The organism is Alteromonas sp. MTD1, assembly GCF_042848195.1.
Taxonomy (GTDB): Bacteria; Pseudomonadota; Gammaproteobacteria; order Enterobacterales; family Alteromonadaceae; genus Alteromonas.
Genome location: NZ_BTGG01000002.1, coordinates 230686 through 288356, shown reverse-complemented (window position 1 = coordinate 288356; position 57671 = coordinate 230686). Strand labels below are relative to the sequence as shown.

Genomic DNA, 57671 nt, shown 5'->3' with positions numbered 1-57671 from the left:
ACTCGCAGTGCATCGCACTACAGACGTTCACAATGGCCAAGTCGTGGTAGCTCGTGTTGATGAAGACGTAACGGTTAAACGCCTTGAAAAGCGTGGTAGAGAAGTACTGCTGCATGCCGAAAACGAAGAGTTTTCTCCAATTAAAGTGGACTTAGCCTCACAGCCTTTTGCTATCGAAGGTATTGCTGTAGGTGTAATTAGAAATGCAGACTGGATGTAGAGTTTTATCCAACTAAACCCAAAGCGGCCTATTAGCCGCTTTTTTTATACCTAAACTTTTGTTAATGATTGCACTATGGTGAAGCAAGGTTGTTTTTTGACCAAACGGATCAACTGAGTGAAAAAATTTAATACGCCCTCTTTTCTACCGCGACATTGAAAAAAAAATTTCACTTTTTAGCGTTATTATAATAAGTCTCGCCGTTTTAATTTCCTATCCGTAACGTTTTAAATCATTGTATTTGATTACTTTTCTTTAGAATTGAAAATTATCTTATGTTCAAAATGGTTGTTTGAATCAAGGTTCTTTATTTTCAGCATTTGTGTTTCTTTCTGCTATTAGACGGTATAGCTAATTGAAACCAATGTTTAAATTTTAAACACTTCATTAAAAATTTAATAGAAAAGACTAGACGGCGGTGAATAATCGCGCAATTATTAGTCAGGGATTAACAAAATAATAACAATGACTCTAAATTTGTTTTACAAGTTGCAGTTGTGGGTCAACCGTTCGCAAACCATCTGGTAGGGACAGCGCGCAAGAACATTTGGCGTTAATGGTTCTACCATTACGGAGGTGCTGAGTGAAACAACTAACGAACGTCATCGCAAAAGGGGTTGCGGCATTACCCTTTTTGTTATTTTCTCATTTTCTTTCTGCGCAACAGGCTGCTGAAGAAGTCTCTTCATTGAACCTACGGCGCGGAGCAACTGACATTAGCGGGCAAGTGTACGATTTGCATATGCTGATGTTCTTCATTTGCGTTGGTATAGCTGTGGTGGTATTTGGCGTGATGTTCGCGTCTATGTATCTTCATAGAAAATCCCGCGGCGCTAAGCCAGCTAATTTCCATGAAAACGTAAAAGTGGAAATTGCATGGACGGTTGTGCCTTTCCTTATCCTTATTTTTATGGCTGTGCCAGCGGCAAACACACTGATTGCCATGGAAGACGTGTCTGAAGCTGACATGACGGTTTTGGTAACTGGTTCGCAATGGAAATGGCATTACAAGTACATGGACAGTGACGTTGAATACTATTCTTTACTGGCCACCCAGCGCGAGCAGATAGAAAACAAGTTTGAAAAGACAGATAACTACTTGCTTGAAGTCGACCGCCCCTTAGTTATTCCTACCGGTAAAAAAGTACGGTTTCTTATCACGTCTGACGACGTTATCCATTCGTGGTGGGTACCAGATTTCGCAGTGAAAAAAGACGCTAACCCAGGTTTTATTAACGAGGCATGGGCCAAGGTGAATGAGCCAGGTATTTACCGAGGTCAGTGCGCTGAACTTTGCGGTAAAGATCACGGCTATATGCCCGTTGTTGTTATCGCCAAAGAGCCCGCCGCTTTCGAAGCTTGGATGGGGGAACAAGAAGACATTGTTCGCCAAGCAAAAGAGGAAGAGCAGCGCCTACTGTCGATGAACATGTCGATGGATGAGTTAATGAAGGAAGGCGAACGCGTGTACAACACAACATGTGCAGCGTGCCATATGCCAAACGGCGAAGGGCTACCAGGTGTATTTCCAGCGCTTAAAGGCAGCAAAATGGCCCTTGAAGATCAAAAAGGTCATATTGAAATTGTGCTTCATGGAAAGTCAGGCACCGCAATGCAGGCCTTTAACAAAATGCTAAGCCTTAAAGAGATTGCAGCGGTTGTGACTTATGAGCGCAATGCGTGGGGTAACAACACGGGTGACATGGTGCAGGCGAAAGATGTCAACGACGTGGCAATGGGTAACTAGGAGCGAGTTATGAGTAAAGCAACTGACGTTATTTCGCCAGATTCATCTGTGCATCACGACGAACATGATCATCATGATCATATTCCAAAAGGTATTACCCGATGGTTATTTACCACAAACCATAAAGACATAGGCACGCTGTACTTATGGTTCGCCTTTATTATGTTCTTAGTGGGCGGTGCCATGGCCATGGTTATTCGCGCCGAGTTATTCCAGCCTGGCCTACAAATTGTCGAGCCTAACTTCTTTAACCAAATGACTACGGTACACGGTTTAATCATGGTGTTTGGTGCGGTTATGCCAGCGTTTACTGGCTTAGCAAACTGGTTAGTGCCTATGATGATTGGTGCGCCAGATATGGCCTTGCCGCGCATGAACAACTGGAGCTTTTGGATATTACCTGGGGCATTTTTAATATTACTTAGTTCACTGTTTATGGAAGGTGGTGGTCCTGCGTTTGGCTGGACATTCTATGCGCCGCTTTCAACAACCTACAGTGGCGATTCAACCGCACTGTTTGTGTTCTCGGTGCACATCATGGGTATCTCATCCATCATGGGTGCGATAAACGTTATTGTTACCATCTTCAACATGCGCGCGCCGGGCATGACATGGATGAAAATGCCGCTGTTTGTATGGACATGGTTAATCACTGCCTTCCTACTTATCGCGGTAATGCCGGTATTAGCAGGCGCTGTTACCATGGTACTTACCGATAAGTTCTTTGGAACAAGTTTCTTTGATGCTGCGGGCGGCGGTGACCCCGTTATGTTCCAGCACATTTTCTGGTTCTTCGGGCACCCTGAAGTATACATAATGATTTTGCCGGCTTTTGGCATCATTTCACAAATTGTCCCTACATTCTCGCGTAAAAAGTTGTTTGGATATGCCTCAATGGTTTACGCAACGGCATCTATTGCATTGCTGTCGTTTGTTGTTTGGGCACACCACATGTTTACCACGGGTATGCCGGTATACATGGAAATGTTCTTTATGTTTGCCACCATGCTGATATCTGTACCAACCGGTGTAAAAGTATTTAACTGGGTGGCAACGATGTGGCGTGGCTCGCTTACATTCGAAATGCCTATGATGTTTGCTATTGCCTTTATCGTGCTGTTTACCATTGGCGGTTTATCGGGTCTTATGCTGGCCATTACACCGGTAGATTTTCAATATCACGACACATACTTTGTAGTAGCGCATTTCCACTACGTACTGGTGACAGGCGCCGTATTCTCCATTATGGCTGCCGTGTATTACTGGTTGCCTAAATGGACGGGCAAAATGTACGACACTACATTAGCTAAATGGCACTTCTGGTGTTCGCTCGTGTCAGTGAACGTGTTGTTCTTCCCTATGCACTTTGTAGGTTTAGCAGGCATGCCTCGTCGTATTCCCGACTATGCCCTTCAGTTCGCCGACTTTAACAAGTGGATAAGCTTGGGTGGTTTTGCGTTTGGTTTGTCGCAGCTGATTTTCTTGGCGCTTCTTATTAAAGCGTGCCGAAAACAGGGCGAACCAGTATCGGCACAAGTATGGGATGGTGCAGAAGGTCTAGAGTGGGAGATCCCCTCTCCTGCTCCTTATCACACCTTCGATACGCCACCTGTTGTGAAGTAACTCATGCCAGCTCAAGCGCGAATTTAATCGCGCTTGAGCAAGGCTTAGTTTGGAGACTGTGTTATGTCGCAAGCAAATGCAAACAACAAAATGGTACTAAAGCTTGTTGCCATTGTTATTGGCATGTTTGGTTTTGGGTTCGCCCTTGTGCCGCTTTATGACGTGTTTTGTGATGTAACAGGAATTAATGGAAAAACAGAAAACAGTGCAGCAGTTTATCAATCTGTAGAGATTGATGAGACTCGTGAAATAACAGTGGAATTTATCACGCGCACCAACACGGGCATGCCGTGGGAGTTTCGCGCTGAAACACAGCGAGTAAAAGTACATCCAGGCGAACTGAACACGGTATCGTTTTATGTTCGAAACCCTGCCTCAAGCAATATTGTAGCGCAGGCTATTCCTTCTGTTTCTCCAGGTACAGCCGCGTTGTACCTCAATAAAACTGAATGCTTTTGTTTTAACCAGCAGCCCCTAGACGCTGGAAGTGAGGCCTACATGCCTATGCAGTTCTATGTTGACCCCCAGCTTCCTAAAGAAATTACGTATTTTACATTGCAGTACACACTATATGACGTCACCGCGAGAGCAAGTGACCTAACGACAAAACCGAATCCCTTTATGGTTAGTGGCGCTGAAAGCGGCAAATAATCAACGTAGGGGTAAGGAGATAATAATGCAGCAAGAATACCAAAAATATTATGTACCCGCGCAAAGCCCATGGCCAATTGTAGGAGCGGTAGCGCTCTTTCTTATTGCCGTAGGTGCTGGAAATTTTGTAGTAGAAGCCACTAAAGGTGAGTCTGGCTACGGAGGCCATATCTTAACCGCCGGAATCATTGTGCTACTAGTGATGTTAGTGGGCTGGTTTAAAAATCAAATCGATGAGTCGATGTCAGGGCTTTATAGCGACCAGCTAGGCCGCTCTTACCGTCAAGGTATGAGCTGGTTTATCTTTTCTGAAGTGATGTTTTTCGCGGCGTTTTTTGGCGCGCTTTATTATGCGCGCTTTATCGCCGTGCCATGGCTTGGCGGCGCATCAAATAATGCCATGACCAATGAAGTGCTGTGGCCAAGCTTTGAAGCAATGTGGCCTTTAGTGTCTACACCTGGCGGAATTCAAACTAAAGAAATGAGTGCGGCAGGGCTACCCACTATCAACACGGTTATTCTGCTCGTATCTTCAGTAACGCTGCACTTTGCGCATTCGGGTTTGGAAGAAAATAAACGCAAGCAGCTTACTTGGATGCTTGGGCTTACTATCTTGCTTGGCTGTGGCTTCTTATTTTTGCAAGTAGAAGAGTACATTCATGCGTACCGTGAACTTGGTTTAACGCTTCAGTCGGGTATATACGGCAACACGTTCTTTATGCTTACTGGGTTCCATGGCATGCACGTAACGTTAGGAACCATCATACTCATTGTGTTGTTTTTCCGCGTGTTAAAAGGGCACTTTACGCCAGATAACCATTTTGCATTTCAAGCGGGTAGTTGGTACTGGCACTTTGTAGATGTGGTTTGGGTAATGCTCTACATCTTCGTTTACGTGCTTTAAGCCCTGTTCGCGTCGAACCTCAGTAAGGTCTGGGGTTCGGCGTTATTAACCCTGTACCTATTGCAACAAGAATAATTATAACAATCACGGCAGATGTGAGAACGCGACGACCAATGTATTTGCTCATTGGGCCATTTTTAGGGTCGTTTTTCATCATTACTCGCATAGCCAAAAACAAGTTAACGATCATGTATATCACTAAGGCAACTAGGATTATTTTTATCATTATAAAGACCTCTGTTTTTCTTATTGGTTTTTGTAGGGTGCGTTAACTATGGCACAACGCACTCGCAAGCTGCTTCCTTGGGTACTCACTGCAATTAGTGTGGCAGCAATGTGCGGGCTTGGCTTTTGGCAGCTAGAACGCATGATTCAAAAGCAGCATCGTTTAGCTAGCATAGCGCAAAAGCAAAGCAATGGAAGTGTGAGTTTATTAACCGCGTTAACGAACGATGACCCACGTGATATTGCTGTTACCTTCGACGGCGAGCCTGATACTACACATCTGGTTTTTTTAGATAATCAAATTCAAGATAAACGTGTTGGCTACGATGTAATCGTGCCGGTAAAAACGAATGCTGGCTGGGTATTAGTGAATTACGGTTGGGTATCTGCACCTGATATGCAGCGCACGCTGCCGACAATAAAAATCGATAAAGGTCTTCTTTCTTTCAGAGGCATTGTGTCGGTGCCGGGTATTAACCCCTTGATAACAGAAACCAATACACAGTCATTGGTTTTCCCCGCGCTGGTTCAGCAAATTGACTTTGCAGATCTCAGTCAGCGCCTGAATCGCGACTTATTACCTTATGTTATTCAACTCACAACAGACGATGTTGAGTTTGTGCGCGACTTTCGCCCTGTAGTGATGTCTCCAGAAAAGCACCTTGGCTACGCCGTGCAATGGTTTGGATTAGCCATTGCCGCTGCAGCTATAGGCGGCTTTGCCATTAGTAAAAAAGGACGTAGTTATGAGTGATACTGCATCAACTAAAAACGCGGCTTCAAAACGCACTTTGCTACTTATGATAGCGGTGTTTGTTATTCCTGTTGTGTTAGCAAAGTTAGCATTAGAGAACGACTGGTTTACTAAAGCTGCCACTAACAAAGGGCAATTACTATCACCTACCATTGATATGACTTCAGTGTTGCAAGATGCAGCACCGAAATGGCGAATGCTTTACGTTATGCCTGAAAACTGCGATGCAGTGTGTGAAAACGCGTTGTTTAGCATAAACCAAGTATGGCTTGCGCTAGGAAAAGAGTCTGACAGAGCAGAAGCTATGGTACTTGCTACCGACAACAGCGACCCTGAAGCGCTTGCTGCGTTAACTCAGTACCCCAACGTCGCTACAATGGAAATTTCCGCGCCTAACCAATTAGCGACTAATAGCGTGTATATCGTGGATACCCAGAATAATGCCATGTTGTTTTATCAAATAAAGCTAGAGCGACAAGATGCAGTAATGGAAAGCCGCAATATGTTGGCCGACATGAGAAAGCTATTAAAGCTATCGCGCATAGGATGATTAGTATGAAGAAATTAACGCTTTTTAGCTTATTTTTGGCTGCCGTTGTCATTATTTTAGGTGCGTATACACGTTTAACTGACGCAGGTCTGGGCTGCCCCGACTGGCCAGGTTGCTACGGCAACTTAACCGTCCCGCTAAGTGAAGAGAAAGTAGCACAGGCCAATGCTGCTTACCCTGAAAGACCTGTTGAAGCGTTTAAAGCATGGAATGAAATGGTACACCGCTATTTCGCTGGCACGCTAGGGCTTTGCGTACTAGCGATTGCTGTTATTGCAGTGCGAAATCGAAGTAAAGGTACGCCGGTTAAACTACCGCTATTTTTGCTAGGGCTTATTACTTTTCAGGCCGCTCTAGGCATGTGGACGGTAACGCTCAACCTGTTGCCCGTTGTGGTGATGGGACATTTGTTAGGCGGTTTCACGGTACTGTCTTGTTTGTTTATGTTGTACTTGCGGCTAAAGCAGCACGATGTGCAATTACAGCAAAATGTTGAAGTTAGTAGTGAATCATTGGCTCAGAAGCAAAATGGACAAAGCAGGCTTAAGGGTTTTGCGCTAGTTGGTGTTGGCGTGCTGGTTGTGCAAATAGCGTTAGGCGGTTGGACTTCTGCTAATTACGCTGCCCTTGCTTGTACCAAGATGCCAATATGTGAAGCGGGATGGCAGTCGCGATTAGACTTTGCCGGCGCGTTTAGTGTGCCCGATGCAGAAAACTACGAGTTTGGCGCCCATGATTATAGTGAGCGCGTAACTATGCATATTGTCCACCGTGCGGGCGCGTTGGTTACTTTTGCATACTTGCTTGCCCTAGGTTTGAGTGTGCTGCGCGCCAGTAGCACTACAAATCTGCAGAAGCGTATAGCCACGTTTATGTTGTGTGCTTTATCTGTGCAGGTGGCATTAGGTGTTAGCAATATTGTATTTATGCTGCCACTTGGTGTTGCTGTTATGCATAACGCGGTGGCCGCTGTACTGCTGCTATCGCTGCTTTATCTTGTTTTCACACTGGTAGTTCCGCTAAGCAAACACAGTAACCAGTTTACGTTTGCATCAACACAAAACGACGTGTCATCACACCAAGGCGCACCATTGTCTGCTGCGCATTCTTCTTTTTCTACTCATGCCCTTACAAAGGCGCCAGGAGGTTTCCATGGCTAAATCAGTGTCTATCACCGCTAGAACGGCTCGTCATCATCAAAGTGTTTCGTGGCGCGACTATTATGAAATGACAAAGCCCAATGTGGTTATGTTGTTATTGCTTACCGCACTTGTGGGAATGTGTTTGGCTACGCCCACATGGGTAAGTGCTGTAACACTTATATGCGGCCTCGCAGGCATTGGGATGCTCTCGGCATCAGCAGCGGTAATTAATCATGTAGTAGATCATCGAATAGATAGCATGATGGCACGTACGTTTAATCGCCCGGTTGCTAAAGGAAAAGTAAGTGTTACGAGTGCGCTGTGGTTTGCAGCTGCTCTTGGCGTGATTGGTTTTGTAGTATTAGCCGCGTTCGTAAATATGCTAACCGCGTGGCTAACGCTTGCAAGCCTAGTGGGCTATGCGTTTATTTATACTATGTACCTAAAACGAGCAACGCCGCAGAACATCGTTATCGGCGGGATTGCGGGCGCCGCGCCGCCGCTGCTTGGTTGGACTGCGGTAACCGGTGAAATACATGCCCATGCATTACTTCTTGTATTGATTATTTTTACCTGGACCCCACCTCACTTTTGGGCGTTAGCCATTCATCGTGAAAAAGACTACGCAAAAGCAAAAGTGCCCATGCTTCCCGTTACGCACGGCGTAAGTTTCACCAAAACGTCGGTATTGCTATATACGGTGTTGCTAGGAATAGTATGTTTTATGCCTTACCTGACAGGAATGAGTGATCTTATCTACCTAATTGGTTCAAGTGTATTGAACGCAGGCTTCCTTTATTACGCAGTTAAGCTGAAGTATGCCGCCGACGAACAAACGGCAATGAAAACTTTTAGGTTTTCAATTATTCATCTCATGGTATTGTTTGTAGTATTGTTATTGGATCATTACATACCCATAAGTTTATGAATCAACGCACATTTGTTGGCATTGTTGCTGCGCTAGCCCTTGTGGCTGGTGTGGTTGGGGCGTTATATATAGCGCCTCCTAATTCTTCTTCGAACGCTCAGCCTGAGTATTTCCAAGCATACCCAGAACCGCGCGCAATCTCCGAGTTTTCCCTTACCGATCACAAGGGCAACCCATTCAATTTAACATCGCTCGAAGGGCAATGGAGCTTAGTGTTTGTTGGCTATACCTTTTGTCCAGATATATGTCCAACCACCATGGCAGAGCTGAACACAATTTATCCTGAACTTCAGGCTTTAGAGAGTGTCTATCCTATACGCGTTGTTTTTGTATCAGTTGATCCTAAACGAGACTCAATAAATAGACTTTCTGAGTATGTCAGCTATTTTAATAAAGAGTTTGTGGCGGTTACTGGAGAGCATAAATCTCTTTTTCCATTCGTTCGTAACCTTGGCATGATGTACGCCATTGCTGAAAGTACCGATAACCCAAACTACCTAGTTGACCATAGTGCGTCAGTGGTACTTATCGACCCACGGGCAAGGGTATTAGGCCGATTTAAACCTACAAGACAGCCAGGAAGGTTATCGATAAGTGATTCTCAGCAAATACTGGCAGATATGCCGGTGGTAATCTCAAAGTAGTAAGATGGATATCAAAATTAGACAAGGCGAGGCATCTGATGCCGCGCAAACTGCGCCGCTAATTTTAAGTGCCGCAGAATCATTATTAACATCAGTATTTGGACACAATAAAGACAAAACGGCACTAGGGTACTTAACTCACGCATGGGAACATGGCGGGGGGCAATACGGTTTTAAAAACCACTGGGTAGCAGAAGCCGACGGCACTATTTTAGGTGTTGTCACAGCGTGGCACAGTAAGTTAGGTGCTGCATTCGACCGCGCCACCCTTGATAGCATTACGTCGTACTTTACGCTTGATGAAGCGATGAACGTGCTGATGCGCAATCAAACTGTAGCGGTGAACCTTACACCTCCAACCACAAGCGAGCTTATGATTGGGCATCTATCTGTCGCTGAAGCAGGAAAGAGAAGAGGTATTGGCTCTGCCTTGGTTGACCTTATGAAAATGCGCGCAGAGCAACTTAAGAAGCGTAAGCTGGTGTTAGATGTAGAAGTCACTAACATTCAAGGCATTCGCTTCTATCAAAGCCAAAACTTTACTGAGGCATCAATCAACAAGGGCTTTATTCGCTTTGAGCGCGATGTATAGGTAAACGTTTCCTTATATACGTCGCTATCAGTGTTAACAATGGCGTTATTGGCTAGTCGGGATAGTTTCCATTATCGTCAGCAACGAAAAATGGCACAGAATACCAGTAGTACCTGCCCGACTTACTGATGGATGGTGCAGTGCAATTCACGCGTGAGCGACCTACAGGCAGCGCGCCTTCAATCGTAAACGCTACCGTACTCTTGGTGGTTTGAGTTTCAATAACATCGCTACCAAAGAAACAAGATACTTGCGACGTTCGCATATCATTACTGTTAATGGTAAGCGTTATTGGTTTATCAATATTTCTACCTTTAATGCGTGGCTCATTGAGAGATAAGTCAGCGACTGGCATTGCCAAACTGTTAAGCTTGGTTTTAAGTGTTTTCAGGTTTGCATAGGGCCCTGCCGCGGGAAAACGAGGTAATGCCTGCAAGTTGCTGTTAGGCCCAACAGCGCCTGAGTGCTGTCCAAATGCTGTATAACCTTCTTGCTCTAGTTTGCTGGCAAGTGCAACGTTAAACTCGCCAAATGGGTAGGCAAACAGTTTAGGGCTACTGCCTAGCTTCTCTTCAATTTTCTGCTGCGCTTGCGCTACGTTTTGCCAAACCGAAGAAAGCCATTTTGACTCTCCCATTTCAAACTCACCGTTAAGCATGTGAAGATGATCAAGTGTGTGATTAGCAAAAGTAACACCGTCGTTATGCATAGCGTCTACTTGTTCCCACGTAAGCTGAGATGGGCCAACGCTTATTTCATCTGGATTGATAAAAACAGTATAGGGAAAGCCTTTATCTACCAGCACTTTATGGGCATTGTGCAGAATGTTCGCGTAGCCATCGTCAAAGGTAATGGCTACTGCATTACTGGGTAACGAGGTGTTTTCTTTTAATGCGGTAACGACTTGCTCTAGCGATACTACCGTATGATGTGCCGCTAGATATTCCATATGCTCAGAAAATTCATCAGGCGAAATGCTGGTGCTACGCGGGGTTTTGTCTGATACGTGATGATAAAGCAATATAGCAGCATTAGGCGCGGGAGATGCCTCTTCTGCAATGGCAACGCTGTTGTAAGTAGCAAAAAAGCTCAGCGCGAAAAATATCTGTACAGAGGTTTTAAGCCCTCCCATAGACGCCATTCCTTTTCTATCGAATAAATATAATAACCATTGCATGATACACTCCTTTTTTTACGCCCAATTTATAATTGCAAACACTCAACTGAGATCAGCTTATGTCGCGTGATTTAGCACCAACTCATGCATTCTTTCGTGATCATACACGTCTATTGGCGCTAGCGCTGCCTATGATTTTGGCAAATATTACTACACCGCTTTTAGGTTTAGTCGATACTGCCGTGCTGGGTCATATGGCGTTGCCTGCCATGTTAGCGGGCGCGTCTGTTGGAGCATTAATTCTCACGCAAATTTATTGGGTGTGTGGTTTTCTGCGCATGTCGTCCACAGGGTTAAGCGCACAGGCAAAAGGCAGCGATAATGCGCAGTACAAATCGGCGAAAGTATTGTGGCAAACCGTTGCTATAGCGTTACTGTTAGGTGCCGCTATTGTTGCGCTGCAAGCACCCATTCTCAAAGTTGGGCTCTCCCTTACAAGCCCTAACGCGGAAGTGGCTACTTACTTACAACAATATTTTACAACCAGAGTGTGGGGTGCACCTGCTGCAATGCTGAATTTAGCGCTGGTGGGGTGGTTGGTAGGTCAGCAGAAAACGCGCACCGTTATGACTATTCAAATTATAGGAAACTTACTGAATGCACTGCTAGATGTGATATTTGTTTTCTATCTGGGCTACTCGGTGGCTGGCGTGGCACTCGCGAGCGTGATAGCAGAATATACCATGGCGATATGTTCATTACTGGCCGCGTTGAAGATTGCGGGTGGTGTGGGCATAAGTGGCGCCTGGTTTAATCGCGCGGCACGAAAAGTGTTAATGAAGTTAAATGGCGATATGCTTATTCGCAACCTTGCCCTTCAAGCATGCTTGGCCTTTCTTACTATTCAAGGCGCGCGATACGGAGAGACATCTGCGGCCGTAAACGCTATTTTAATGCAATTTTTTGTTTTAATAGCGCTGGGGTTAGACGGCATTGCCTATGGTGTAGAAGCGCTAGTTGGAGAGGCGCAAGGTGCTAAGGATGTAAAAGAAATAAAGCGCAGAACGTATCAAGGCCTACTATGGTCTTCGCTGTTTGCGGTTGCCTATAGTCTGGTGTTCTATGCTTTTGGCGCCGACATCATTACCTTACTAACCGATCATCAAGTCATTAAAGACAGCGCACTACCTTATTTGCCGTTAATGATTCTATTGCCGCTTGTGGGGCACTGGTGCTTTTTGTATGACGGCGTTTTTGTTGGTCTTACTCGTGCAAGTGCAATGAGAAATACCATGTTGTTCAGTGCAATAGGCGTGTTTTTCCCAGTGTGGTATTTAACACAAAGTAATGGCAATCCAAGTTTATGGTATGCGTTACTGGCATTCCTTTTGGCGCGTGGAATAAGCTTGGGGTTTTCATTCAATACCCTAGATAAAAAAGGTGAGCTGGGAAAATTGAACGGATAGCCTCTCGGTAAAAAGCTACGCTTTATTTTTCTTAAGTGTTTGGCTTTCGCACGTTTGTTATGGCGAACTCAAGCTTGTAATCAACTAACAACACGCCTGCGTTTCTACACTGACCTTTTATGTACTGGTTTTCTGTGCAATCACTACAGTGTGTTGTTCGGGGTGCTGATCGAATTCAACATGACGAATAATACAGCCGGCATCTATTAGTATGCTTAAGTAGGCATTTAAACCTAATGACGCATAGTACACCTCTGGCCCCATTGTGGTGTTGGTGTGCGAACCCGCCTTTTCAACGCCGCCACAAGAAAAAAGCAGCACGCCATTTTCCGCTAAGTTGCCGCAGAATTTTTCTAACAAAGGCTGTTGTTGCTCAAGTGGAATGTGCCAAAAGCTATCCCAAGCGCTAATAAAGGTATAATTTTGGGGAAGCTCAAAAGCGCATACGTCTTCATGGTAAAACGTGCCAGACGGCTGGTTTTCTTTCGCAATAGACAGCATGGTTGCCGATATGTCTATACCCTCATATTGCAGGTTTGCTTTTTCTATATGAGGAATAAATCGATTAGTACACCCACAGCCCACATCAAGTGCAAAAGCAGAGCCTTGATGTGGGACAAGAAACGACAGTGCCTTTTCGTATGCAGCAATGCCATTTTGGCTATTGAACTGCTCTCTAGTCCACAAATGCGTTATGGTATCGTAAGCTTTGCCGGTATCTTCTGGTGACATCAACAGTCCTTTATCGTTACTTAAACGCGCTTCTTGCTAAATATGTGGTTACTTGCGAACGATATGAGTTGCACACAGCTTATTGCCAGAAGGGTCGCGCAAATACGCTAAGTACAGCTGCCTTTGGTCGTTTCCACGAATACCCGGTGGGTCTTCGCACGGTACACCGCCATTCTCACTACCTACCTTATGCCATTCATCGACAATTTCTGGAGTACGTGCAGCAAGCCCAAGTGTTGTACCGTTTCCGTGCGTAGCAGCTTCACCATTTATTGGCTTGGTGAGTGCAAGAATGCCTTTGGGTGTGTAATAAAATACGCGACCATACTCGTCATACACACCGGCGTCGTAACCCAGTACGCCTAATATGGCATCGTAAAACGCTTTTGAAGCTTCAATATCGTTTGCACCAATCATTACATGGCTAAACATGGTTAATCCCTTTTTGTTTTTTTGATTTAATTTCGCTACGCCGTATCACACACTGCGCCTAGTCACGTGCTGCGCCTTTCACACTGCGCCGAACCTTGTTAAGCACCATGCAATATAAATTCTACTGCACGCTTGGCATGAATGGCCGTGGTGTCGTATAAACGCACTGTGGTATGCGGCTGTTGTACAAGCAGTGCAATCTCAGTACAGCCCAAAATAACGCCTTCTGCGCCTTGTGCTGCCAAGTCGTTTATAACGTTAATATACGCCTCACGTGACTTAGCACAAATCACGCCCTTGCATAATTGTTCATAAATAATGTTATGAACAATGGTCTGTTGCTCTGCACTCGGTACAACCACCTCAATGTTGAATTTGTCTTTTAGCCTGTCTTTGTAAAATGGCTGTGCCATGGTGAATTGCGTGCCTAACAAGCCGACAGTGTCTACTTTGTCTTTATTGAGTGCTTCACCGGTGGCGTCAGCAATATGCAATAAGGGTAGTGACGTTGCACTAATAACTGCATTGGCAACGTTATGCATGGTATTTGTGCAAATAAGTACAGCATCAGCATCCGCGCGCTCTAGAGCCATGGCTTCTTCAGCTAGCATATTGCCAAGTGTATCCCAGTTGTTTTCATGCTGTAGTTGCGCAATCGGGGCGAAATCTACGCTGCTTAACAGTAGTGGCGCACTGTGGAGCCCACCTAAAGCATCGTTAACACCGCGGTTAAGTGCCTGATAATAGCTAACCGTCGACTCCCAACTCATTCCGCCAATAAGGCCCAGTTTTTTCATCGCATCACGTCCATTTAGGTTTTCGCCATAAGGGCCTTCAATAGTTACGCGGTGTGTTAAACAACGCGTGGCTATTACAAGCCGCATTACTTTTGTGCCGGGAGTGGTTATGAACTAGCGATGTTTACTCGCTGTTTGCTTTTTTGAACTTACATATTGTTCTTATCCCACGCGTTGCAATTGTCAATGTGCAACGAGAATGACGGGTTTTCAAGCGAAAAGCTTAAAACTTAGGAGGAGGTTTTTTGTTTTTCAGGAAGGTGAAGCGGTTTATGAATATACCCGCATAGCCAAACATAGCGTAGGCAAAACCGCCGAACAGGACAGAAAGTGACAGGTAGTGAACGGCAATGTGCCAATGACTTATTGATAAAAGCATTACAGCGCCAGCAACGAAAATAGACAAACCTATTTTGAATCGTTGCCAGCTTTTATGCACATCTTGGGTGATAAGTGCCACTGTATTTTTTTGCTTAGTACTAACTTAGTAGTACGAGTGCTCACCAGCTTGGTGTTCAGTCGCATCGCGCACGCCATTTAGCTCGCCTGCAAACTGTTCTAGCATCTGCTTTTCAATGCCGTCTTTAAGCGTAACATCAACCATTGAGCAGCCGTTACAACCACCGCCGAATTGAAGTATAGCGAAGCCGTCGTCGGTTAACTCGGTAAGTACAACGTTACCGCCGTGACTTGCAAGCTGAGGGTTAATCTCAGACTCAATCATGTAATTAATACGGTCGACAAGCGGTGCATCGTCAGACACTTTGCGCGCCTTAGCATTTGGCGCTTTAAGCGTTAGCTGTGAGCCCATTTGGTCAGTAACGTAATCAATTTCAGCTTCGTCTAGGTACGGCGCACTCTCTTCATCTACCACGGCATCAAACCCATTGAACGGTAGACGCGTATCAGTAGATTCAACGGCATCTGGCGGGCAATAGGACACGCCACACTCTGCCGACGAAGTGCCTGGGTTTACGACGAATACACGAATATTCGTGCCAGACTCTTGTTTACTCAGCAGTTTTACGAAGTGAGCCTGGGCTTCTTCTGATATAGTAATCATCAGCAAGTCCTACATATTTTAAAATTTGGATTATTGTATCAAATTTACCTGAGTAAAACAGTCAGGTATTAATTAAAAAAATTATTTCAGTAAATCGAATTTGTTGAGGGCATTGTTTGTCGCAACGTCAGCTCAACCATAACAACAAGACGGGAAACGCCATGCTAGCGAACATTTACAACGCAGCGAAAAAAAGTCACCTTGCTCTGGTTACCGCTTTGGCGCTGGGAGCAGCGTCATTTGGTGCCGCCACAGTTAATGAAGCGCATGCAGCTCCAGTTACTATTGCACCTGATCACGGCGGCAAACCAGTTCACGCCTACTTACCTGACACGGTAACGTACAACACAAGTATTCCCACACCTGAATCGGTACTAGGTGCACAAATTGGAGAATGGCACGTTCGCCATGATCAACTGGTGCAGTACATGAAAGTGCTTGCTGAAACGTCAGACCGTGTCACTATCGAAGAGACTGGACGCACTCATGAAAACCGCCCTCTTTTGCTGCTTACCATTACATCGCCAGATAACCGCGACAACCTGGAAACTATGCGAAAGCAGCATATCGATGCCATGTTGGGCGGCAAAAAAGTAAGTAAAGACGCACCACTTGTTTTCTACATGGGTTACAGCATTCACGGCAATGAACCGTCTGGATCAAATGCAGCGCTTGCGCTAGCTTATTACCTTGCTGCCGGCCAAGGCGAAGAGGTTGATGCCCTTCTCAAACATAATATTGTGTTGTTTGACCCTTCTTTCAACCCCGATGGCTTATCTCGGTTTGCACAGTGGGCGAACATGCACAAGGGTAAGCAGCTAGTATCTGACTCTCGTCATAGAGAGCATGACGAAGGATGGCCTTCAGGTAGAACTAATCACTATTGGTTCGATTTAAATAGAGACTGGCTGTTATTGGCTCATCCTGAGTCTCAAGCGCGTATTAAGCAGTTTCATAAATGGCGCCCGCATGTGTTGACGGATTTTCATGAAATGGGCACAGACAGCACCTATTTCTTCCAGCCGGGTGTACGCTCTAGAAAGAACCCACTAACACCAGACGAGAATGTGACCCTTACAGAGGCGCTGGCACAGTATCATGCCGCGGCTTTTGATAAAGAAGGCACGTTGTATTTTACTGAGCAAGCCTTTGACGACTTTTACGCAGGTAAGGGGTCTACCTATCCTGATCTGCATGGCAGTATTGGTATCCTGTTCGAGCAGGCAAGTTCTCGCGGTCATTTGCAGTCGTCAATAAATGGCGAACTTGCATTTAAGGACACTATTCAAAACCAAGTCACAACGTCATTGAGCACGTTCAGAGGTGCTTTAGCAAATAAAGCGGCGCTTTTAGATTATCAGTCTAACTTTGTGAGCGGTACGCAAGAACAAGCTAAGAACGATAAAACCGTTGGTTTCGTTGTAGGTACAGAAACCGATTTAAGTCGTTTTAACGCCTTTTTGTCGTTGCTAGAGCAGCACAATATTCGCTACGAAGTGGTGAATAAAGACAGCAAAGTTAACGGAATAACATACAAAAAGGGGCAGGCTGTCTATGTACCGACCAAGCAGCCGCAGTACCGTTTAGTAAAATCCATTTTTTCTACACAAACATCGTTTGAAAACAATACCTTTTACGATGTGTCTACGTGGAATTTAGCACTTGCTTTCAATCTTCAATATTCGCCATTAGATAAAGGTGATGCCCGTGACGTGAAACGAGGCGACAAAGAAACCGTTGCAACGCTTGCCCTAAATACTATTCAAAATGATGCTTATGCCTATGGCTTTTCGTGGCAGCACTACTATGCTCCAGCAATGCTACAAACGCTTTTAGAGCAAGGTGTTCAGGTTCGTAGTAGCGAAGAAGCGTTTGCGGCCTTGTCGTATAATGGTGGCGTAGTTTCTCTACCGCCTGGTAGCATTATTGTTCCTAAAGGGCTGGCACAGCCAGCGAACATTGAAGACATTATTACGCAAGCACAAGCCAAGCTTCAGGTTCCTGTATTTAGCTTTAAGTCGGGACTGACGCCGGTAGGAAACGACTTAGGTAGCAGAAGCATGGCGCCAGTTTACGCCCCTCAAGTTATGATTGTGGGTGGTGAGGGGACCAGTGAATACGAAGTGGGCGAAATCTGGCACTACTTCGATACTAAGGTAGGTATTGCAGCAAGCATTGTTGAGCAGCAGCACGTTGGACGTGCGCTTTCAGACCCTTCAATTCAATACACCCATATTATTTTCCCAAGCGGCCGTTACGGGTTTTCTGAGAGCCAGAAAGCGCAGCTAGAGAGCTGGATTAAAGCCGGTGGCGTAATGATAGGTCAGAAATCGGCACTGCGTTACTTCGCTGATAACAAGTGGCTTGATGCAGAAGTAGTAAGCCGTGAAACCATTGATAACGCGTATGACGAGAGCAAGCTGTCTTATGCAGATGGCGGAGCGTTGTACGCGAAGAAACTAGTAGCCGGCGCGGTATTTGAGACGAAGATCGACACTTCACACCCGTTATTCTATGGCTTTGAAAGCGATACGCTTCCTATGTTCAAAACCAGTAATATGATTGTGCAAGGCGATAGTTCGCCGTTTGTTACGCCGGCAACCTATACCGAAGAGCCGTTAATGGCAGGCTTTAGTGATAACGCTATGGTTGAGCTTATGGCTGAGTCTACAGCGGTTACCACCAACAAAATGGGGCGCGGCGTGGTTATTGGTTTCACTGACAACATGCAGTTTAGAGGGTACTGGTATGGCACAAATAAAGTGCTTGCCAATGCAATCTATCAATCTCATTTCGTGCGTTAATTTACGCGTTTACTACTGATTAGTAAGTAACGTACTTTTGGGCGGTGGCGTAAATGTCATCGCCCATACCTGTACATCTATATCGGGGTAACGTGCCCGTAGCATTTTACTAAGCACGTTCACCGTGCCTCCTGTTGTAATAACGTCATCAACAATTGCTACTCGCAGCTGTTCCTGCCTTTTTTGTGCTTGACTGTAGTCATGGTCGATACTTGTCTTGGTTAACCGAAATGCTTGCTTTGCGTTTGCCTGTCTCGCCGCTTTTGAGAGCATGTGTTGCGCCTGCCACCCTCTGCGCCGAGCCCAATTTGGTGCAACGGGTATATGCAGTGCACTACTCAACACATGTGCAATGACTTGGGCTTGGTTATAGTGGCGTTTAGCAAGCCGCCATACGCTTATCGGCACAGGAAGCAAAATATGTGGTAGCGGTAAGCTACAGTGTCGCTTTTTATGGACAAACCAGTTACTAAGCGCTTTGCCTGCGGCGACAGTATGGGTAAACTTAAACTGGTGAACCAGTGAGGACATTGGCCATGTATGCAGCCCTAACACTGACAGACTACTGTAGTGGCTGTGCTTTACGTGGCCGCCTACTGGGCCATAGCGAAGCAAATTATCGCCATGCAGTGTTGAGTTGAAAAAAAACAAATCTTCTTCACACCACTGACATACTGGCGTAGGACTTGCCTGATAACATAATAGGCATGAAAGGTTCATTATGTTGATTCCATCAACTTCCTTGAATGGTCGACTGTTGACTTATTTTCATTATTTCGTGTTACGAACACGGCAAAGCCAAAGGAGGTGTATATGGAAAGTTTGCATACTAAAAGTGCACTTGTCACCCGTACACAGGGCGCAGGTTTAGAGATTGTTTTCTTGCACGGCTGGGGCATGAATAGCGGGGCATTTACTTCGTTTATTCCTTATTTAAGTGACAATTTCACCATTACGACCATCGATCTTCCTGGTTTTGGCGAAAATGCTGATCACCTGCCGTCACCTTATACGGTTGAAACGCTGGCGAATGCACTTGTAGACGTATTGCCTGAACGCTGTGTGTTGGTTGGCTGGTCGCTTGGTGGTTTAGTGGCGCAGAAACTCGCGTTGATGGCGCCAGAAAAATTAGCAGGTTTAATTACCATTGCATCAACGCCTCGATTTATTGCCGGGCCCGGTTGGCCTGGTATTGCGGCAGACTTATTGAAAATGTTTGAGGCGCAGCTAGAGAAAAACTACCAAAAAACCCTTGAGCGCTTTTTGGCTATTCAGGCGATGGGAAGCGAAACGGCAAAGCAAGATATTAAAGCTATTCGCGAACATGTTACCCAATTCCCAGACCCCGCAGAAGAAGCTTTGAAAAAGGGTTTACGTATACTGTCTACTGAAGATATTCGACAAGAAGTAGGGCGAATTGCGGTGCCAACACTTAGGATTTACGGCCGATTGGACTCACTGGTGCCGACCAGTGGCATTGATAATATTTGTGAACTGCAACCGCAAGCAGACACGGTAGTTTTGCCGCATGCCTCTCACGCACCGTTTATTTCTCACCCTCAGCAAACTGCCGATATCATTTTTAGTTTTGTGGCGAATGTTCAGCGACAAAAAGCGTCTTAAGTCGCTATTTTAAAAGCCTTACACGACAAAAGTTTAATGCTTAAACACCGTGAAAGGCTTTCTATTTTCTCGATATTGGTTAATAATTGCACATGAGAGAGTAGAGGTAGTGTATGAATAGTATTAGTAGTTCAAACGTAGGTGCTGCGTTTGCGTCGGGTCAACTGGGCCTGCAAAATGCCAGTAACGGTATTACGCAAGCAGCGTCGAATATTGCAGCAAGAACAGTAGAGAGCTCGCAAAATGTGCCAAGCGAAGCGACGGCGGCTGCATCTTCCTCAGCTCAAAACGCTACATCAGGTTCTACACCAGGCGCTCTGCCCGGGAACATAACCGATGATTTAATTTCGCTTAACGTGAACAGTATTAACGCACAGGCGTCAGCTAAAGTGCTTGATACTGCTAACGACATGTTAGGCACAATTATCGATACTATTGCGTAAATAGAGAGTTCACATTGAACATCGTCACCCCAATTCTTAACGCTATCGCCTACCCAACGGCGAATATAAACACGGAGTCGGCTCGTCGCGACAACGTGCAGCGTGAGACTATTCCGCAAACGGGTGACGCAGAGCAAGGTGCTTCGCAAAAAGGGCTTGGTTCTGAAGCTGATAAAGCGAAAAGTCCTGGACTTCCGCCAGCGCCGGTTACGTACGAGCGCCCACAAATTCAAACCGACCTGCAAAATGCTTTTCAGAATGTGTTTGGTGGTGAGCGCGACAATGCGCAAGATGAAAGCGCTGGAAAGGAAAATGCGCAAAGCGAGCAGCAAGCTCAGCAGCGTGAGCAACAACAAGCTCAACAAGATGCGCAAGAAATTGAACAATTAAAGGCCCGCGATCAAGAAGTGCGCGCGCACGAACAGGCTCACGCCGCCACTGGCGGTCAGTATGCAGGTTCGCCACAATATGAATATACAACAGGGCCAGATAACAAGCGTTACGCCACAGGTGGCGAAGTCTCTATTGATATTTCAGAAGAGCAAAGCCCTGAGCAAACGTTAAGAAAAATGCAGCAAGTACGCGCTGCAGCACTTGCTCCCGCCCAACCTTCATCACAAGATTTGAAAGTAGCCGCAGAGGCTGCACAAAAAGCCTTTGAAGCGCGAAACGACATTGCTGAGGATAACCGCGAAGAGCTAGCCTCAGTATCACAAGCTTCAACATCCAGTTCTTCAAGCGAAACTGGCTCGCCAAATATCCCCAATGCTTCAACGCAAGTCACGGGTGAAAACGCGGAAAATGACCTAGAAGGCTTCATTCCTAACGTAGCGCCGTCACAGCCACCGTCGCTTGATGACATTACAGGTAACACCGTTGCACCGCCAACGCGCAGTCTGGACGATGCTATTTTATCGGCGCAACAGTCGGTGCAAGAAGGTCAGGCTCCAGCTAGTGATGCTATTGGTACGCGTTCGCTAAACTTTGAAGTACCTGCAAGCGACCCGCTTATGCAAGCGCGCATTGGGCGTATACAAAATGCATACACGCAAGCATATACTCCTGTTAGGGAAGGCCTAGCTCTGCAAGCATAGGCAGCCGTCAGTTTTTAGTATTCATCGAGCGTCTGCTCACATTTATGCACATAGCTACATCACGCGAATGCTGCCTTATCTAAATGCCTAGCACATAACCTTTGCTGCAACACATACTGTCAGGGTCAACACACTTTAATCATCTAGAATGGCTTTGGTGAATTCAAAGCTAGCAGGTTTGTCTAAAATGGTGTGAAGTACACTATTCATTGTGTCTACATCACCGTCAAAGCCACCATGTGTACGGGCGGCACTAGCGGTACCTTCAACACCGTCGCTGTATATAAAACTTATTCCCTTCTCAGAGGCGTTAAATACCTGCATACCAAGCAATGGCATATTAGCTTTTGATTCGAAGGCGTTAGAGACAAGATAGAGTAACGATTTTTGATATACACGCCCCACGTGATCGTCTAACTCTAAGGTTTCAGACAAGTTATAAATACGTGTTTGCTTTATAAACTGCTTATCGATTAGCGGCGCGAGTGTTTCTTTAAATAAAGGGTAGCTAATGGCAGGCGCCAACAGCTGCAAACTCTTCACCGACAACTCCGGCGTTAACTTAGCTAGCCTCGCAAGGCTATGAGCATGAAAAATTGACCCTGCTGAATGCCCTACAACATGTAGCTCTACCTGTTTATTGTCACGTAAATAGCGGGCAAGCTGGGAAAGAAAGTAACTGCCATCTGACGTAGCACGGGTAAACGGCGTGCATGCGTCTGACTTCATTTCTCGCCATAGCGCTCCACCTACTTTTCGCGTAGCCCACTCTAAAATGCGATCGGTATAGTCTGTGAAAGCGCCAACTTTGTTGCTGACTTCTTTGTTTTTAAAACCAAGAATGTCTTTAAGCTCTTCTAGTAAGCCGGTGTCGTACATGAAATGTATTGGGTAAATGCCGTTTTTCAAGAACGTATCTTTCATTGCGGCAATGCGCTGTGCAGACGCTTTTACCGTGTTTAAGCCACCGTGTGCGTACAGCATAACTTTGTTATGCTTCGATGCTGCAAGCTGCGCAATAACATTGTCGACGTGTGCTTTATTGCTCCAATACTTGCTTGTTGTATCGAAGTGACCATCGTCAAAATGTACAAAGTGATTTTGAATACTGACACGGGGTGTAGCGCGTTTAAATAGCCCTTTGGCAACAAGCCCTGTCGCATGATGGAATGTGCCGGTTGTGTTTATGGGTAACGCAAGCTGCACTACCCATGCATCCATTACATTTAAGGCCCAATCTTCATAACGCCACAACGCCAGCCCCGACTTTTTCCAGTTTGTACCCCACGAGTTTTGAATCCAAAACCCCATGTCGTTATAACCCACAATAACGAAAGCATGGCCGCCCATTGGTTCGGGCGTCAGAGTTATTTCGTCGCCATCGCAGTCTTTCCATCCTTCATGAATTCTGGCTGAAACAAAAATAACGCCTACCTCGTTTATGGCCGCATGAAAGTCGCTTATCTCTCGTTCAAGCCGATAATACGCGCCCAAGCGATGGTTGGCGGCGTCTTGTGCAATAGGCAGAGTCATTGCAAACCCATCGCTATCTTCAATGTCTTTCGTTAATGTGTGGCTGCACACACCGCTGTTGTACCAGCCCTTTATAGCACCGCGACAGCTTGAGCCTTCGTAACCATCTCCTAGCCACTCGTCGTGACGTTTAGCCATTGCATACAACATCCAGGGGCTTACGCTACAGTTTTTACCTTGCTGTCGGTAAATGAAGTTTATTGTTGCGGCCAGTGCGAAACCTGTGCAGGCACCGTCTTCGCCTTGATTAAGAATATTGAGGTTACCTGGCGGGTCGACAAAAGGCTTAAGTGGCGCAAGATGTGGTTGATAAACACGGTCGCGAAGATCGGGCGTATCTTCGTTAACAATGAGCATACTTGAAGACAATGAGGGTACGTTCATGGGTCGTCCTATGACAGTTGAGCGCAATGGTATTGTCTAAGTATCATTCAATTGCTGGCTATATTTCAAGCCAGCAATGAATGTGAATTGGCAGGTTATTTTTTCGCTTTGGCAAACGCATCGGCAAAGGCATTGCCCATAGCGCTGTTTTGACTCTGATTGCGGCTTTGATTGTGGTTATTGCGGTTCTGACCGCCCCGCTGCTGATTGCGCGCAGGCTTGTTACCGCCATTGTTCTGGCGAGACGCTTTGTCTCTGCCACCGTTATTGTTACTTGATGACTGCGTTGGTGTGTCGTCAAGGCGCATGGTGAATGAAATACGCTTTCGCTGTACATCTACTTCAAGCACCTTCACTTTTACTATATCTCCGGCTTTTACCACTTCACGAGGGTCTGAGATAAACTTGTTAGTTAATGCTGAAATGTGCACAAGACCGTCTTGGTGAACACCAACATCTACGAATGCGCCGAAGTTAGCAACGTTGCTAACTACCCCTTCCAACACCATTCCTACTTTTAGGTCGTTAATGGTTTCTACGCCGTCTTTAAATGCCGCGGTCTTAAATTCAGGTCGCGGATCTCGGCCGGGTTTATCCAACTCTTTCAAGATGTCTTTTACCGTTGGTAAACCAAAGTCATCGTTAGTAAAGTTTTCTGGTGACAAGCGCTTAAGTAGCTCGGTATTACCAATTATATCGTTTACAGCGACTTCGGTAGTATCAACAATTTTATCTACTACTGGGTACGCCTCAGGATGCACAGCAGACGCATCAAGCGGGTTAGTGCCGTTTACGATGCGAAGGAACCCAGCGGCTTGCTCAAAAGCTTTTGGCCCTAAACGTTCTACTTTAAGCAGGGCTTTTCTATCAGGGAATGCGCCGTTGGTATCGCGGAAGTGAACAATGTTATGCGCCAGTGTTTTGTTTAAGCCAGAAACATAGCTAAGCAGTGCAGGTGACGCCGTATTTAAGTCTACGCCAACTGCGTTAACGCAGTCTTCTATAACGCGGTCTAGCGATTTGCCCAACTGACTTTGGCTTACATCGTGCTGATATTGGCCCACGCCAATGGCTTTGGGTTCAATTTTTACCAGTTCGGCTAGCGGATCTTGTAAACGGCGTGCAATAGATACAGCACCGCGTAAAGACACATCAAGTTCAGGCAGTTCTTTTGACGCAAGCTCAGACGCTGAATACACAGATGCGCCTGCTTCGCTTACCATGATTTTCTGTGCTTGTAGGTCGCTGTTATTTTTCAGCATTTCACCCACTAGCTTATCGGTTTCGCGCGAGCCTGTGCCGTTACCAATGCTAATTAGGTCTACCTTGTACTGTTTACACAGCGTGGTAAGCGTTCGAATAGACTTGTCCCATTGGTTTTGTGGAGCATGCGGGAAAATAGTATTAGTGGCGAGCACTTTACCTGTACGGTCTACTACCGCTACTTTCACACCCGTACGCAAACCTGGGTCTAACCCCATTGTTGTTTTGGCACCTGCAGGTGCAGCCATTAGCAAATCGTTCAGGTTCTTGGCGAATACTTCTATGGCTTCTTCTTCAGCACGCTCACGCAGCGCACTAAAAAGCTCAGTTTCCATGTGAAGACCAATTTTTATCTTCCATGTCCATTGCACAACTTGTGCTAAGAAGTCGTCTGCGGCGCGGCCTCGATGCATAATGTCGTAATGGCTCGCAATAATATGCTCACAGTGCGACGGGCCGTTTTCTTCCGTCTGAGGATCGGCATCTAGCTGAATATGCAGCATGCCTTCGTTACGCCCTCTAAACATCGCCAGTGCGCGATGAGAGGGTACGGTTTTATACTTTTCGTTGTGCTCGAAGTAGTCTTTATACTTCGCTGCTTCTTTTTCTTTACCCGGCGCTACCGTGCTTTTTACATGTGCGTTTTCGGTTAAATAATGGCGTACTTTACCTAGCAGAGCCGCATCTTCAGCAAAGCGCTCCATTAAAATATAGCGAGCACCTTCTAGTGCTGCTTTCGTGTCAGCAATGCCTGCATCACTATTAATATACTGCTGCGCTTCACTTTCAGGCGCCACATTCGCATCGTTAAACAATGCATCAGCCAAAGGTTCTAAACCCGCTTCAATGGCAATTTGCCCTTTTGTTCTGCGACGGGGCTTGTAGGGTAAATAAAGATCTTCAAGGGTAGTTTTGCTATCAGCTGAAACAATGCTGCTCTTCAACTCGCTGGTAAGTTTTCCCTGCTCATCGATAGACTTTAAAATAACCTCGCGACGCTCTTCTAGCTCGCGAAGATAAGTAAGACGCTGCTCTAAATTACGCAGTTGGGTGTCGTCTAACCCTTGGGTAACTTCTTTTCGGTAACGAGCAATAAACGGAACCGTTGCGCCCTCGTCTAACAGTTTGACGGCTGCAGTCACTTGCGACGCTTGTACGGCAAGTTCTTCGGCAATTTTATTTATAATCATAAGTCGCTCTAAGGTGCTTAAAAATATGCATTAGGCAAATGCAAAACGTTGTACCGATAATATAAGGCGCACAACATTGGTAATGAAACAAGATGCGGCAATTGTATCACCGCGATAAAAAGGAAGTCGTCTGATCATCACACCAAACGCTTTGTTGAAAGCTGTAATGCAATGCCTTTCACTTCCATGGTATTAACATTTTCTACAGTTTATCTGTGGTGTCGTACCAAATACGGTTAATCCACCATTCTTTAGTGCCGGCTTCGGTTTTAACAATAAACTCATCATCCTCTTCTTTTCCCACCAATGCTCTTGCCATGGGGGAATCTATAGAAATGTAGTCTTTGCGGCCGAAAATTTCATCATAACCCACTAATCGCAGCTGCATCACAGTGCCAGACTCATTCTCAATTTCTACCCAAGCGCCAAAAAATACCTTTCCTTCTTGCTGTGGGTCGTAATCAACAACTTTTAAATTCTCTAAACACTTGCGCAGGTAACGCACCCGTCGGTCTATTTCACGTAGCTTCTTTTTGTTGTACTGATAGTCAGCGTTTTCGCTTCTATCACCCAGGCTGGCTGCCCATGTTACCTTACGGGTAGTCTCTGGGCGCTCTACTCGCCACAGCGTGTCTAGTTCCTGCTTTAGTTGCAAATAACCTTTTCGAGTGATCAGTGGTGTTTTCACAATGGCCTACAAAAAGATGAATTAAATACCCTTACTCTATGAGGGTGAATGAGTGAAACGCAATCTTTACGTTTGTTAATTGATGAGAAATAAGGCATGTTGAATAATTATTGAACATAAACCATTTTTAAAGAGTCATAGTATAAAATATATACAATTCTCTAAGGGAAGCAGATGCGTAATAAAATTCCGATGTTGAACCGCCGGCGTTCCAATGCCGACACCCTCCAAATTAGCGGTACGATAATTGGATTTATGCTTTTTTTAAGTGGTGCGCTGTTATTGCTTTACGCCATGCTTGATATTGTTGTTCATTTGAAAAGCCTAAAAACCGTTGTTTATCTTATTTTGGGTTGTGCCATGTATAAAGTTGGACAGTCACTGTTAAATTACTTTGCAACATTCAAAGTACATACAGAGCGTCGCCGCGCGCCGCAAAGATAGTGGCTTAAAACTTTCTGTTCTAAAAGCACCGCGCTAAGGCTAATTTGTTCCATGAAAAACGCTGTCGAAAATAGGCAATTATTGGGAGCGTTGACTATATTTACATAGTGATTCGAGGCACCAAGCATATTGAATAACCCACTTTACTACTTGGGTACGCGCGTGGTGATAAGCCACTTGCTCGTAGGGAAAAGGTAGGCATGGATTACGCTGACTCACTTAAATAAAAAAGCCGACGCATTGGGCGTCGGCTTTATCATTTCTATACACTTATTCGTCTTAAAACGCGTGCATTCACTTATTCGGTAGGTGCTTCCGCTTCTGGTTTAACAACCTCTAGAAGCTCAACATCAAAAATTAGTGTCGAGTTAGGTGTTATTGCACCTGTTGCACGCTGACCGTATGCAAGCTCAGAAGGAATATGGAAGCGATACTTCGAACCTTCTTTCATTAGCTGAACGCCTTCAGTCCAACCTGAAATAACGCGATTTAGTGGGAACTCAGCTGGCTCGCCACGCTTGTAAGATGAATCGAACTCTGTGCCGTCTAGTAGCGTACCGCGATAGTGCACTTTCACTACATCAGTTGCTACAGGGCTTGCACCTTCACCTTCAGTTAGAACTTCATATTGAAGACCTGACTCGGTCGTTACTACGCCTTCACGCTTTGCGTTTTCTTCAAGGTATGCAACACCGGCTTCAATGTTTTTCTCTGCGGCTTGTGCTGCAGCTTCTTGTTGTTTAGTACGAAGTACTTCTTCACCTTGCTGAGCAATTTGTTGAATTTGTTCAGGAGTGAATTTTAGCGTATCAGCTAAACCGTCTTGAAAGCCTTGTTTAAGAGCTACTTGATCTAAAGTAAGACCTAGTTGCTCTTGTTGTTCGGCACGACTGCTAACAAACAAACCCATGCTTGCGCCCATGGCGTAAGCTTGCTTTTGTGAATCTGTCATTTCTTCTGCTGAAACAGAAGTAGTATTTGCACTATCAGCGGTTGTAGAAGCGGCTTCATCAGTAGTATTTGGCTGGCAAGCAAATAGGCCTAGCGCAGCAAGGGTTGATAAAGCAACGAGCGACTTCTGCATAAAAATGTCTCCATTATTTTTTATCATCATGCGTCTGTGTCTATACTGCTGCATCCAAGGCAGTGTTGCACGATAGTTAAAGATGCGTGATCCGTGCTATGTTAAACCTAGCGTTAACAAAGCGAAACCCATTTGATTATGTTTAGAGCCCAAACGTTCCTTAGAATATTGTTACTCATCGTACTTATCGGTGGATCTGCAGGATGTACCGTACCTGATACTACGCCAATACAACAGTGGCGTCATGTAGAAGAAGGCGCATACGCATCTGATATTTCTTCTGACGGCTCGCTGGCCGTGGTGTCTGGAGTGAATAACGGTATAAACGTTTGGCGTATTGGCGAGGATACACCGCTATTCAGCTGGGGGCATCAGGGTGAAGGTAATAACACTGTTATGTCTGTTCATATTAGCGCTGATAAACGCTACGTGGTGACAGCCGATCGTGAAGCGTTTGCCCTGTGGAGTATTGACACCGGTGAACCAGAAGGCTTTTGGCGCATCGATGAGTCATCTATTCGCGATGTAGCAGTGACTAACGGAGGTAACGGTATTTTGGTGGCGCGCTCTAGCGGCAAGGTAATGTATTTCGAGCCAAGAACATCAAGACGGTTAGAGTTTTTAGGTCACACTGAAAAAGTGAACAGCATCGATATTTCACCTAATGGTAAGTTCGCGTTAACCGGCGGCAATGATTATATCGCTTATTTGTGGAGCACTGAGACAGGGCAAATAATTCATACATTTACCCACCCTACGCGGGTAACCAAAGTAGCGCTTGATGATCAAGGGCGCTTCGCATTTACCGCCGATAGCAAAAGTAAATCGCAAATATGGAATGTTCAAACGGGTCAACCGGTAATCGCGCTTGATTTTGCATCAAGACAGAAAATATTCACCGATGTGGAGTTTTCTAAAGACGGTACACACCTAGTCACCGGGTCTCCATCGCGAAAGGTTTACGTATGGGACTTGCAAACGGGCCAGCAAACACAGGCAATTCAAGTTGCATCGCGCGAATCTATCTCTCCCCCTACGGCAGTTGTTTATGGCGTTGCCTTTATGCCAAATGGTAATATAGTGTCTGTTAGCAGTAGTGGTCTTGCCGAAGTATGGCAACGAGAGAGGTAACATGACGACCAAAAGTAGCAGTGAAATGGAACAGCAGCTTGAAAGTGCACATGCGCTTATTGAAGAGCTGCAAACAAAAGTTGCGTTTCAAGAACATACCATTGAAGCACTCAACGATGCATTGTCATCGCAGCAGAAACAGTTGGATGATTTGTCGTTCAAGGTTCGTCACGTCATTGACCGCGTTAAGTCAATTGAGCCCTCTAATATTGCTAAACAGTCTGAAGAAACCCCGCCTCCTCACTATTAATTAGTGGTAACTAATGTAATTAAGGCATTTTGTTGCGAGTAGTTAGAGCCACTGCTAGATTTAAATAACTAGCAGTTCGAGGCCGCACCTTTGTCGACAAAACATGCAGACGAACAGCACCCGTTGTTTCAAGAGCTCAAGGCGCTGTTTCAAACCGACCCAAAAATATTCGATTTCATAGAACGTTCTTCTTTAGACGGGCTGTGGTTTTGGGATTTAGAAAACCCAGAACACGAGTGGATGAGCCCGTCATTTTGGAAAACGCTTGGCTACGATCCTGCTGAAAAGAAACATCTGGCGTCTGAATGGAAAGATATTATTTTCGAGGAAGACCTTGCTACCGCCTTTGATAACTTTGAAAAGCACTGCGCCAATCCAGCGCACCCCTACGATCAGTTTGTAAGATACCGCCATAAAAAAGGCCATACCGTATGGGTACGATGCAGGGGCATGGCCATTCGAGACACCACTGGTAAGCCTATTCGAATGATTGGTGCGCATACCGACGTTACAGCGTTAAAAGCGCAAGAGGCTGAAAATTTAAAACAGGAGCGAGAGCAGAAAATCGCCTATCAGCAGCAGGCAATGCTGCTTGCTGAACTAGAAAAAACCGCCAACATAGGTACTTGGGAAGTTGACCTTAAAACTCAAGAAGTCGTGTGGAGTAAGCAAACCAAAGCCATTCATGAAGTGCCTGACAACTTCGTACCAAATATAGAAACCGGTATTCATTTCTACAAAGAAGGAGAAAGCCGTGACCAAATAACTGCGGCTGTAACTGCTGGCATTGAAAACGGTACGCCATGGGATCTCGAGCTACAAATTATCACCGCTACAGGTAGAGAAAAGTGGGTGAGAGCGCAGGGTAAACCGTATTTTTCTGATGGTGAGTGCATACGGCTTTTTGGTGTTTTTCAAGATATTACGAAACAGAAAAATGTAGAAAATGAGCTTCGTGCAGCTCGAGAAGAAGCGGTCTCGAACTCATTAAGAATACAAATTGCCAACAGCTCTACGGGTATGGGCGTATGGGAATGGGATCTCATCAACGACAGCCTGTATTGGGACGATTGGATGTATTCGCTTTACGATGTGCCTAAAGATAAATTTAGTGGTGCATTCGAGGCTTGGGAAACATCGGTTCATCCTGACGATATAGATCACGCCAAGGATTTGCTTATTACTGCTATAAAGAAAACTGGTAGCTACGATACTCAGTTTCGCATACTGACCAGCGAGGGCATAGTTAAGCATATCAAAGCAAATGCATTAGTACAGAAAGACGCATCGGGTAAGTCGATAAAAATGATAGGTGTGAATTACGATATTACCGACAAGGTAAACACCATGGCGGTGCTTAAGCAGGAAAAGAGTAATGCAGAAGCGGCAACCAGAGCGAAAAGCGCCTTTCTAGCCAATATGAGCCATGAAATAAGAACGCCGATGAACGCCATTTTAGGCGCTTTGCAACTCCTTGCTAATAGTACGGTTGAGGCATCACTGAGGCCGGTTGTTGAAAACGCGACTTTTTCTGCAAAAGGGCTTATTACCATTATTAACGATATTCTTGACTACTCGAAAATCGAGTCTGAAAAGCTCATGTTGGAATATGCCCCCTTTTCAGCGTTAGATACGCTAGATACGGTTAAATACGAGCTTGAAGATTTAGTTAATCAAAAGGGAATTGATTTCACTATTGAGGTTGCGCCCGAATTCGTTGATGGTTGGTGCGGAGACAGCGTGCGCGTAAAGCAAATATTGCTAAATTTAACGTCGAACGCAGTCAAATTTACCAAAGAAGGCACCGTTACCGTTAAGCTAAATAGCATTGAGCGCAATGTTCAAGACGTACTGTATTGTCAGATAATTGATACTGGGATAGGCATGAGTGAAGAAGTTCAGGCGAGAGTGTTTGAGCGATTTTCACAAGCTGATTCGTCCACTACACGCTTATATGGTGGTACAGGGCTAGGTATGGCTATTTCGCTAAGCTTAGTTAAGCTAATGGACGGGTGCATGCACCTTGAAAGTGAAGAAGGAAAAGGCACCACTATCACGCTAGAGCTTCCGCTATCACGGGCAGCAGTGAAACAAGAAAGCGCTGATATAACAGAAGATTCAATGCCCAACCTACAAGGTATGAAAATTCTAGTAGCAGAGGACAACAGTATTAATCAAATGGTTATTGAGTCGATGCTAACGCCTACAGGCGCGGACCTGACTATGGTGGAAAATGGAAAGCAAGCGGTAGACTATGTACAACAAAACCAAGTAGATTTGATTTTTATGGACATTCAAATGCCGGTGATGGACGGTCTTGAGGCACAGAAACACATACGAGATTCAAATCGTGATATACCCGTTATAGCGCTAACGGCAAATGTGATGAGTGAAGATGTTGCACAATACCTAGATGCAGGCTTTACTACACATATTGGTAAACCAGTAGATTTGAAAGCGCTCTATCAGTTACTGCATTTATACCGTTCAACGCCTCAGGCTAGCTAGCTTTTTAATCTGTCTTATCCATCTTTCTTTATTGCTGCTTCTTTGCAGGATAACGCTGTTCAGCGTTGAACAACTGACATTCAACACACTGTATGATAAACAGTGTTGAGCTACAGAACGGTGTTAAAGAGCGATGATGTGGAGTTTAATGCGGCTTGAAAATCCCGATAACGTTTTCGTTTTCTCGTGTTGCCGCGCTTACTTTTTCATCGGTCTGCGCTTCATTGTAGCCACACGCCACGCACTCAAGCTTTTCAACATTGTTTTCATAATACAATGAAATAGTATCTTGCTCTTGGCATTTAGGGCAGGTTGCACCAGCAACAAAGCGGCGTCTAACTCTTTTCGACATACTTACACCTTGGTTATATTTCGCTGGTATTATACCGTTAAAAGCCTCGTAATGATCAGCTTTTACCTTAAGTTTTTGGTATAATCCATCGCCGCAAAAATCACTATTTACGTTGTTTCACCACAGGTAACCCATGATAAAGCTTTCTAATATTTCGCTGCTGCGAGGCAGAAAAGTGCTACTTGAAGAGGCCTCTGCACAGGTATTTCCTGGTCATAAAGTGGCGTTAATTGGAAGCAATGGTTGCGGAAAGTCGAGTCTTTTTGCGTTACTTCGCAGCGAACTTAGCGTAGATGCAGGTGACTGCAGTGTACCTAGTGACTGGCGCATTGTAAGCGTTGCACAAGAAACACCAGCGTCTGATCGCACCGCTATCGACTACGTCATTGATGGTGATAAACACTTGCGCACACTACAAGCGTCGCTTGCCATTGCCGAGCAACAAGAAGATGGCGTTAAAATAGGCCAGCTGCACGGGCAACTAGAGCAAGCTGGCGCCTATGATGTTGAATCTCGTGCCGCCACTATCCTCTCTGGACTAGGTTTTACCAATACTCAGCTTTCTGCCCCCGTGACAGATTTTTCTGGTGGCTGGCGTATGCGATTGAACCTTGCGCAGGCACTGCTATGTCCTTCTGACCTGTTGTTACTTGATGAACCCACTAACCACCTCGATTTAGACGCCGTTATTTGGTTAGAAAAGTGGCTTCAACGTTATGCGGGAACCTTGCTGCTTATATCGCACGATAAAGCCTTTATCGATAATACGGTGGCGCAAATTATTAGCGTAGAACAACAAAAGTTGATGACCTACACAGGCAATTATTCTGCCTATGAAACTCAGCGTGCTGAGCGTATTCGCCTGCAAAACATAGAATATGAAAAGCAGCAGCAAAAAGTGGCGCACCTAAATTCGTTTATTACGCGCTTTAAAGCCAAAGCCAGTAAAGCGAAGCAGGCGCAAAGTCGTATCAAGCAATTAGAAAAAATGGAAACGCTGCTTCCAGCGCATATGGCTAGCCCATTTAGTTTTTCTTTTGCAGAGCCATCGGCGTTGCCAAACCCGTTAGTGCAAATGGAAAAAGTGCAGCTAGGTTACGATGAACACATAGTACTGCAGCAAGTTAAGCTAAATTTAGTACCTGGCAGTCGAATTGGTTTGCTTGGCAGAAACGGGCAAGGTAAGTCGACCCTTATTAAACTATTGGCAGGTGTACATGCACCAAAGCAAGGGGTGTTTAATACGGCCAAAGGCCTGAAAATTGGTTATTTTGCGCAGCATCAATTAGAAACCTTAGATGCGAATGCAACGCCTCTACTACATTTACAGCGCATAGATGAAAAAGCCACAGAGCAACAGCTTCGCGATTATCTGGGTGGCTTTGGTTTTAATGGTGATGAAGCGCTCTCGCCGGTGGCGCCTATGTCGGGCGGAGAAAAAGCGCGCTTAGTGCTGGCGCTTATTGTCTACCAAAAGCCTAATTTGTTGCTGTTAGATGAACCGACTAACCATTTAGATTTAGAAATGCGTCATGCATTAAACATTGCGCTGCAAGGTTTTGAGGGGGCGATGGTATTGGTATCGCACGATCGCTTCTTATTAACATCTGTATGTGAAGACTTTTATTTAGTAGATAGCGGCTCCGTTGAACCTTTCAAAGGTGACTTAGATGACTATCGAGACTGGATTTTAAAACAGCAGGCTGCTGAAAAAGCGAGAGCGAATGAAGAGGCTAAAGCGCAGCAAAATGACGAAAATTCTAAGCCAGAACGCAAAATTGACCGTAAAGAAGAAAAGCGTCGTGAAGCCGAATTTAGGCAGCAAATAGCACCTTTTAAGAAGGCCATCGAAAAACATGAAAAAGCGATGGAAAAGGCAAGCTTGGCGCTAAGTGAAGTAGAAACAGCGTTAGCTGATACCAGTTTATATAGCGATGACAAAAAAGCAGAGCTTATGCAGCTGCTTGATAAACAAACCAACCTTAAGCAGCAGCTTGAGGAAGAAGAAATGGCCTGGCTTGATGCACAGGAAGAAATAGAGCGCGCAAGGGACACTTACAACAATGCCAACGCCTAGTTTAAGCAGCAAAACGTTTTGGCAATACAGCGTTAGCTTGTATGCAACCGGCGATATAGCGCCCATCGCGCTAATGCTTCAAGACAACCACAAGGTAAACGTTAATGTGCTTTTGCTGGTATGTTGGTGTTTACAAAACAACGTCATCATTAATCTTTCGCAGTTAAACGCCGTAATAAAGGCGTGCGAGCCTAGCGAAGCCACGCTTAAGTTACATCGTGCTTCTCGCAAAGCGGCACATCCAGATAAAGGTGGTAGTGCTGATGTTTACGAGACATTGAAAAAAGAAGAATTAGCGCTTGAACGACAGCAGCAAGAAACCATGATGCTGGCCTTTAACGAGCAGGTGGTTGCTACTATTCCAGGTAACGCTGCATTGGGCGCAAATGTGTTTAACGCTTCTATAGCTGCGCTTATAAACGCCTATAACCTAAGAGATAGCCAAGAGGCTCGTCATTTGGTAAGCCTTTTAGTCAATCAATTATCTAAATAACAAGAACGCAAAAGAAGTTACATGAGTAAATCAGCGCTATCGCATGGAAAAATTATAAAAAGCAGTTTTAAAGTGCCAGGGTGGGCCAAGAATAGGCATGTACAAACGATATGGCCGCGCTTCATTCAAAAGCGTTTACCTTTGTCTTATGACGTGGAACGATTAACGTTGCCTGATGATGACTTTGTAGATGTTGCGTGGGGCCCAAAACCGCAGGAAACATCGGGTATTGTAGTGATGTTTCATGGGTTAGAAGGCAGTATGAAATCGCACTATGCTAACGACATGATGGCACAGCTTTCTGTTAATGGTTGGCAGGTTGTGATGATGCATTTTCGTGGCTGCAGCGGTGTGCCAAACCTAAAAGCTCGCGCCTATCATAGCGGTGAAACTGAAGATCCTAGTTTTTTCCTCGATTGGCTACACGACAAGTTTCCAAGTATTCCCAAAGTGGCTATTGGTTTTTCGCTAGGTGGGAATATGTTGTTGAAGTTGTTAGGTGAAAACCCTGCTCAAAAATGGCTTAAAGCTGCCGTTGCTATTTCATCACCCCTTAAGCTGTCTGAATGTGCTAAATCAATTAACCAAGGTTTTTCACGGGTATACCAGAAGTACTTATTAACGAGTATGAAAGATACGTTGCGTAAAAAAATGGAATACATCGACTATCGCAAGCTCATTCAGCTAACGAAAGCAGATGTAGACGGTATAAAAAGCTTTATGCAGTTTGACGAGAAGGTAACGGCACCCCTTCACGGTTTTGCTGATGCAGAAGATTATTATGAAAAGTGTAGCGCCTACCATTTTTTAAGCGCTATTCACTGCCCAACGTTAGTGTTACACAGTATCGACGACCCGTTTATGAACCACCTTATTGTGCCAAAAGAAGAAGAGCTGGCGCGCAATGTAACGGTTGAATTAAGTGAAAGAGGCGGTCACGTTGGTTTTATGCAGGGGTCTATACTCAACCCTAAAGTATGGCTGCACGAGCGCGTGAAGCGTTTTGTAACCGACGTATTACCCGTAAACAGTACATGTAGCTACAAATAGCTACAAAAAATAGCAGAGCAACTTTCACCTCTAAACCAAAGCTTTTAAATAAGCCGCTATTACAATCTCTTATTACAAATCCTAACTGCAGCAGCACACCTTTATGGGGTGCTTACAGGAGACATAAATGATTATTCCCGTTGACGCACTAGAACCCGATACGCTGTACAGTTTAGCCGAAGCGTTTGTATTGCGAGAAGGTACTGACTACGGCGAGCAAGAAGTAGAGCTTGATGTAAAGGTGCAGCAGGTATTAGAAAAACTAAAAAGCGGAGACGCTGTTGTGGTTTATTCTGAGCTTCATGAAAGCGTTGATATTAAGCGCAAAGAAGACATTCAGCCTAGCGATGTGGAAAGCGAAGACAATGACGGTTATTGATTGGCGCTAAGACACAAAACAGGATCAAAAAAGCCGGGTCGAGCAACCCGGCCACCTACCTGAGGAGAGGAAGGCTTAAAAAGCGTAGCGTGCAGTTACCTGCATAATGTCTAACTCATCAATAACTTTATAGTTAGCGCCGACTGCCCACTGCGATGTAATGTAATAATTAGCACCCACTTTGAACGTCGCTTCACCGTCATCTACGTCGTAGTATCCAATCTCACCTGCAAGTTCTACTTGCTCGGTTATCATAGAGCGAAGGCCGGCATTTATGCTGTAACCTGTTTCATCTGAAACGTCGCCATCTATACGCTCAAGGTTGGCGCCGAAGTACGCGTCAGTAGTGGTGTTTATTGGAAGTCTGTAGCCTGCGCCTAGCGTAAGCATGTCGAAATCGAAACTGCCTTCTTCGAAGAAGCTGTATTCACCGTTCAAGTACCAATTGCTATTTAGTAAGTATTTACCGTTAACAGTAAGGCCGTCTGGCTCGAACGATTCGTTGTTATCGAAATCCATTTTTGTGTAGCCACCTTCAACATAACGCCAGTCTGGCTTGTCTGCCATTGCACTTAATGGAAGTACTGAAGCTGAAACTAGTGCGAGAAGTGTAAGTGTTTTGCGCATGTGATTACTCCTTAATTTTCACAAAAGCTCATTTCTGTTTTCTGTATTCATGTTGACCTTTCAAATACATGAGCCATGTTTTCGTGTGTTGGAGTGTTTGCAAAGCGTTTGCCAACATTGCGTTATCTGGCTATTGGTTTCGCCTTTTGTTTGTTTAACGCACTGATATTAATGGTTATTTTCGTTTTGTTTTTTGCTGTGCTTACTTTCCATCAATGTAATTCAAACGCCGGTGATGGATAAAAACAGAATAACTGTCTCTAAAAAACAACACTTGTTCTTTAGTCTATAAAATCTGACCAGCTAAAAAGCGCGGGAAGCACAAAATTTAACTTACACACCCTTTTTTATGTTCATGAAATAAATGGTTTTTTTCATTAATCGCATGGCTTGGCAGCGTGTTGGAACACCTTTTGCTCACTAGCTAATGACAACGCGAACGTTATTCAAATGGTGTGCAGGCTTCATTTCACTTTTAAATCTGCATTACACAAATGGGTTAGCAAGGAATAGAGCGCTTTTAAACTAATTCATTTGCTTCTGGCTATGGCCTTCTTTGTTTAGCGTTCTTTTCATAAGGAGAGGATGAATGGGCAAGTTAAACTTATTTTCCATAAGTAAAAAGATTACCGCTGGCGCCAAATCTGGCGTGGCCATGCTATTCATAAGTATTTTCTTGATGGCACTTCAAGCCGTTTCGGCAGAAGAGGTAAATGACAAAAATCAGCCTCAAAGTGCGTCACCAGTACTTCAATCAGTTATTGATGCTGCGCGCGCATCTGCAACACAAAGCTATGAGCAGGACGATCATGGCCTAAATTCGGCGCTAAAAGAGATGGAATATACAACGTATCGTTCTATCCGTTTTAAAAGTGAAGAAAGTCTTTGGCGCGACGAGAACGACTATGAAGTGCAGTTTTTTCACCCAGGTTTCCTTTATGAGCACCCCGTAACCATTCATACCATTGGCAGCGATAATGCGCCGGTTCGATTACCGTTTGATAAAACAATGTTCAGTTATGACGGCACTTCAAAGGCGTTGGCCGACCTTACTGACACTAAATCGGGTTTCGCCGGTTTCCGCCTACATTACCCGATTAAGAACGCACAGTACAAAGATGAGTTCGCGGTCTTTCTCGGCGCTTCTTACTTTCGTTTAGTGGGTAAAAATCAGGTGTATGGCATTTCTGCACGCGGTCTTGCTATTGATACTGCGTTAGCAAAAGGCGAAGAGTTTCCCCACTTTACTGAGTTTTGGATAGTCGAGCCTAAAGAAGGTCAGCCGATTACCGTTTATGCGCGTCTTGAGAGCCCGTCTGTATCGGGTGCCTACAAATTCATAATTCAGCCAGGATTAAATACTAAGGTTGAGGTTCAAAGCTGGCTGTTTGCCCGTGAAGACGTACAAAAGCTTGGTATAGCACCGTTTACCAGTATGTTTTTGTATGGTGAAAACTCAGAAAAACGCCATGACGACTATCGCCCTGAAGTACATGACAGTGACGGTGTACTAATGGTGACTCACGCCGATGAGCAAATCTGGCGCCCTATCACTAATCCAGCACGGTTACAGATAACATCGCTAAGTGATACCTCGCCTAAAGGCTTTGGCATGCTTCAGCGTGACGGTGAATGGGGCAACTATTTAGATGCAGAAGCCAACTATCACCTTCGTCCAGGGCTGTGGGTTACGCCATCTCAAGGTTTTGATAAAGGCCGTTTAGAGGTAGTTGAAATTCCAACAAAGTCTGAAATACACGACAACATTGTAGCGTTTTGGACACCCGTTCAGCCTTTTAACGCAGGTGATTCTCGCTACTTTGCATATACGCTAAGTACCGTTGAGCAAAATCCTTTCACAAGTGAGTTGGCAAGCGTAGTGCGTACTCGTCAGGGAAAAGCGGTGCTGCCCGGCGATGAATTTAAAGATGAGCGCTTAAGCAAAACACGCCAGTTCAGCATTGATTTTACCGCGCCAGAGGGCACTGAATGTGATGCTGAGGCAATGAAGTTAGTGGTGCAGGGCGCAAACGGCACCATTTCACAGCAACGACTTTATGCTGTTGCTGATGGGAAAGAGTGGCGCGCTACGTTCTTTGTACAGCCTAAAGAAAAACAAACCGTAGATATGCGCGCCTATATTGAGCAGGACGGTAAACGCATTAGTGAGGTCTGGAATTATGTTTACCAACCGCTTCAATAAAAATCAGCAAAACGCAGCACAAGCTGTATCAAGTTATGAACACAATTCAGCGTGGCAGTTAATAGTTAAAGGATCATCTATGCGTTTGTTTATTATGGCAATGTTAGTTATTCCCAGTACTGCATTGGCAGGCTGGAGTTTGTACGAAATATTTCTTCCAAACGGCCTGACAGGCCTAGAGATGGCGCAATTAGGCCTTGGTTTAACCCTTTTTGCATGGCTGTGTATGGCATTTTGGACTGGCATAATTGGGTTTGTTTTACAGCTGTTTCATATCGACCCGTTAAGCCTTAGTAAAAAGCAGAAAGCGCCTAGCGAGAATATAGCGTTGAAAGCGCGTCATGCTGTGGTAATGCCAGTTTACAATGAAGATACCAAGCGCATTATGGTGGGCTTTGAGGCGTGCGTTCGTGAGCTTATGGGCAGTGAGTCGGCGGCGAATTTCGATTTTTACATGTTAAGCGATACGCGAGACTTACAAAAAGCAGATGCAGAGCTACGCGCTTTTTCTAGACTACAAAAGCGCTTAGGTAGCTATGCATCGCAGGTGTTCTATCGCCGCCGTGAGCAAAACCTTCACAGAAAAGTAGGTAACCTTAAAGAATTTTGTGAGCGCTGGGGTGGCAACTACGAAGCTATGATTGTACTTGATGCCGACAGCATCATGAGTAAAACCCGCATGGTTGACCTTGCGCGTCGAATAGAGCAAAACCCTGACACTGCTCTTGTTCAAACTATTCCTATGCCAGTGCGCCAAGACACCTTCTTCGGTCGCTTTGTACAGTTTGCAGCGCACTTATACAGCCCTATGCTGGCAACGGGTTTGTCGTTTTGGCAAACCGATAGCGCCAACTACTGGGGGCACAACGCCATTATTCGCATAACGCCCTTTATGCAACACTGTGGTTTACCTACCCTTGAAGGTCGTGCGCCTTTTGGTGGTGAAATTTTAAGTCACGATTTTGTTGAGGCCGCGCTGCTTCGCCGTGCAGGATGGCAAGCCTATTTGCTAACAGATACCACGGGAAGTTACGAAGAAGTACCTAGCAACATTGTTGATTACGCCATTCGCGATCGCAGATGGGTGCAGGGCAATATTCAACATCTAGGTTTGCTAAATGTGAAAGGCCTTAAAATGGCAAATCGCCTGCATTTTCTATTTGGCGCTTTTGCCTATATTTCATCGCTAATCTTATTTTGTATGTTGGCATTGGGCACTGCTGATGCACTGATTAGAGCAACGTCAGTGCCTGAATTCTTCGTCTCTGAATATCAGCTGTTTCCAAGCTGGCAGGTGGCACGACAAGACATGATGATGGTTACCATGTGGGGTACGGCAGCACTGCTTTTCTTACCTAAGCTTTTGGGTATTGTGCTTGCGCTTATTCAACGTCGTGAGCAGTTTGGTGGCGCGTGGTCGCTATTAAAAGGTGCTGCGGTAGAGCTAGCCATGGCTGTACTTATTGCCCCTTTGATGATGTTCTATCACAGCTTTTTTGTTTTAAGTGTATTCGTAGGCCATTCGGTTAAATGGGAAGCGCAGGAGCGCGAAGGCAGAAAAGTACCATGGAAGATAGCAATTAAGCACACGCAGCTGATGAGCTGTCTAGCGGTAGCATGGGGTGTAACGACATTCTATTTTACACCTTCGCTATTTATGTGGCTGCTACCTGTGTTGATAGGAATGGTACTTGCCGCCCCTGTTATTCACTTCTCGAGCAGCAGTGAACTGGGTATTGCTATGCGCAAAATGGGAATATTCATTGTCGACCAAGAAGTTAGTGAATGCACAGCGTTAAAGCGCTTACGGGTAGCAATGTCGTTCTTTGCTATTTCGCAGCACAAGCCTGAGGTACCAGCACTGCCAGAAAGCCTTTGGGTTGCTATGCCGGAGCAAGCGCTTCATGAAAAGCCTTTACCTATGCGCCCTGCTTTAGTGAGCAATGTTTAACGCACTATGAGTAAGTAACTATGAGTAACCAAGTGGCTTTAGGAAAAACCATGATGGGTTAACATAAAAAAACCGCACTGTTATGTGCGGTTTTTTTATTGGCTTTGAACTGCCGTTTTAGCGGCGCTCTTTTAGTAATTGCGGCATCACTGATTAAACGTTACCGAGAATGTAACGGGTACAGTGGTGGTAATACTTTTAAGACCTGCAATTTTTTGAAGTGCGCTTACACCGCCTGCCAAGCCGAAAGACTCTGCTTTAATTAGCGTTGGCGCAGTGGTTGATACTGTTAGTATGTCTTCACTTACTCTGCTTGCTTTAATAGAAAAAGACGTTGGAACAGCTTTCCCGTGTAGCGTAAGAATGCCATCTACTTTACCGTTCATCACTTCACCATCTTTTAGGTTCATCATGTTCTCTGGCAAGTCGGCTTCAAACGTTGCTTGCGCGTACTTGGTTACTTGAAACAGCATTTCCTGCATGCGCTTATTGCGTATATCAATGGCTGTGTTTACCGATGAAAGGTCGACATTTACCATTAGCTTCCCAGCGTCTGACAAACTGCCGTCGAAATCATCAAATTTGTGTACTTCAGTTACCTGCGCATTTTTTGTTGAAAGGAAGTGCAACACGCTGGTCTCGGTGTCCATTGTCCAGTCTGCGGTAGCTGGAAAGGCAAGACCGCATGCAACCAAGGCAGAAGATAACGTACGTATACGCTTTGCCATCATAAAATTACTCCTTGTTCAAATAGGGTGCTATCGCCAAAAGAAAACGCGATGCGATAATAGGTAATACGGTTTAGTCAGTGTGCGGGTTTACAAAATCATTGTATTGCACCACATCTTCCCACGGCACACGCTGGTCGCCCATAACTACAAAGTCAGGGTTTTCCAATGAATGACGTTGATTGTACGTCAGTGGCTCAAAATTGGCTGCGGCAATGCTGCCCCCTGCTTCCGATACTATGCATTGCGACGCACCTGTATCCCACTCACCAGTAATGCCGATGCGCATAAAGACATCTGCTTTACCTTCAGCAATAAAGCAAGCTTTCAACGAGCAGCTACCAAGGGGAAGCGTATGATAAACACGCTTTGCGCTCATACGGCTTAGTACTTTCTCGCGCGATTGGCGGCGGCTTATTGCTATCATCACCACGCCTTCACTGGGGTCGTCCAGTTTACGCACGTTAATTTGATGGTCGCCATCGGGTGAAGCTTTGTAAGCGCCCTTGCCTTTTTGTGCATAATAAAGCGACTGACCTGGTGGCCAAAAAATAACCCCTATCACGGGTTCATTATTTTCGATAAGCGCAATATTAACGGCAAAGTCGCCGCTTCGTGCTATAAATTCCTGAGTGCCGTCGATGGGATCTATTAGCCAGTATCGAGACCAATGTTGGCGTTCTTCTAAACTTGCGTGCTTATTTTCTTCAGACAAAATAGGAATGTCGGGCGTGGCCGCCATTAACCGCTTGTTGATAATATCGTTGGCAAGGTAATCTGCGCTGGTAACGGGCGATTCATCGGCCTTTTGATAGGCGTCAAAATCACCTTTGTCATACACTTCTAATACAGCTTCACCAGCTTCAACAGCAATTGTCTTTGCAAGTTCTAGTAGATTGGCATGGGCGTCATCGGGCATTGTTTATTGTTCCTTAAACCACTTCTGAGCTAAAAACAGTGCGGCAATACAGCGTGCTTCAACAAAGTCTTCTCTTGAAAGTAAAGCATCTGCTTCAGATAAAGGCCAGTGGATTACTTCAAGTGGCTCGGGTTCGTCACCTTCAAGTTTTTGTGGGTACAGGTTACGCGCCAGCACTATAGTCATGCTGGCATTAAAAAACGTAGGGGCCATGCTTACGTTGTGAAGCTCAATAAGCTCGTGGGCGCCAAACCCTGCTTCTTCTTGAAGTTCGCGGTTTGCTGCTTCAATTGCACTTTCACCTGGGTCGATAAGTCCTTTGGGGAAGCCTAGCTGATAAGAGTGCGTACCAGCCGCATACTCGCGGATAAGTACCATGGTGTCATCGTCTAGCATTGGCACTATCATGACAGCGCCACGGCTTCCGCCCGCCATTCGTTCGAATTCGCGCGTTTCGCCGTTAGAAAACTCAAGGTCTAGACGTTCCACCCGAAAGAGTTTGCTTTGTGCAACAATTTCACGAGAATGAATGTGTGGTAACGGCTTGTTCGGGTCAATTTTTGGCATGGCTATCGTTACAACTTTGTTATCATATGTTTCATATAATCTGTATCTAGCTTACTTCATTATAAGGAAAATCGCTTGCCCTTTCTGCCCTGGAATGAAATTGATACTGTGCTGCTCGATATGGACGGCACGCTGTTAGATTTGCACTACGACAATCAGTTTTGGCTGCATCATTTACCCAAGCGATTAGCGCAACTTCGCGGTATCAGTGAAGCGCAGAGCCAAGCTGAAATGACCGCGCGATACGAGGCGGTTTTCGGTCAAATTCAGTGGTATTGTCTAGACTATTGGGCCGAATCGCTTGAAATGGATTTGGAAGGTGAGTTTATGCCTTTAAAGCGCGAATTGGCGCACCTTTTAGAGCTGCGTGAAGACACCATACCGTTTCTACAAGCATTGCATGAATCGGGTCGAGAAGTGGTATTGGTGACCAATGCTCACCCAAATAGCTTAGCACTGAAACTTGAGCATACCCAGCTAGATGATCATATAGACAATTTGATATCTACTCATGAGTTTGGGGTAACAAAAGAATCTCAACTGCTTTGGGAAAGGCTGCAGGCACGAGTGAAGTTTGAGCCATCACGCACCTTATTTGTGGACGATTCATTACCTATTCTTAATGCAGCAAAAACGTATGGTATTAAGCATTTACTCGCGGTAGATAACCCTGATAGTAAATTGCCTAATCGAAATATTACCGAATTCCCTGCTGTTCGCGATTATCGCCTTGTGCTAGATGATATTAAGGCTAATCCATTAAACGCTTAACCGTAAGAAGTTAAACCCTAAAGGTATACACAAACTAGGCTAAGAACTGGCACACCAAAAGGATATGAATTAGTGGTTTCAGACATTATTTATGTTGGCTCTAAAAACCCAGTGAAGATAAACGCGGCGTTAAATACGCTGTCGGATACGTTAGAGCACGACTTTGAAGCGCAAGGTTTGAAGGTAGCAAGCGGTGTGGCCGACCAGCCAATGACGGAAGACGAAACTCGTCTTGGTGCCATTAATCGCGTTAAGGCAATGCTAGAACACCATCAAGGCGGGTTAACCGATGCATGGTACGTCGCAATTGAAGGTGGCGTTGACGTATTGGAAGATGGCCCAGCCACCTTTGCTTACGTGGCAATTTACCATGAAGGTCATTGGTCAGTAAGTAGAAGCGCCAGTTTGCCGCTGCCGGTAAGTGTTTATCAAGCGCTGCAGCGAGGTGAAGAGTTAGGTACCGTAATGGATAGACTGTTTGATACGGAAAACGTAAAACAAAAAGAAGGCGCTATTGGTTTACTTACATTAAACCACGCTACGCGCCAGAGTGTGTACGAAGTGGCGCTAACTTTGGCTATGGCCAAATTTCACTTTCCAGATTTATACACCGACTAATGCTTCGCCTGTTGTACGCGTAATACTGCTACTATTTTACTCAAAGGGCGCGCATCAAGCTCGCCCCTGAAATCTTTTCCCATCTCAGTAATCTTTTCTTGAAGCGCATCGCTTTTTATTATCTAACACTGTTTAGAATTTATTTAAATATATGATTTTTATGTGTTTTTAATTTTTAAGCACGTTGGCTTTTTAGTTGCACGATTACTCGACCCTATCGTGCACCAAAAGGAAAAGGAGTGTGACCATGAGCGAAGCCATCAATACCTATAACCCCGCAACTGGTGAAAAAATCGATCACTATCATCTATTATCAGAAGCCGATGCTGAACATGCAGTGTCGCGTTCGCAAGAAGCATTTCTAACTTGGAAAAGTACATCATTTGAAGTACGCGCCAAACTGTTTGAAAACTTGGCAGCACTCATGGAGTCGCGTATTGATGATTTAGCAGGGCTAATGACCCGTGAAATGGGCAAAGTATTAGCGCAAGGTAAGCAAGAGGTGCAGCTGTGTGCTGAGATTTGTCGCTACACCGCGCAACATGGTGCCGACGTGCTAGAAGACGAGCACCGAATTTTTGAAGGCGGCAGAGCCATTATTACGTATCAACCTATTGGCGTAGTGCTTGGCATTCAGCCGTGGAATTTCCCGCTTTACCAAGTTATTCGTTACAGTGCATCTAATATTATGGCGGGCAATACTACCGTACTTAAGCATGCACAAAACGTGTTTGGCATGGCGGTAGCTATTCAGCAATTATTTGAAGATGCAGGTTTCCCTAAAAATGTTTACCAGTCGTTACTTATTGATGGTGAAACGGCGAGCAACTTGATAAAGCATAAATATGTACGCGGCGTTACGTTTACCGGTAGTGACAAAGTGGGTAAGCAAGTGGCACAAGAAGCCGCCAGTATGTCGAAGAAAACCGTTATGGAGCTTGGTAGTAATGATGCCTTTGTTGTGCTTTCAGATGCTGACATCGATAACGCGGTAGACATGTGTATTCAAGGCCGCGTTATTAATAATGGTGAGACCTGCGTTGCGGCAAAACGCTTCGTTATTGAAGATAGCGTGTACGGCAGTTTTAGAGATAAGTTTGTTGAAAAGTGCAAAGCGCTGAAAGTGGGCGACCCAACGCGCAGCGAAACGAACCTTGGCCCTATGGCTCGTGAAGACTTACGAGACGAGCTGCACGAACAGGTGAAAACGTCGATGGAAAAAGGCGCTGAGCTTCTCTTAGGTGGTGAAATCCCAGACTCGGCGGGTTACTTCTACCCAGTTACAGTGCTTGAAAACGTAACGCCAGGTATGCCTGCCTACGACGATGAGTTATTTGGTCCCGTTGCCTCGCTTATTCGTGCACAAGACGACAAGCAGGCAATGGAAATTGCGAATGACTCACGCTACGGCTTGGGTGGCGGTATATTCAGCGACAATGTAGATAATGCTGTTGCTTTAGCTCGTAACGAGTTTGATACGGGGATGGTAAACATTAACGGTTATTCCCTTGCTCAGCCTAACCTACCTTTTGGTGGTGTTAAAGACAGTGGTTATGGCCGTGAACACGGTGGTTACGGCATGCGTGAATTCGTTAATGTTAAAACAATTATGGTTGCTGAACAGAGTGCATAGCCCTTTGGGGTTTAAGGCGCTGTAGAGCACAAGCCGAGCACAAGCAGAGCAGGCACCGATGTGCCGCAGGGAGTGAAGATGAAACTGCGTAAAACACCATTAAGCTGCGCTATTCTGGTAAGTATAGGGCTTGTTGCAAACGTGTTTGCTGCACATGAACCTTCACTTGCTGCTGATTTAAATTTGGGTGCAGATAAAGGTGCAGCCGAAGATGATGGCGCTGCTCTTCAAACTAGCGACAACCGCGTTTGTAAAGACGTGTCGGTTCAAGTTCTAGGCTCTGGTGGGCCAGAGCTGGACGATGACCGCACGTCGAGCGGCTACCTAATGTGGGTAAATGATACGGCACGAGTGATTATAGATGCGGGTAGTGGCAGTAGTATTCAGTTCGGTGCATCAGGTGCGCAATTTGAAGACATAGATGCCCTGTTATTGTCGCATTTACATACCGACCATGCCGCAGACTTACCCAGCTATATTAAGGGTAGCTACTTCACTAGCAGGCAAGACAATTTAATGATTTTTGGCCCTGCAGGTAACGACGTAATGCCAGCAACATCCACTTACGTTGATACGCTATTAGGCGATGAAGGCGCTTTTCGTTATTTATCCTCGTATACGCAAGACGGTGAGGACGACTACACCATCGTAACTACAGATGTTACCGGTGCAACAGCATCAGAGCCGCTTTTTGCCACCATAGCGCCGGATATCACAGCCAAAGCACTCTCTGTGCCTCACGGGCCTATTCCTACACTGGCGTGGAAGGTTATCGCCAACGGATGCAGTATTGTTTTTTCTGGCGATACCAATGATGCTAGCAATGCGCTGGCGGCATTTGCCGAAAACGCAGATTTACTTATTTTGCACAACGCTATTCCCGATAATGCGGGAAATGCGGCAAAAAACCTTCATATGACGCCCACACAGCTTATTCAAATAGCCAAAGACTCTAAAGCAAAGCAGGTACTAGTGTCGCATATAATGAAGCGCAGTGAGGCTGGCCTAGAGGCGCTGGTTGAAGCGATGACGGTTGTGGCACCGGGGCGAGTGTATGCAGCAAAAGAGTTAATGAACATCACGCTTGAATAAGCGCGATGTTCACTTGAGATGGTGTAATTTAGAAGTGCCTATTGAGGAGCAAAAGGTAGCGGAACCGGCGTACCGTTTACTGTCGCTTTACCATCTTTGAATTCAAGATCGGTTTCGTAGCCTTGTTCGGTAATCTTAAGAAAACCCTGTTCAGCGAACGCGTTTAGCATCATTGGAGCTTGTTGATCGGCAGCCGCTTTCACTTCTTCAGCGGACATGTTCTGCGCCTGCGGATTTGCCAAAATTTGCCCCATCACATAGCCCGACGTCATACTCTCAGCAAATGCTTTATCGGCCGATATTCTAGCATCAGCTAAAAGGTGCGATATCCAGTATGCTACGTCTTCCATAGTGCCTGGCAATGCAGTGATTCCCACAAGCTTTGTGTTTGCTTGAGCGGTAAACGAACCTTCTGGCACAGTTGCTTTCAGCTTTGTGATGTTAATTTCAGGTTCTACTTGTAACTGACTTAACAAGTTATCTTGCACAAAATCTTTCAATTGTTCACCTAGCTGGTCGGCAGGCACGGTAAGCGCGTTATTGTTGAATTCTTGATAGGCTTTGACAAAGTCTAGCTCTAGGTTATTAACGGCTAACCCCAGCGCCATATCGCTGGCTTCCATGTCTGGCCCAACGGCTTTTTCTAGTGCGTATTCTACATACACATTAGCGGTATTTGTTGCCTCGTTTATTTCTGTATTGGTGACAAATGATAGTTTGTCTAACTTCACTTCACCTTTTTGTTCATCAAGCCCTGCAACAATGATGCTAGCGATGTTTGCTGTAGCCTCTGATTCAAAAAGTTCACCTTTTAGCGCCTTCATAAAGTCGCCTTTGAACGTCATTGTCATATCAAGGTCGTTCATACTGAAAGAAAAGGTGTTGTCGCTCATTGCGAATGTACTTTTGTCTGACGTATAAACGATGTTCTCGCCTTGTTGATTAGCCTTGCCCATGAAGCCAGAAAATGATGCAGAAAATCCATCCTCTCCTTCTGCAACAAATGCCGGGATTTCATCGCTATAAGCCAAGCCGCCTAGTAAGCCAATAGCACCGGTATTGATATACAGCGGTTTGTTTTTGTCCCAGCTCATATGCTCACGTAGCGCTTCAGCATCAATAGACACTGTGTACTGTACTTTCCCTATACCTACATCGTTACTAAAAAATACTGGGCCGTGATGCGCCACTAATGTGGCCATTATTGAAGGGTTTTCTTCGGTAGGCACTTCTTGAGGGTCAAGCTGTTGCGCAGCCATAAGAGCATTTAAATCGAATGCGAGTTCGATATCAGCGGTAGAGGAAAACCAGCCTTTCTCATAGGAAACTACATTCGCAGAGTAAACGGGCATATCGTTGATGCCTGTTATGGCGGCATTGACGCGTTGCTGAACGCTGTTTCCAATAAAATAGGGCGCAGCACCAAGTGCAACTATTGCTGCACCGGCGCCGAAAATAACTGGCTTATTCATATTACAGTCCTTTGTGCTGTTGTATTCCAGTGCCTTTTTTCAAGGCAGTTTCAGTGTGTCTTGAGTTTTATGTTTAGTAACTATTTAATATCAATGGGAATATAGCCACTGGCATTTGGGGTACCAAATAAGCGCGACGCTTGATGTACCTCATTCGGCAAGCTTGAATCGGGCTTAAATTTACCGCTCACTTTTATTTTCTTCATGTCAGGCGCCACAATGACATCCATTGAAAGCCCTAACAGGTTCGGCTCTTTTACTACAATGCCAAAATCGTCGCCTTCACAGCGAAGCGTGGCAGAATAAGTGCCGAAATCAATAGGCCCTTGTGTTCCTGCTACAGTAGCGTTTAGCCAGTCGCCCTTACCACTCAATGTTAAGCACGTGGGCCCGAAAGCCAGTTCATTAAGCTGTAGCTTAAAGCGTCCGCCAGCGTTCACAGGAAGTGGTAAGCGTACTTTGGCAATAACGCGATCTACCGGTAAGTACAAAGTGAAATCTTCTGTTTTAACACGTGTTTGGCTGAACAGCCCGGTGGTAATTGGGCCTTCAAACGCAATATCGTTTTTATCACGAATATTACCGCCTTTTACGTTTACATTAATTTTGCCTAACAGCATATAGAGTGGGTTAAGTTCCCACTTCACGTTGTTAATAGGTAAGCCATCTACCACAATGGTTTGAGCCTTTCCGCTAAACAACGTACCGCTTATGTTAGCTACAGCAACGTTGCTCGGTAGGTTAATACGTCCAAGTACGTGAACGGCGGGCATATACGCAATGGCAAACAGCAAAAAGGCAATAACACCGCCTATTACCCATGTAACTTTTAACTTCATGATCTACCTAACTGTAATCGGCGAATTTTTATATATCCAGCGTCATCGGCTTCTGCAATGTCGGCCTGAAGAATGACAACGCCCATGCTTTCCATAGACTGAAGCCAAGCCAGTACGTCGTTAAAGGGGGCTTGATCTACCCATACTTGCAACTCAGCTCCCTGAGGCTGCATACGCGTAATGGCAATATTGTGTTTTGATGTGGTGCGGTTAACCGCCTGCGGTAACGAGCCACTTAAACTGCGTTTGCCACCACTGCTGCGACGCAATAACGCTGCCCGTGCGCCACTGTCTTTAACCCAAGTCAGTAAAGACTGTTGATTGTTTAAAAGCTTCTCTTGTTTGTCTAGCGCAGCATTAAGCGGAGACCAAATAGCAAAATAAAAGATAGCCACAACAACCATGACGGCCGATGCAATAACCAGCTTTTGCTCACGTTCGGTAAGCGCTTTAAATTTTTCTAGTAGTGCATTCATAGCGCGCTCCTAATCGATACTGTACCAACCACACCGTTATCGCGGTTGTTTATTGCGCCCTGCTCTACGGTAAAGCCTGCACTTTCCGCTGAGCGTTTAAATTGCTCTAGCGCTTCAAAGTTTTTGCCTTGCGCCTGCATTCTTATTTCGGTGCGTGACGCATCGAAACGCAGTGTTTGTGGTGTTACGTCGGTAGCGGCAAAAGCGGGAGAAAGTTGGTCTAGCATAACTAACAGCGTAGCATTGCCTCCGCCTTGCTCTAGCTTGGCTAATTCACCTTCAATGGCAAGACGTGCATTGCGATAGCCGCGAAGGTTAGGAAAACCTGCTTTTACGGCTTGTTTAATTTCAGCACTCAGTGCTTCGTTTTGTGATTCAAGCTGATAAAGGGTAACGGTTTTATCGATAAGACTTGTGCTTAAGGCAATAACCACAAGAATGGCGGCAACGCGCCACTGCATAAAGGCACCCGAACGCTTGCGTTTTACTTTGTATTCACCCTGGCACAAGTTAAATCCGCCGCTCATCGCTTCTTTCGCAAGCACCTGCATAGGCAGCTCTAGTGGCGCCTCTGCTTCCTCTATATTAGGTAGTGAGCTTAAATCAATACCCGCAAAGTTGGTTACTGCAATGGGCGCTTCGTTTTGCGCGGTAAAGTGAGCCAGCGTGGGTAGAAGCCAGTCTTGCTCGCCTTGAACACCTTTAAACGCGTCTTGTCGAACTAATAGCTGATTTCCTAGTGTGAGTACCGACCAGCCACCTTCTGTTACTGGTACAGCTAGTACATCTGGAATTATGGTGTCGCAAAATAAGTTGGCGTCGCTAAGCCATTGCTGCCACTGCTGCATTTTTTCATGACTAACAATGGCTACTGCTTGTTCATCACCTTGCTTTGGGCCTATGGCAAAAAACTGCTCGCTAATGTCGGTTGCAAGTTCGTCTTCCAGCATAAATGGCAATGCCGACAGTACTTTTCGTCCTGCACGCGGAGGCAGCGTTACCCATTTAAGTAGTATTTCACTGCTAGGCGCAAGGGCAATAACAGCCCGTTGACCTGCGCGCTCGGTAAGTGAAGACAGAGCGTCTGCATCGGGTAATTCGCCAGAGGCAATAATTTCATTCTCTGTTTGCGAATACACCAGCCAGCTAATGGGATCGTGGTGGTTGGCGCCAAGGCGCACCAATAGTTGTTCCATCAATAGGTTCCCCCAAACTCGCGATTCACAATGCTTACAGCGTTATCTGTATTCACGTGAAACACGGTGGAAAGCTTAAAAGTTGCTTTGTTGTACTGTGTTTTTGTGTGCAACATAAAATACTCAGTTTTTACGTCGAACCAGTCTTGTTGCGTATTCGACATACTGAGTGCTTGAATACTTGGTTCGGCTAAAAAATCACCTTTGTCGTCCCAACCACTTGGTGGCCGACTATTAATCAAACTAGATGCTTGTTGTAAATCGAGCCCAGTAAGCCCTGCAAGCAATGCGGCGTCTTCTGTTTCTAGCGTATTAACGTTAATTTTTAGTTCGCTATTGTCTGGTACTACACACACCAGTGGCATCAGCTCATTTATCCACTGTGGTGACGCACCGTTTATAATACGCAATTCACTTTTCGATGTCAGTGGTCCGTTAGCCGCAAGGTATGGAAATTCCCTTGATTCGTACTCGCTGTCTTCGGCACCGTAAGCGCGCGTGTTGTCATCGTCGTCTACCCAGTCGGCAAGACTGTCGCGAAGAGTGTCTGCTGTGTAGTTATCAAGACCATCTATGTTAAGTGCCAATAGCATACCGTGAAAAGCTTCCATGGCCTCGGTGGTGTTGTTACTGCTGTTTGCACTTTGATTCTGGTTTTGACCGCCACTAACAATAGCATTTAAATTAAAGCACGATCGCATGTCTTCTAAATTGGCAATTAACCCGCCATTTTCTAACGGATAGCGAAATTCTTGTGCCCAAGGTTGGTCCAGTGAAATGGTGTCTGGGCTTTCTTTTACCAAGCTTTGAATTGATTTACGTGCGAATGCTTCGGCACCTAGCGCATACCAGTAAGCCTGATTATTGTCTTTTAAGTTCATAGTGCGCTGCACTTGAAGCTGCAGTCGTGTACCCATTTCCGTAGCAAGCACGGCAACCAAAGCCACAATCATAAGCACTATCATAAGCGCTACACCACGCTGTTTAGCGGGTGGAGATGATAGCGTTGATATGTTTTTCACCTGCATCATTGGCTTGAATCCGTTACTAGCGTGAATTCACGGCGAATTCGGCCAAAATCTTTACTGACAAACTCAATGGCCACGGCTCTGGGAAGACCGGTGCCTTTAAAGCTTTCACTCCAGTTTATTTCTTTATTACTTACCGTATTGCTGGTGGTGTCTGTCGGTGCTACAAATTCAAATTTAAGGCTATCTACATCTTCAAGCAAAACGCGTATTTTGGGCTCGTGACCAATAACGTTATCTACATAGTTGCTGTAAAGGCGCTCTAATTTATTATCACGCAGACGGTATACAATAGGCTGCAGCGTACTTCTCGGTAGCATTAGCTGTGGGTTATGCCAGCCACCTCTTACTAAACCAATGCCGTCGTCGTCACTGTCGTCCATTTCACCGCCGGCTAAAACCACTTCTTGTTTTTCGCCGTTAACACGGGCTGCGCGAGGTACCGCTTGTTGAATATCACGCTCAATGGTTATCATGGCGCGCTGCAGTAGTTGCAGTTTGGCAAACCGTTCTTCAGAAATTTCATTACTGTCAATTACGGTGGTAAGCAAACCCGTAGAGGCGAGGCCTATCAATGTGAAGATAGCCATAGCGATAAGAATTTCGATAAGCGTAAAGCCGCGCTGCATCTTCATTACTCTGTGGGCTTTGCAACAAACGTGGTAACCGAGGTTACCGTGCTGCCGTAGCTTTCATCTTCGCCCACGGCAACGGTAACGGCGCGCAAATCGTTGTCGTTGGTTTTGGTGACGGTTTGCTGCCAATACCAAGTGCGGTCGGCCATTTCCATGCTGCCCTTAAGGTTGTTTTTAGGCGGCCAAGTATTTTCTAACTGAAGCTGGTTTAAGCGATTGCTTGCTACCCAATTGGCGAACGTTACCGACTCGATTTGACCTACGCTAGATAAATGCTCGCCTGCCGCTTTTAAAATGGCGGTGCCGGTAAGTGCAAAAATAAGTAAGGCCACCATAACTTCAAGAAGCGTTAGGCCTTTTACTTGCGATGGTAAGCCGGTGGAGTATTCTGAGCGCATCATAACAACGGCGACTCCAATGGCCCTTCTAACGAAAGCGGGGGGAGCTCCTGATTTTGAAGGCTGAAGTAAACTGGTTCTTCACCGTCGTCGCCTTCGTAGTTAAACGAGAGCACGAAAGGCGTTATTTCACCGCTCGACATAATAAGGATTTGCGGTGGAGGCAGTTTCTTTTCTTCTTCGTTGCCTATTTCAACGCCCGCATCAGACACACTTAAGTTTTCGTCAAACAACTCTCTGTCGAACAGGCGGTCTTCAACGTCCCATGGTAAGTCGTCTAGGTTCAACTCGTAAGTGAAAGGTTCTGGCAGAGTGTAGGTACTGTAAATGTCTTCCTCGATGCGTTGCCAATCGTCTTCATCATCTAGGTAAACGAAGTAGTATTCGTTTTGTTGCTGTTCAAAACGTACGCCAAGCTGCTGCTGATTAAGCACTGCAAAGTCGCTTGCCATATCCACAATAACTTGTAGCCGCTGCGCTTGGCTTTTAAGCAGGTCAGACTTACTGGCACCAAATGCGTTAAACATCACAAAGCCAGCAGCTAAACCAATTAGCAGCAGTACAAGCATGACTTCAAGTAGTGTGAAGCCCGCCTTTTTTGAGTGTGTACTGCCGCCGCGTAGCATAAATACTTAGTTTAGGTATTCGTTGATGTTCCAGTTACCAATATCATCATCAGTACCTGGTTCGCCATCTGGGCCATTCGAAAAAATATCTACCACGCCTAATTCTCCTGGGCTAATTAGTGCGTAAGGGTTGCCCCACGGATCTTCTGGAAGGCGTTTAATAAAGCCACCTTCAGGGTAGTTACGTGGAATAGGGTCGATAGTTGGTAGGTTTACCAATGCATCTAGGCCCTGTTCAGTTGTTGGAAAGCGGTTATTGCGAAGCTTGTACATTTCAAGTGCGCTTTCCATTTGCTGAATATCAACAGCTGCCTTTTTAAGCTGCGCTTCTTCTTGGTTACCTAAAATTTGCGGTGCAACCATAGACGCCATAATACCGATGATTAGAAGTACAACCATGACCTCAATCAAACTGAAACCAGAACTGCGATTTAGAGTTTTCATTAAATATTCACCATATTGTTCAATGCTAGAATTGGCTGCAATATTGCCATTACGATGAACAGAACAATACCTGCCATCGACACAATAAGTAAGGGTTCAAATACCTTAAGTGAGACACCAATAAGCGCTTCGAATTCCCTGTCTTGATTATCTGCAGCGCGCGACAGCATTTGCTGAAGCTCACCCGACTTTTCACCCGATGCAATCATGTGCATCATCATGGGTGGAAACATTTTTGTGTTGTCTAATGCGGCGCGAAGGCTACTACCTTCTTTCACGTTTATAGCGGCATCAGACACTTGGTTTTTAATGTGCTGGTTTTCCAGTACGTCGCCCGATATGCGCATGGCTTCAAGTAGCGGCACTGCACTGGCACTTAAGATACTTAACGTGCGAGCAAAGCGTGCCGTATTAAGACCTTTAGACACTTTGCCAATTAAGGGAAGTTTTAAAAGCACGCGATGATAGCGTAGCTTCATGTGTTTTTGCTGCAATATACGCTGAATAATAACCAACAGTATGCCAATGCCTAGCAGCATAAATAAGCCGTAGTCTTGTAGCCACGTACTTACCGAAATAAGGAACTGCGTAATGCCGGGAAGGTCTTGCCCCATATGGTCGAACTGCCCCACAATTTTCGGAACAACCACAGTAAGTAGCAATAACACTATGCCCATTGCAAAAAACAGCATAAGCGACGGGTAAATCATGGCCTGAGTAATTTGGCTGCGAGTTTGTTGTCTACGCTCGGTATAATCGGCTAAACGGTTCAATACCGTATCTAAGTGGCCAGACTTTTCACCTGCGGCAACCATAGCGCGATAAAGCTCGTCAAATACACTAGGGAATTCACCCAATGAATCGGCAAGGCCGTGACCCTCTACTACTTTACTGCGCACGGCCATCATCATGTTTTTCTGTCTGGGCTTCTCGCATTGTTCGGCAACGGCAAGCAGTGCTTCTTCAATGGGCAAAGCCGACTCTACCAATGTAGCAAGCTGGCGCGTTAATAGCGCAAGATCGGACGCAGAAATGCGAGGCTTAAACAGCGAAAAAGTAAACCCTTTGCCGTTTGACTGCGCGCGTTCAGCAACTTGCTCCACTTCCAGTGGAATAAGCCCTTTTTCACGCAGTTGCTGGCGTACTTGGCGAGGGTTATCACCTTCAAGTACACCGCTAGAATTTTTACCGCGGGCATCAACCGCTTTATAAGCGAACGCCGCCATCTAGTCTTCCCTCGTTACTCGTAATACTTCTTCAAGTGAGGTTTCACCGGCAAGCACTTTACTGCAACCGTCTTCACGAATACTCGGTGTTGTTTTTCTTATGTGGCGCTCTATCGCTTGTTCACCCACATCTTCGTGCATCATCTCACGCACTTTTTCATCAACTATTAACAGTTCATGAATACCGGTTCTTCCGCGATAGCCCGTTTGATTACAGGCGGCGCAGCCGTGAGGCCTGTAAATGGTTGTTTCGCTGGTGGCTGTTGGACCTAGGACCTCTAGCTCAGAGGCATCTGGCGTGTGCGGTTGTTTACATTCAGGGCATAATGTTCGCACGAGACGTTGCGATAGCACGGCAAGTAAACTTGAAGACAACAAGAAAGGCTCAATGCCCATATCTTCTAATCGAGTAATAGCACCAGCTGCGGTGTTGGTATGCAGCGTAGATAACACTAAGTGACCTGTTAAACTGGCCTGAACCGCAATTTGAGCAGTTTCGACATCCCGGATCTCACCAACCATCACAACATCAGGGTCTTGACGCAAAATGGCGCGAAGCCCGCGTGCAAAGGTCATATCCACACGAGGGTTAACCTGTGTTTGTCCTATGCCCGGTAAATCAAATTCAATAGGATCTTCAACGGTAAGAATGTTGCGGTCGCGCGAGTTTATTTCGGTTAAACCTGCATACAGTGTGGTACTTTTACCCGAGCCAGTAGGACCGGTTACCAGAATGATGCCGTGTGGCTTTCTGATGAGCTTAGAGAAGTGGTCACGGTTTTGTTGGGTCATGCCTAAATCTTCAAGATTTAAGCGTGCGTTATTTTTATCTAAAAGACGCAATACTACACGTTCGCCGTGGCTTGAAGGCATAGTAGAAACACGTACGTCTACTGCACGACCCGCAATACGAAGCGTAATACGGCCATCTTGTGGTACGCGCTTCTCAGCAATATCCAGCTTTGCCATTACCTTAATACGCGACACCAGCATTGAAGATAGTTTGCGGTTAGGGCGCAGAATTTCACGTAATACACCGTCTACACGAAAACGCACTACTAGCTGGTTTTCGAAGGTTTCGATGTGAATGTCCGAAGCCCCTTCTTTAATGGCTTCGCCTAACATCGCATTAATCAATTTGATGATAGGCGCATCGTCTTCGCTATCGAGCAAATCTTCGGTATCGGGAAGGTCTTCGGCCAGTGCAAATAAATCACTCTCGTTACCAAGGTCTTCCATCAACTGCTTAGCTGCCGAGCTGTCGCGTTGGAATGCGCTTGTAAGCAGGCTTTCAAATTCATCAGCTGGAATGGTTTTTGGTACAAAAGGCTCGCCGTAAAAGCGACGCACTTCTGCAAACACATCAAAAGGTGTGTTTTCTGTAAAATACAGCACAGCAGGTGTTTCATTCGTTTCCAACAGCACTTGATTGCGCTTTGCAAAACTAAACGACAGCTGTTTTGGGCCGGCTTCTGCCTCTGGCAAGCCAGCTTCTTCACCCATGGCTTCAAGCGCTTCTTCTTGCGCTTCTAAAGCCTGAGTAATTTGTTCGTCTTGCCCTGCCATATTAGTCGTTACCTTCTTCTTGTTTCTCTTTCTCTAGAAGGTACTCTTCAAACGATGGCGGTAGTGATAATGCATCATTCCACTCAGGCATGCTTGGCGTGTCGGTAAACGGCATTAACGAAACCCCTTCCTGCTGACGCTTAAGCTGTAGCGCACGCATGTAGTTGTACTTACGATGGCTTATTTCGTTGGTAGTTGCACCGTCGCGCACAATGGTAGGTTTAAGGAATACCATTAGGTTACGCTTACGCTTGCTGGTAGATGATGTCTTGAACAGGT

General features: G+C 45.5%; 59 protein-coding genes (2 of these 59 only partly in view). 30 read left to right on the top strand and 29 right to left on the bottom strand.

Annotation, left to right across the window (positions count from 1 at the left end):
• From lexA to ACGHAV_RS03935, 5 genes are all read left to right on the top strand, one after another.
• On the top strand, nt 1-220 hold the 3' end of the coding sequence (gene lexA / locus ACGHAV_RS03955) for a transcriptional repressor LexA (protein WP_334014059.1). The gene continues 404 nt to the left of window position 1, outside the view; only the last 220 of its 624 coding nucleotides appear in the window; the start codon falls outside the window, past its left edge; it ends in the stop codon at nt 218-220.
• A 583-nt stretch (nt 221-803) separates the two neighbouring features.
• Complete coding sequence (coxB, locus tag ACGHAV_RS03950) at nt 804-1967, top strand: cytochrome c oxidase subunit II (protein ID WP_390376708.1); 1164 nt, start codon at nt 804-806, stop codon at nt 1965-1967.
• 9 nt (nt 1968-1976) lie between these two features.
• On the top strand, nt 1977-3590 hold the full coding sequence (gene ctaD / locus ACGHAV_RS03945) for a cytochrome c oxidase subunit I (protein ID WP_334014057.1): 1614 nt from the start codon (nt 1977-1979) through the stop codon (nt 3588-3590).
• 63 nt (nt 3591-3653) lie between these two features.
• Entirely contained in the window at nt 3654-4241 is a 588-nt protein-coding gene (locus tag ACGHAV_RS03940) for a cytochrome c oxidase assembly protein (RefSeq protein ID WP_390376705.1), read from the top strand.
• Between the two features lie 25 nt (nt 4242-4266).
• Nucleotides 4267-5145 (top strand): cytochrome c oxidase subunit 3, encoded by an 879-nt coding sequence (locus tag ACGHAV_RS03935; RefSeq protein WP_334014055.1) that lies wholly within the window; start codon nt 4267-4269, stop codon nt 5143-5145.
• A gap of 19 nt (nt 5146-5164) precedes the next feature.
• Here ACGHAV_RS03935 and ACGHAV_RS03930 read toward each other — a convergent pair whose 3' ends face one another.
• On the bottom strand, nt 5165-5374 hold the full coding sequence (locus tag ACGHAV_RS03930; protein WP_334014166.1) for a DUF2909 domain-containing protein: 210 nt from the start codon (nt 5372-5374) through the stop codon (nt 5165-5167).
• 45 nt (nt 5375-5419) lie between these two features.
• Here ACGHAV_RS03930 and ACGHAV_RS03925 point away from each other — a divergent pair, with 45 nt between their 5' ends.
• The 6 genes from ACGHAV_RS03925 to ACGHAV_RS03900 are packed head-to-tail and all read left to right on the top strand — an operon-like array spanning nt 5420 to nt 9980.
• The gene (locus ACGHAV_RS03925) at nt 5420-6124 is read left to right on the top strand and encodes an SURF1 family protein (RefSeq protein WP_390376702.1); all 705 of its coding nucleotides are present in this window, start codon (nt 5420-5422) and stop codon (nt 6122-6124) included.
• Nucleotides 6117-6674 (top strand): hypothetical protein, encoded by a 558-nt coding sequence (locus ACGHAV_RS03920; RefSeq protein ID WP_390376699.1) that lies wholly within the window; start codon nt 6117-6119, stop codon nt 6672-6674. Before ACGHAV_RS03925 ends, ACGHAV_RS03920 begins: the two co-directional genes overlap by 8 nt.
• A gap of 5 nt (nt 6675-6679) precedes the next feature.
• Nucleotides 6680-7834 (top strand): heme A synthase, encoded by a 1155-nt coding sequence (locus tag ACGHAV_RS03915; RefSeq protein ID WP_390376696.1) that lies wholly within the window; start codon nt 6680-6682, stop codon nt 7832-7834.
• The gene (gene cyoE, locus ACGHAV_RS03910; RefSeq protein WP_390376694.1) at nt 7827-8744 is read left to right on the top strand and encodes a heme o synthase; all 918 of its coding nucleotides are present in this window, start codon (nt 7827-7829) and stop codon (nt 8742-8744) included. Before ACGHAV_RS03915 ends, cyoE begins: the two co-directional genes overlap by 8 nt.
• Nucleotides 8741-9388 (top strand): SCO family protein, encoded by a 648-nt coding sequence (locus ACGHAV_RS03905; RefSeq protein ID WP_390376691.1) that lies wholly within the window; start codon nt 8741-8743, stop codon nt 9386-9388. The genes cyoE and ACGHAV_RS03905 overlap by 4 nt, the downstream gene beginning before the upstream one ends.
• 4 nt (nt 9389-9392) lie before the next feature.
• Entirely contained in the window at nt 9393-9980 is a 588-nt protein-coding gene (locus tag ACGHAV_RS03900; RefSeq protein ID WP_390376688.1) for a GNAT family N-acetyltransferase, read from the top strand.
• Nucleotides 9981-10032: 52 nt separating this feature from the next.
• Here ACGHAV_RS03900 and ACGHAV_RS03895 read toward each other — a convergent pair whose 3' ends face one another.
• Nucleotides 10033-11157: a polysaccharide deacetylase family protein gene (locus ACGHAV_RS03895; protein ID WP_390376686.1), complete on the bottom strand. Its 1125-nt coding sequence runs from the start codon at nt 11155-11157 to the stop codon at nt 10033-10035.
• Nucleotides 11158-11216: 59 nt separating this feature from the next.
• Between ACGHAV_RS03895 and ACGHAV_RS03890 the strand changes: the two genes are divergently transcribed.
• Complete coding sequence (locus ACGHAV_RS03890; protein WP_390376683.1) at nt 11217-12563, top strand: MATE family efflux transporter; 1347 nt, start codon at nt 11217-11219, stop codon at nt 12561-12563.
• Nucleotides 12564-12680: 117 nt separating this feature from the next.
• Here ACGHAV_RS03890 and ACGHAV_RS03885 read toward each other — a convergent pair whose 3' ends face one another.
• The 5 genes from ACGHAV_RS03885 to nfuA form a co-directional block, all read right to left on the bottom strand.
• Entirely contained in the window at nt 12681-13295 is a 615-nt protein-coding gene (locus ACGHAV_RS03885) for a class I SAM-dependent DNA methyltransferase (RefSeq protein ID WP_390376680.1), read from the bottom strand.
• A 48-nt stretch (nt 13296-13343) separates the two neighbouring features.
• The gene (locus ACGHAV_RS03880) at nt 13344-13727 is read right to left on the bottom strand and encodes a VOC family protein (protein WP_334014045.1); all 384 of its coding nucleotides are present in this window, start codon (nt 13725-13727) and stop codon (nt 13344-13346) included.
• A 98-nt stretch (nt 13728-13825) separates the two neighbouring features.
• Complete coding sequence (locus ACGHAV_RS03875; protein WP_390377006.1) at nt 13826-14524, bottom strand: aspartate/glutamate racemase family protein; 699 nt, start codon at nt 14522-14524, stop codon at nt 13826-13828.
• A gap of 223 nt (nt 14525-14747) precedes the next feature.
• Entirely contained in the window at nt 14748-14984 is a 237-nt protein-coding gene (locus ACGHAV_RS03870; protein WP_390376677.1) for a hypothetical protein, read from the bottom strand.
• A 24-nt stretch (nt 14985-15008) separates the two neighbouring features.
• A complete protein-coding gene (gene nfuA, locus ACGHAV_RS03865) occupies nt 15009-15587 on the bottom strand; it encodes a Fe-S biogenesis protein NfuA (protein WP_334014042.1) in 579 nt (192 codons plus the stop codon).
• Nucleotides 15588-15748: 161 nt separating this feature from the next.
• Between nfuA and ACGHAV_RS03860 the strand changes: the two genes are divergently transcribed.
• A complete protein-coding gene (locus ACGHAV_RS03860; RefSeq protein ID WP_390376674.1) occupies nt 15749-18391 on the top strand; it encodes a M14 family zinc carboxypeptidase in 2643 nt (880 codons plus the stop codon).
• Nucleotides 18392-18403: 12 nt separating this feature from the next.
• Here ACGHAV_RS03860 and ACGHAV_RS03855 read toward each other — a convergent pair whose 3' ends face one another.
• Nucleotides 18404-19111: a ComF family protein gene (locus ACGHAV_RS03855; RefSeq protein WP_390376672.1), complete on the bottom strand. Its 708-nt coding sequence runs from the start codon at nt 19109-19111 to the stop codon at nt 18404-18406.
• Nucleotides 19112-19204: 93 nt separating this feature from the next.
• Here ACGHAV_RS03855 and bioH point away from each other — a divergent pair, with 93 nt between their 5' ends.
• The 3 genes from bioH to ACGHAV_RS03840 all read left to right on the top strand — a co-directional run bounded on the left by bioH (nt 19205) and on the right by ACGHAV_RS03840 (nt 21551).
• Entirely contained in the window at nt 19205-20014 is an 810-nt protein-coding gene (gene bioH, locus ACGHAV_RS03850; RefSeq protein WP_390376669.1) for a pimeloyl-ACP methyl ester esterase BioH, read from the top strand.
• A gap of 113 nt (nt 20015-20127) precedes the next feature.
• Entirely contained in the window at nt 20128-20457 is a 330-nt protein-coding gene (locus tag ACGHAV_RS03845) for a hypothetical protein (RefSeq protein ID WP_390376666.1), read from the top strand.
• Between the two features lie 14 nt (nt 20458-20471).
• Nucleotides 20472-21551, top strand: a complete 1080-nt coding sequence (locus tag ACGHAV_RS03840) for a putative metalloprotease CJM1_0395 family protein (protein WP_390376664.1) — start codon at nt 20472-20474, stop codon at nt 21549-21551.
• Between the two features lie 135 nt (nt 21552-21686).
• Here the strand turns inward: ACGHAV_RS03840 and ACGHAV_RS03835 are convergent, their stop codons facing one another.
• The 3 genes from ACGHAV_RS03835 to greB form a co-directional block, all read right to left on the bottom strand.
• Entirely contained in the window at nt 21687-23468 is a 1782-nt protein-coding gene (locus ACGHAV_RS03835; protein WP_390376662.1) for a C1 family peptidase, read from the bottom strand.
• A gap of 95 nt (nt 23469-23563) precedes the next feature.
• Entirely contained in the window at nt 23564-25921 is a 2358-nt protein-coding gene (locus ACGHAV_RS03830; protein WP_390376659.1) for a Tex family protein, read from the bottom strand.
• 202 nt (nt 25922-26123) lie between these two features.
• A complete protein-coding gene (gene greB / locus ACGHAV_RS03825) occupies nt 26124-26609 on the bottom strand; it encodes a transcription elongation factor GreB (protein WP_334014034.1) in 486 nt (161 codons plus the stop codon).
• Between the two features lie 174 nt (nt 26610-26783).
• On the opposite strand from greB, the gene ACGHAV_RS03820 reads away from it, so the two are divergent.
• The gene (locus tag ACGHAV_RS03820) at nt 26784-27053 is read left to right on the top strand and encodes a hypothetical protein (RefSeq protein WP_334014033.1); all 270 of its coding nucleotides are present in this window, start codon (nt 26784-26786) and stop codon (nt 27051-27053) included.
• Between the two features lie 298 nt (nt 27054-27351).
• Here ACGHAV_RS03820 and fkpA read toward each other — a convergent pair whose 3' ends face one another.
• Nucleotides 27352-28137, bottom strand: coding sequence for an FKBP-type peptidyl-prolyl cis-trans isomerase (gene fkpA, locus ACGHAV_RS03815; protein WP_390376655.1), 786 nt, complete (start codon nt 28135-28137; stop codon nt 27352-27354).
• 138 nt (nt 28138-28275) lie between these two features.
• Here fkpA and ACGHAV_RS03810 point away from each other — a divergent pair, with 138 nt between their 5' ends.
• From ACGHAV_RS03810 to ACGHAV_RS03800, 3 genes are all read left to right on the top strand, one after another.
• Nucleotides 28276-29268: a WD40 repeat domain-containing protein gene (locus ACGHAV_RS03810; protein WP_390376652.1), complete on the top strand. Its 993-nt coding sequence runs from the start codon at nt 28276-28278 to the stop codon at nt 29266-29268.
• 1 nt (nt 29269) lies between these two features.
• Complete coding sequence (locus ACGHAV_RS03805; protein WP_334014030.1) at nt 29270-29518, top strand: SlyX family protein; 249 nt, start codon at nt 29270-29272, stop codon at nt 29516-29518.
• A 90-nt stretch (nt 29519-29608) separates the two neighbouring features.
• The gene (locus tag ACGHAV_RS03800; protein WP_390376649.1) at nt 29609-32026 is read left to right on the top strand and encodes a PAS domain-containing protein; all 2418 of its coding nucleotides are present in this window, start codon (nt 29609-29611) and stop codon (nt 32024-32026) included.
• 145 nt (nt 32027-32171) lie between these two features.
• Here ACGHAV_RS03800 and ACGHAV_RS03795 read toward each other — a convergent pair whose 3' ends face one another.
• Entirely contained in the window at nt 32172-32378 is a 207-nt protein-coding gene (locus ACGHAV_RS03795) for a YheV family putative zinc ribbon protein (protein WP_334014028.1), read from the bottom strand.
• Between the two features lie 133 nt (nt 32379-32511).
• On the opposite strand from ACGHAV_RS03795, the gene ACGHAV_RS03790 reads away from it, so the two are divergent.
• From ACGHAV_RS03790 to ACGHAV_RS03775, 4 genes are all read left to right on the top strand, one after another.
• Nucleotides 32512-34455: an ATP-binding cassette domain-containing protein gene (locus ACGHAV_RS03790; protein ID WP_390376646.1), complete on the top strand. Its 1944-nt coding sequence runs from the start codon at nt 32512-32514 to the stop codon at nt 34453-34455.
• Nucleotides 34442-34948, top strand: a complete 507-nt coding sequence (locus tag ACGHAV_RS03785) for a TIGR02444 family protein (RefSeq protein WP_390376643.1) — start codon at nt 34442-34444, stop codon at nt 34946-34948. Before ACGHAV_RS03790 ends, ACGHAV_RS03785 begins: the two co-directional genes overlap by 14 nt.
• Before the next feature lie 21 nt (nt 34949-34969).
• The gene (locus tag ACGHAV_RS03780) at nt 34970-35998 is read left to right on the top strand and encodes a hydrolase (protein WP_390376640.1); all 1029 of its coding nucleotides are present in this window, start codon (nt 34970-34972) and stop codon (nt 35996-35998) included.
• A gap of 127 nt (nt 35999-36125) precedes the next feature.
• Nucleotides 36126-36377: a YheU family protein gene (locus ACGHAV_RS03775; protein ID WP_390376637.1), complete on the top strand. Its 252-nt coding sequence runs from the start codon at nt 36126-36128 to the stop codon at nt 36375-36377.
• A gap of 75 nt (nt 36378-36452) precedes the next feature.
• Here ACGHAV_RS03775 and ACGHAV_RS03770 read toward each other — a convergent pair whose 3' ends face one another.
• Nucleotides 36453-37004, bottom strand: a complete 552-nt coding sequence (locus ACGHAV_RS03770) for an outer membrane beta-barrel protein (protein WP_390376634.1) — start codon at nt 37002-37004, stop codon at nt 36453-36455.
• Between the two features lie 589 nt (nt 37005-37593).
• Between ACGHAV_RS03770 and ACGHAV_RS03765 the strand changes: the two genes are divergently transcribed.
• Together ACGHAV_RS03765 and mdoH are read left to right on the top strand one after the other, a co-directional pair.
• The gene (locus ACGHAV_RS03765) at nt 37594-39207 is read left to right on the top strand and encodes a glucan biosynthesis protein (protein ID WP_390376631.1); all 1614 of its coding nucleotides are present in this window, start codon (nt 37594-37596) and stop codon (nt 39205-39207) included.
• On the top strand, nt 39185-41158 hold the full coding sequence (gene mdoH, locus ACGHAV_RS03760) for a glucans biosynthesis glucosyltransferase MdoH (protein ID WP_390376628.1): 1974 nt from the start codon (nt 39185-39187) through the stop codon (nt 41156-41158). The genes ACGHAV_RS03765 and mdoH overlap by 23 nt, the downstream gene beginning before the upstream one ends.
• Before the next feature lie 146 nt (nt 41159-41304).
• Here mdoH and ACGHAV_RS03755 read toward each other — a convergent pair whose 3' ends face one another.
• The 3 genes from ACGHAV_RS03755 to nudE form a co-directional block, all read right to left on the bottom strand.
• Complete coding sequence (locus ACGHAV_RS03755) at nt 41305-41889, bottom strand: YceI family protein (RefSeq protein WP_390376625.1); 585 nt, start codon at nt 41887-41889, stop codon at nt 41305-41307.
• Nucleotides 41890-41959: 70 nt separating this feature from the next.
• Nucleotides 41960-42805 carry a 3'(2'),5'-bisphosphate nucleotidase CysQ gene (gene cysQ / locus ACGHAV_RS03750; protein ID WP_390376622.1) on the bottom strand — a complete coding sequence of 282 codons (846 nt, stop codon included), beginning with the start codon at nt 42803-42805 and terminating at the stop codon, nt 41960-41962.
• A gap of 3 nt (nt 42806-42808) precedes the next feature.
• Nucleotides 42809-43372, bottom strand: coding sequence for an ADP compounds hydrolase NudE (nudE, locus tag ACGHAV_RS03745; protein ID WP_334014019.1), 564 nt, complete (start codon nt 43370-43372; stop codon nt 42809-42811).
• A gap of 75 nt (nt 43373-43447) precedes the next feature.
• On the opposite strand from nudE, the gene yrfG reads away from it, so the two are divergent.
• The 4 genes from yrfG (at nt 43448) to ACGHAV_RS03725 (ending at nt 47486) form a co-directional block, all read left to right on the top strand.
• On the top strand, nt 43448-44143 hold the full coding sequence (gene yrfG, locus ACGHAV_RS03740; protein ID WP_390376619.1) for a GMP/IMP nucleotidase: 696 nt from the start codon (nt 43448-43450) through the stop codon (nt 44141-44143).
• Between the two features lie 72 nt (nt 44144-44215).
• Nucleotides 44216-44761 (top strand): inosine/xanthosine triphosphatase, encoded by a 546-nt coding sequence (gene yjjX, locus ACGHAV_RS03735; protein WP_390376616.1) that lies wholly within the window; start codon nt 44216-44218, stop codon nt 44759-44761.
• Between the two features lie 247 nt (nt 44762-45008).
• Complete coding sequence (locus ACGHAV_RS03730) at nt 45009-46394, top strand: NAD-dependent succinate-semialdehyde dehydrogenase (RefSeq protein ID WP_390376613.1); 1386 nt, start codon at nt 45009-45011, stop codon at nt 46392-46394.
• 78 nt (nt 46395-46472) lie between these two features.
• Nucleotides 46473-47486, top strand: coding sequence for an MBL fold metallo-hydrolase (locus tag ACGHAV_RS03725; RefSeq protein WP_390376610.1), 1014 nt, complete (start codon nt 46473-46475; stop codon nt 47484-47486).
• A 38-nt stretch (nt 47487-47524) separates the two neighbouring features.
• On the opposite strand, the gene ACGHAV_RS03720 is transcribed toward ACGHAV_RS03725, so the two are convergent.
• The 12 genes from ACGHAV_RS03720 to gspD form a co-directional block, all read right to left on the bottom strand.
• Nucleotides 47525-48958, bottom strand: a complete 1434-nt coding sequence (locus ACGHAV_RS03720; RefSeq protein WP_390376607.1) for a YdgA family protein — start codon at nt 48956-48958, stop codon at nt 47525-47527.
• A gap of 80 nt (nt 48959-49038) precedes the next feature.
• Entirely contained in the window at nt 49039-49797 is a 759-nt protein-coding gene (locus tag ACGHAV_RS03715; protein WP_390376604.1) for a type II secretion system protein N, read from the bottom strand.
• On the bottom strand, nt 49794-50273 hold the full coding sequence (gene gspM, locus ACGHAV_RS03710; RefSeq protein WP_390376601.1) for a type II secretion system protein GspM: 480 nt from the start codon (nt 50271-50273) through the stop codon (nt 49794-49796). The genes ACGHAV_RS03715 and gspM overlap by 4 nt, the downstream gene beginning before the upstream one ends.
• Nucleotides 50270-51469 carry a type II secretion system protein GspL gene (gspL, locus tag ACGHAV_RS03705; RefSeq protein ID WP_390376599.1) on the bottom strand — a complete coding sequence of 400 codons (1200 nt, stop codon included), beginning with the start codon at nt 51467-51469 and terminating at the stop codon, nt 50270-50272. Before gspL ends, gspM begins: the two co-directional genes overlap by 4 nt.
• Nucleotides 51469-52497 (bottom strand): type II secretion system minor pseudopilin GspK, encoded by a 1029-nt coding sequence (gene gspK, locus ACGHAV_RS03700; RefSeq protein ID WP_390377003.1) that lies wholly within the window; start codon nt 52495-52497, stop codon nt 51469-51471. The genes gspL and gspK overlap by 1 nt, the downstream gene beginning before the upstream one ends.
• Nucleotides 52497-53126 carry a type II secretion system minor pseudopilin GspJ gene (gspJ, locus tag ACGHAV_RS03695; RefSeq protein ID WP_390377000.1) on the bottom strand — a complete coding sequence of 210 codons (630 nt, stop codon included), beginning with the start codon at nt 53124-53126 and terminating at the stop codon, nt 52497-52499. Before gspJ ends, gspK begins: the two co-directional genes overlap by 1 nt.
• A 5-nt stretch (nt 53127-53131) precedes the next feature.
• The gene (gene gspI / locus ACGHAV_RS03690; RefSeq protein ID WP_390376596.1) at nt 53132-53533 is read right to left on the bottom strand and encodes a type II secretion system minor pseudopilin GspI; all 402 of its coding nucleotides are present in this window, start codon (nt 53531-53533) and stop codon (nt 53132-53134) included.
• On the bottom strand, nt 53530-54156 hold the full coding sequence (gene gspH / locus ACGHAV_RS03685; protein WP_390376593.1) for a type II secretion system minor pseudopilin GspH: 627 nt from the start codon (nt 54154-54156) through the stop codon (nt 53530-53532). The genes gspI and gspH overlap by 4 nt, the downstream gene beginning before the upstream one ends.
• Nucleotides 54157-54162: 6 nt before the next feature.
• On the bottom strand, nt 54163-54600 hold the full coding sequence (gene gspG / locus ACGHAV_RS03680) for a type II secretion system major pseudopilin GspG (RefSeq protein ID WP_334014006.1): 438 nt from the start codon (nt 54598-54600) through the stop codon (nt 54163-54165).
• Nucleotides 54600-55826, bottom strand: coding sequence for a type II secretion system inner membrane protein GspF (gene gspF, locus ACGHAV_RS03675; protein WP_390376589.1), 1227 nt, complete (start codon nt 55824-55826; stop codon nt 54600-54602). The genes gspG and gspF overlap by 1 nt, the downstream gene beginning before the upstream one ends.
• Complete coding sequence (gene gspE / locus ACGHAV_RS03670; RefSeq protein WP_390376586.1) at nt 55827-57392, bottom strand: type II secretion system ATPase GspE; 1566 nt, start codon at nt 57390-57392, stop codon at nt 55827-55829.
• Between the two features lies 1 nt (nt 57393).
• Nucleotides 57394-57671 carry the end of a type II secretion system secretin GspD gene (gspD, locus tag ACGHAV_RS03665; RefSeq protein WP_390376583.1) on the bottom strand. The gene runs 1768 nt beyond the window's last position, so only the last 278 of its 2046 coding nucleotides appear in the window; its start codon lies off the right edge, out of view; it ends in the stop codon at nt 57394-57396.

Bases quoted from the DNA above. Each gene is read 5' to 3' on its own strand.
- ACGHAV_RS03845 (WP_390376666.1), top strand. From the start codon at position 20,128: ATGAATAGTATTAGTAGTTCAAACGTAGGTGCTGCGTTTGCGTCGGGT.
- ACGHAV_RS03855 (WP_390376672.1), bottom strand. From the start codon at position 19,111: ATGAACCTTTCATGCCTATTATGTTATCAGGCAAGTCCTACGCCAGTA.
- ACGHAV_RS03715 (WP_390376604.1), bottom strand. From the start codon at position 49,797: ATGAAGTTAAAAGTTACATGGGTAATAGGCGGTGTTATTGCCTTTTTG.
- mdoH (WP_390376628.1), top strand. From the start codon at position 39,185: ATGTTTACCAACCGCTTCAATAAAAATCAGCAAAACGCAGCACAAGCT.
- ACGHAV_RS03780 (WP_390376640.1), top strand. From the start codon at position 34,970: ATGAGTAAATCAGCGCTATCGCATGGAAAAATTATAAAAAGCAGTTTT.
- ACGHAV_RS03915 (WP_390376696.1), top strand. From the start codon at position 6,680: ATGAAGAAATTAACGCTTTTTAGCTTATTTTTGGCTGCCGTTGTCATT.
- ACGHAV_RS03790 (WP_390376646.1), top strand. From the start codon at position 32,512: ATGATAAAGCTTTCTAATATTTCGCTGCTGCGAGGCAGAAAAGTGCTA.
- gspH (WP_390376593.1), bottom strand. From the start codon at position 54,156: ATGCTACGCGGCGGCAGTACACACTCAAAAAAGGCGGGCTTCACACTA.
- ctaD (WP_334014057.1), top strand. From the start codon at position 1,977: ATGAGTAAAGCAACTGACGTTATTTCGCCAGATTCATCTGTGCATCAC.
- gspI (WP_390376596.1), bottom strand. From the start codon at position 53,533: ATGATGCGCTCAGAATACTCCACCGGCTTACCATCGCAAGTAAAAGGC.
- cyoE (WP_390376694.1), top strand. From the start codon at position 7,827: ATGGCTAAATCAGTGTCTATCACCGCTAGAACGGCTCGTCATCATCAA.
- ACGHAV_RS03925 (WP_390376702.1), top strand. From the start codon at position 5,420: ATGGCACAACGCACTCGCAAGCTGCTTCCTTGGGTACTCACTGCAATT.
- ACGHAV_RS03810 (WP_390376652.1), top strand. From the start codon at position 28,276: ATGTTTAGAGCCCAAACGTTCCTTAGAATATTGTTACTCATCGTACTT.
- gspK (WP_390377003.1), bottom strand. From the start codon at position 52,497: ATGCAGGTGAAAAACATATCAACGCTATCATCTCCACCCGCTAAACAG.
- ACGHAV_RS03820 (WP_334014033.1), top strand. From the start codon at position 26,784: ATGCGTAATAAAATTCCGATGTTGAACCGCCGGCGTTCCAATGCCGAC.
- ACGHAV_RS03920 (WP_390376699.1), top strand. From the start codon at position 6,117: ATGAGTGATACTGCATCAACTAAAAACGCGGCTTCAAAACGCACTTTG.
- fkpA (WP_390376655.1), bottom strand. From the start codon at position 28,137: ATGCAGAAGTCGCTCGTTGCTTTATCAACCCTTGCTGCGCTAGGCCTA.
- ACGHAV_RS03900 (WP_390376688.1), top strand. From the start codon at position 9,393: ATGGATATCAAAATTAGACAAGGCGAGGCATCTGATGCCGCGCAAACT.
- ACGHAV_RS03860 (WP_390376674.1), top strand. From the start codon at position 15,749: ATGCTAGCGAACATTTACAACGCAGCGAAAAAAAGTCACCTTGCTCTG.
- ACGHAV_RS03940 (WP_390376705.1), top strand. From the start codon at position 3,654: ATGTCGCAAGCAAATGCAAACAACAAAATGGTACTAAAGCTTGTTGCC.
- ACGHAV_RS03770 (WP_390376634.1), bottom strand. From the start codon at position 37,004: ATGCGCAAAACACTTACACTTCTCGCACTAGTTTCAGCTTCAGTACTT.
- ACGHAV_RS03785 (WP_390376643.1), top strand. From the start codon at position 34,442: ATGCCAACGCCTAGTTTAAGCAGCAAAACGTTTTGGCAATACAGCGTT.
- ACGHAV_RS03730 (WP_390376613.1), top strand. From the start codon at position 45,009: ATGAGCGAAGCCATCAATACCTATAACCCCGCAACTGGTGAAAAAATC.
- gspE (WP_390376586.1), bottom strand. From the start codon at position 57,392: ATGGCAGGGCAAGACGAACAAATTACTCAGGCTTTAGAAGCGCAAGAA.
- ACGHAV_RS03895 (WP_390376686.1), bottom strand. From the start codon at position 11,157: ATGCAATGGTTATTATATTTATTCGATAGAAAAGGAATGGCGTCTATG.
- ACGHAV_RS03880 (WP_334014045.1), bottom strand. From the start codon at position 13,727: ATGTTTAGCCATGTAATGATTGGTGCAAACGATATTGAAGCTTCAAAA.
- gspF (WP_390376589.1), bottom strand. From the start codon at position 55,826: ATGGCGGCGTTCGCTTATAAAGCGGTTGATGCCCGCGGTAAAAATTCT.
- ACGHAV_RS03885 (WP_390376680.1), bottom strand. From the start codon at position 13,295: ATGTCACCAGAAGATACCGGCAAAGCTTACGATACCATAACGCATTTG.
- ACGHAV_RS03765 (WP_390376631.1), top strand. From the start codon at position 37,594: ATGGGCAAGTTAAACTTATTTTCCATAAGTAAAAAGATTACCGCTGGC.
- gspG (WP_334014006.1), bottom strand. From the start codon at position 54,600: ATGAAAACTCTAAATCGCAGTTCTGGTTTCAGTTTGATTGAGGTCATG.
- ACGHAV_RS03875 (WP_390377006.1), bottom strand. From the start codon at position 14,524: ATGAAAAAACTGGGCCTTATTGGCGGAATGAGTTGGGAGTCGACGGTT.
- ACGHAV_RS03935 (WP_334014055.1), top strand. From the start codon at position 4,267: ATGCAGCAAGAATACCAAAAATATTATGTACCCGCGCAAAGCCCATGG.
- ACGHAV_RS03830 (WP_390376659.1), bottom strand. From the start codon at position 25,921: ATGATTATAAATAAAATTGCCGAAGAACTTGCCGTACAAGCGTCGCAA.
- bioH (WP_390376669.1), top strand. From the start codon at position 19,205: ATGGAAAGTTTGCATACTAAAAGTGCACTTGTCACCCGTACACAGGGC.
- cysQ (WP_390376622.1), bottom strand. From the start codon at position 42,805: ATGCCCGATGACGCCCATGCCAATCTACTAGAACTTGCAAAGACAATT.
- gspM (WP_390376601.1), bottom strand. From the start codon at position 50,273: ATGAATGCACTACTAGAAAAATTTAAAGCGCTTACCGAACGTGAGCAA.
- ACGHAV_RS03905 (WP_390376691.1), top strand. From the start codon at position 8,741: ATGAATCAACGCACATTTGTTGGCATTGTTGCTGCGCTAGCCCTTGTG.
- gspJ (WP_390377000.1), bottom strand. From the start codon at position 53,126: ATGCAGCGCGGCTTTACGCTTATCGAAATTCTTATCGCTATGGCTATC.
- nfuA (WP_334014042.1), bottom strand. From the start codon at position 15,587: ATGATTACTATATCAGAAGAAGCCCAGGCTCACTTCGTAAAACTGCTG.
- ACGHAV_RS03890 (WP_390376683.1), top strand. From the start codon at position 11,217: ATGTCGCGTGATTTAGCACCAACTCATGCATTCTTTCGTGATCATACA.
- gspL (WP_390376599.1), bottom strand. From the start codon at position 51,469: ATGGAACAACTATTGGTGCGCCTTGGCGCCAACCACCACGATCCCATT.
- ACGHAV_RS03720 (WP_390376607.1), bottom strand. From the start codon at position 48,958: ATGAATAAGCCAGTTATTTTCGGCGCCGGTGCAGCAATAGTTGCACTT.
- ACGHAV_RS03805 (WP_334014030.1), top strand. From the start codon at position 29,270: ATGACGACCAAAAGTAGCAGTGAAATGGAACAGCAGCTTGAAAGTGCA.
- nudE (WP_334014019.1), bottom strand. From the start codon at position 43,372: ATGCCAAAAATTGACCCGAACAAGCCGTTACCACACATTCATTCTCGT.
- ACGHAV_RS03775 (WP_390376637.1), top strand. From the start codon at position 36,126: ATGATTATTCCCGTTGACGCACTAGAACCCGATACGCTGTACAGTTTA.
- ACGHAV_RS03755 (WP_390376625.1), bottom strand. From the start codon at position 41,889: ATGATGGCAAAGCGTATACGTACGTTATCTTCTGCCTTGGTTGCATGC.
- ACGHAV_RS03835 (WP_390376662.1), bottom strand. From the start codon at position 23,468: ATGAACGTACCCTCATTGTCTTCAAGTATGCTCATTGTTAACGAAGAT.
- ACGHAV_RS03725 (WP_390376610.1), top strand. From the start codon at position 46,473: ATGAAACTGCGTAAAACACCATTAAGCTGCGCTATTCTGGTAAGTATA.
- ACGHAV_RS03795 (WP_334014028.1), bottom strand. From the start codon at position 32,378: ATGTCGAAAAGAGTTAGACGCCGCTTTGTTGCTGGTGCAACCTGCCCT.